At 61.4% G+C, this 57,671-nt stretch carries 45 protein-coding genes and 1 pseudogene (1 of these 46 running past the window's edge); 27 read left to right on the forward strand and 19 right to left on the reverse strand.

Annotated elements, in window-relative coordinates:
* The 4 genes from ACR65W_RS11710 to ACR65W_RS11725 all read right to left on the reverse strand — a co-directional run.
* Positions 1 to 180, reverse strand: a 180-nt coding sequence (locus tag ACR65W_RS11710; protein WP_434499115.1) for a helix-turn-helix domain-containing protein, incomplete at its 3' end; no start/stop codon positions are given.
* Between the two features lie 170 nt (positions 181 to 350).
* A complete protein-coding gene (repB, locus tag ACR65W_RS11715) occupies positions 351 to 1,370 on the reverse strand; it encodes a plasmid partitioning protein RepB (protein WP_192879633.1) in 1,020 nt (339 codons plus the stop codon).
* The gene (gene repA, locus ACR65W_RS11720) at positions 1,367 to 2,584 is read right to left on the reverse strand and encodes a plasmid partitioning protein RepA (RefSeq protein WP_123177782.1); all 1,218 of its coding nucleotides are present in this window, start codon (positions 2,582 to 2,584) and stop codon (positions 1,367 to 1,369) included. The genes repB and repA overlap by 4 nt, the downstream gene beginning before the upstream one ends.
* A gap of 147 nt (positions 2,585 to 2,731) precedes the next feature.
* Positions 2,732 to 3,664 carry a DUF2493 domain-containing protein gene (locus tag ACR65W_RS11725; RefSeq protein ID WP_434499145.1) on the reverse strand — a complete coding sequence of 311 codons (933 nt, stop codon included), beginning with the start codon at positions 3,662 to 3,664 and terminating at the stop codon, positions 2,732 to 2,734.
* A gap of 358 nt (positions 3,665 to 4,022) precedes the next feature.
* Here ACR65W_RS11725 and ACR65W_RS11730 point away from each other — a divergent pair.
* The 3 genes and pseudogenes from ACR65W_RS11730 (at position 4,023) to ACR65W_RS11740 (ending at position 8,921) form a co-directional block, all read left to right on the forward strand.
* A pseudogene (locus ACR65W_RS11730) lies at positions 4,023 to 5,336 on the forward strand (DUF6880 family protein).
* A 219-nt stretch (positions 5,337 to 5,555) separates the two neighbouring features.
* Positions 5,556 to 6,680, forward strand: a complete 1,125-nt coding sequence (locus tag ACR65W_RS11735; RefSeq protein WP_434499116.1) for an AAA family ATPase — start codon at positions 5,556 to 5,558, stop codon at positions 6,678 to 6,680.
* Between the two features lie 3 nt (positions 6,681 to 6,683).
* Complete coding sequence (locus ACR65W_RS11740; protein ID WP_434499117.1) at positions 6,684 to 8,921, forward strand: S8 family peptidase; 2,238 nt, start codon at positions 6,684 to 6,686, stop codon at positions 8,919 to 8,921.
* Between the two features lie 74 nt (positions 8,922 to 8,995).
* Here ACR65W_RS11740 and ACR65W_RS11745 read toward each other — a convergent pair whose 3' ends face one another.
* The 5 genes from ACR65W_RS11745 to ACR65W_RS11765 form a co-directional block, all read right to left on the reverse strand.
* Positions 8,996 to 10,027 carry a DUF7146 domain-containing protein gene (locus ACR65W_RS11745; RefSeq protein WP_434502665.1) on the reverse strand — a complete coding sequence of 344 codons (1,032 nt, stop codon included), beginning with the start codon at positions 10,025 to 10,027 and terminating at the stop codon, positions 8,996 to 8,998.
* A 13-nt stretch (positions 10,028 to 10,040) separates the two neighbouring features.
* Positions 10,041 to 14,495, reverse strand: a complete 4,455-nt coding sequence (locus ACR65W_RS11750; protein ID WP_434499119.1) for a strawberry notch-like NTP hydrolase domain-containing protein — start codon at positions 14,493 to 14,495, stop codon at positions 10,041 to 10,043.
* A 143-nt stretch (positions 14,496 to 14,638) separates the two neighbouring features.
* On the reverse strand, positions 14,639 to 15,046 hold the full coding sequence (locus tag ACR65W_RS11755; RefSeq protein WP_175095519.1) for a hypothetical protein: 408 nt from the start codon (positions 15,044 to 15,046) through the stop codon (positions 14,639 to 14,641).
* Positions 15,047 to 15,217: 171 nt separating this feature from the next.
* Complete coding sequence (locus ACR65W_RS11760) at positions 15,218 to 17,281, reverse strand: ParB/RepB/Spo0J family partition protein (RefSeq protein ID WP_434499120.1); 2,064 nt, start codon at positions 17,279 to 17,281, stop codon at positions 15,218 to 15,220.
* Positions 17,282 to 17,363: 82 nt separating this feature from the next.
* A complete protein-coding gene (locus tag ACR65W_RS11765) occupies positions 17,364 to 17,732 on the reverse strand; it encodes a hypothetical protein (protein ID WP_434499121.1) in 369 nt (122 codons plus the stop codon).
* Between the two features lie 380 nt (positions 17,733 to 18,112).
* On the opposite strand from ACR65W_RS11765, the gene ACR65W_RS11770 reads away from it, so the two are divergent.
* The 7 genes from ACR65W_RS11770 to ACR65W_RS11800 all read left to right on the forward strand — a co-directional run bounded on the left by ACR65W_RS11770 (position 18,113) and on the right by ACR65W_RS11800 (position 30,011).
* Positions 18,113 to 18,676: a helix-turn-helix domain-containing protein gene (locus ACR65W_RS11770; protein WP_158273669.1), complete on the forward strand. Its 564-nt coding sequence runs from the start codon at positions 18,113 to 18,115 to the stop codon at positions 18,674 to 18,676.
* A 733-nt stretch (positions 18,677 to 19,409) separates the two neighbouring features.
* Complete coding sequence (locus ACR65W_RS11775) at positions 19,410 to 19,781, forward strand: XRE family transcriptional regulator (RefSeq protein WP_109027252.1); 372 nt, start codon at positions 19,410 to 19,412, stop codon at positions 19,779 to 19,781.
* Positions 19,778 to 21,097, forward strand: coding sequence for an SIR2 family protein (locus ACR65W_RS11780; RefSeq protein ID WP_109027251.1), 1,320 nt, complete (start codon positions 19,778 to 19,780; stop codon positions 21,095 to 21,097). The genes ACR65W_RS11775 and ACR65W_RS11780 overlap by 4 nt, the downstream gene beginning before the upstream one ends.
* Complete coding sequence (locus ACR65W_RS11785) at positions 21,097 to 21,627, forward strand: hypothetical protein (protein WP_109027250.1); 531 nt, start codon at positions 21,097 to 21,099, stop codon at positions 21,625 to 21,627. The genes ACR65W_RS11780 and ACR65W_RS11785 overlap by 1 nt, the downstream gene beginning before the upstream one ends.
* Complete coding sequence (locus tag ACR65W_RS11790) at positions 21,624 to 23,660, forward strand: AAA family ATPase (RefSeq protein ID WP_434499122.1); 2,037 nt, start codon at positions 21,624 to 21,626, stop codon at positions 23,658 to 23,660. Before ACR65W_RS11785 ends, ACR65W_RS11790 begins: the two co-directional genes overlap by 4 nt.
* Complete coding sequence (locus ACR65W_RS11795; protein WP_109027248.1) at positions 23,657 to 25,975, forward strand: hypothetical protein; 2,319 nt, start codon at positions 23,657 to 23,659, stop codon at positions 25,973 to 25,975. The genes ACR65W_RS11790 and ACR65W_RS11795 overlap by 4 nt, the downstream gene beginning before the upstream one ends.
* A 46-nt stretch (positions 25,976 to 26,021) precedes the next feature.
* Positions 26,022 to 30,011: a hypothetical protein gene (locus tag ACR65W_RS11800; RefSeq protein WP_175095516.1), complete on the forward strand. Its 3,990-nt coding sequence runs from the start codon at positions 26,022 to 26,024 to the stop codon at positions 30,009 to 30,011.
* Between the two features lie 128 nt (positions 30,012 to 30,139).
* On the opposite strand, the gene ACR65W_RS11805 is transcribed toward ACR65W_RS11800, so the two are convergent.
* The 6 genes from ACR65W_RS11805 to ACR65W_RS11830 all read right to left on the reverse strand — a co-directional run bounded on the left by ACR65W_RS11805 (position 30,140) and on the right by ACR65W_RS11830 (position 34,118).
* Complete coding sequence (locus tag ACR65W_RS11805; RefSeq protein WP_175095515.1) at positions 30,140 to 31,048, reverse strand: DUF7146 domain-containing protein; 909 nt, start codon at positions 31,046 to 31,048, stop codon at positions 30,140 to 30,142.
* A gap of 2 nt (positions 31,049 to 31,050) precedes the next feature.
* Positions 31,051 to 31,614 carry a thermonuclease family protein gene (locus ACR65W_RS11810; protein WP_146190125.1) on the reverse strand — a complete coding sequence of 188 codons (564 nt, stop codon included), beginning with the start codon at positions 31,612 to 31,614 and terminating at the stop codon, positions 31,051 to 31,053.
* A gap of 8 nt (positions 31,615 to 31,622) precedes the next feature.
* Positions 31,623 to 32,390: a hypothetical protein gene (locus tag ACR65W_RS11815; protein ID WP_175095514.1), complete on the reverse strand. Its 768-nt coding sequence runs from the start codon at positions 32,388 to 32,390 to the stop codon at positions 31,623 to 31,625.
* A gap of 20 nt (positions 32,391 to 32,410) precedes the next feature.
* Positions 32,411 to 32,941 (reverse strand): hypothetical protein, encoded by a 531-nt coding sequence (locus tag ACR65W_RS11820; RefSeq protein WP_146190124.1) that lies wholly within the window; start codon positions 32,939 to 32,941, stop codon positions 32,411 to 32,413.
* 236 nt (positions 32,942 to 33,177) lie between these two features.
* Positions 33,178 to 33,552, reverse strand: a complete 375-nt coding sequence (locus tag ACR65W_RS11825) for a hypothetical protein (RefSeq protein WP_146190123.1) — start codon at positions 33,550 to 33,552, stop codon at positions 33,178 to 33,180.
* A gap of 236 nt (positions 33,553 to 33,788) precedes the next feature.
* Complete coding sequence (locus ACR65W_RS11830) at positions 33,789 to 34,118, reverse strand: hypothetical protein (RefSeq protein WP_109027242.1); 330 nt, start codon at positions 34,116 to 34,118, stop codon at positions 33,789 to 33,791.
* 147 nt (positions 34,119 to 34,265) lie between these two features.
* Between ACR65W_RS11830 and ACR65W_RS11835 the strand changes: the two genes are divergently transcribed.
* The 14 genes from ACR65W_RS11835 to ACR65W_RS11900 all read left to right on the forward strand — a co-directional run bounded on the left by ACR65W_RS11835 (position 34,266) and on the right by ACR65W_RS11900 (position 50,849).
* Positions 34,266 to 35,096, forward strand: coding sequence for a lytic transglycosylase domain-containing protein (locus tag ACR65W_RS11835; protein ID WP_232366158.1), 831 nt, complete (start codon positions 34,266 to 34,268; stop codon positions 35,094 to 35,096).
* Positions 35,097 to 35,107: 11 nt separating this feature from the next.
* Complete coding sequence (locus tag ACR65W_RS11840) at positions 35,108 to 35,425, forward strand: TrbC/VirB2 family protein (protein WP_175095513.1); 318 nt, start codon at positions 35,108 to 35,110, stop codon at positions 35,423 to 35,425.
* Positions 35,425 to 35,715: a type IV secretion system protein VirB3 gene (locus ACR65W_RS11845; RefSeq protein WP_434499124.1), complete on the forward strand. Its 291-nt coding sequence runs from the start codon at positions 35,425 to 35,427 to the stop codon at positions 35,713 to 35,715. Before ACR65W_RS11840 ends, ACR65W_RS11845 begins: the two co-directional genes overlap by 1 nt.
* Before the next feature lie 9 nt (positions 35,716 to 35,724).
* Positions 35,725 to 38,160 (forward strand): VirB4 family type IV secretion/conjugal transfer ATPase, encoded by a 2,436-nt coding sequence (locus ACR65W_RS11850; protein WP_434499125.1) that lies wholly within the window; start codon positions 35,725 to 35,727, stop codon positions 38,158 to 38,160.
* A complete protein-coding gene (locus tag ACR65W_RS11855; protein ID WP_175095511.1) occupies positions 38,150 to 38,818 on the forward strand; it encodes a hypothetical protein in 669 nt (222 codons plus the stop codon). The genes ACR65W_RS11850 and ACR65W_RS11855 overlap by 11 nt, the downstream gene beginning before the upstream one ends.
* Positions 38,819 to 38,830: 12 nt before the next feature.
* Positions 38,831 to 39,547 carry a type VI secretion protein gene (locus ACR65W_RS11860; protein WP_196399288.1) on the forward strand — a complete coding sequence of 239 codons (717 nt, stop codon included), beginning with the start codon at positions 38,831 to 38,833 and terminating at the stop codon, positions 39,545 to 39,547.
* A 200-nt stretch (positions 39,548 to 39,747) separates the two neighbouring features.
* Positions 39,748 to 40,842: a type IV secretion system protein gene (locus ACR65W_RS11865; RefSeq protein ID WP_434499126.1), complete on the forward strand. Its 1,095-nt coding sequence runs from the start codon at positions 39,748 to 39,750 to the stop codon at positions 40,840 to 40,842.
* A gap of 5 nt (positions 40,843 to 40,847) precedes the next feature.
* Positions 40,848 to 41,645, forward strand: a complete 798-nt coding sequence (locus ACR65W_RS11870; RefSeq protein WP_434499127.1) for a virB8 family protein — start codon at positions 40,848 to 40,850, stop codon at positions 41,643 to 41,645.
* A complete protein-coding gene (virB9, locus tag ACR65W_RS11875) occupies positions 41,642 to 42,490 on the forward strand; it encodes a P-type conjugative transfer protein VirB9 (protein ID WP_434499128.1) in 849 nt (282 codons plus the stop codon). Before ACR65W_RS11870 ends, virB9 begins: the two co-directional genes overlap by 4 nt.
* 17 nt (positions 42,491 to 42,507) lie before the next feature.
* Positions 42,508 to 43,851, forward strand: a complete 1,344-nt coding sequence (virB10, locus tag ACR65W_RS11880; RefSeq protein ID WP_434499129.1) for a type IV secretion system protein VirB10 — start codon at positions 42,508 to 42,510, stop codon at positions 43,849 to 43,851.
* Between the two features lie 40 nt (positions 43,852 to 43,891).
* Positions 43,892 to 44,800 carry a P-type DNA transfer ATPase VirB11 gene (virB11, locus tag ACR65W_RS11885; protein ID WP_434499146.1) on the forward strand — a complete coding sequence of 303 codons (909 nt, stop codon included), beginning with the start codon at positions 43,892 to 43,894 and terminating at the stop codon, positions 44,798 to 44,800.
* Between the two features lie 15 nt (positions 44,801 to 44,815).
* Entirely contained in the window at positions 44,816 to 47,230 is a 2,415-nt protein-coding gene (locus ACR65W_RS11890) for a type IV secretory system conjugative DNA transfer family protein (protein ID WP_434499130.1), read from the forward strand.
* A gap of 126 nt (positions 47,231 to 47,356) precedes the next feature.
* Positions 47,357 to 48,352 (forward strand): AAA family ATPase, encoded by a 996-nt coding sequence (locus ACR65W_RS11895; protein ID WP_196399281.1) that lies wholly within the window; start codon positions 47,357 to 47,359, stop codon positions 48,350 to 48,352.
* A 103-nt stretch (positions 48,353 to 48,455) separates the two neighbouring features.
* Positions 48,456 to 50,849 (forward strand): S8 family peptidase, encoded by a 2,394-nt coding sequence (locus ACR65W_RS11900; protein ID WP_196399280.1) that lies wholly within the window; start codon positions 48,456 to 48,458, stop codon positions 50,847 to 50,849.
* Between the two features lie 108 nt (positions 50,850 to 50,957).
* On the opposite strand, the gene ACR65W_RS11905 is transcribed toward ACR65W_RS11900, so the two are convergent.
* Both ACR65W_RS11905 and mobC read right to left on the reverse strand, forming a co-directional pair.
* The gene (locus tag ACR65W_RS11905) at positions 50,958 to 53,927 is read right to left on the reverse strand and encodes an LPD7 domain-containing protein (protein ID WP_434499131.1); all 2,970 of its coding nucleotides are present in this window, start codon (positions 53,925 to 53,927) and stop codon (positions 50,958 to 50,960) included.
* The gene (gene mobC / locus ACR65W_RS11910; RefSeq protein WP_175095789.1) at positions 53,924 to 54,331 is read right to left on the reverse strand and encodes a plasmid mobilization relaxosome protein MobC; all 408 of its coding nucleotides are present in this window, start codon (positions 54,329 to 54,331) and stop codon (positions 53,924 to 53,926) included. The genes ACR65W_RS11905 and mobC overlap by 4 nt, the downstream gene beginning before the upstream one ends.
* A gap of 417 nt (positions 54,332 to 54,748) precedes the next feature.
* Between mobC and ACR65W_RS11915 the strand changes: the two genes are divergently transcribed.
* From ACR65W_RS11915 to ACR65W_RS11925, 3 genes are read left to right on the forward strand one after another with little or no spacing between them, the layout of a single operon-like run.
* Positions 54,749 to 55,147: a hypothetical protein gene (locus ACR65W_RS11915; protein WP_434499132.1), complete on the forward strand. Its 399-nt coding sequence runs from the start codon at positions 54,749 to 54,751 to the stop codon at positions 55,145 to 55,147.
* 11 nt (positions 55,148 to 55,158) lie between these two features.
* Complete coding sequence (locus ACR65W_RS11920) at positions 55,159 to 55,845, forward strand: P-loop NTPase (protein WP_434499133.1); 687 nt, start codon at positions 55,159 to 55,161, stop codon at positions 55,843 to 55,845.
* Entirely contained in the window at positions 55,838 to 56,266 is a 429-nt protein-coding gene (locus ACR65W_RS11925; RefSeq protein ID WP_196399276.1) for a hypothetical protein, read from the forward strand. Before ACR65W_RS11920 ends, ACR65W_RS11925 begins: the two co-directional genes overlap by 8 nt.
* 85 nt (positions 56,267 to 56,351) lie before the next feature.
* On the opposite strand, the gene ACR65W_RS11930 is transcribed toward ACR65W_RS11925, so the two are convergent.
* Together ACR65W_RS11930 and ACR65W_RS11935 are read right to left on the reverse strand one after the other, a co-directional pair.
* Positions 56,352 to 57,008 carry a phospholipase D-like domain-containing protein gene (locus tag ACR65W_RS11930; RefSeq protein ID WP_434499134.1) on the reverse strand — a complete coding sequence of 219 codons (657 nt, stop codon included), beginning with the start codon at positions 57,006 to 57,008 and terminating at the stop codon, positions 56,352 to 56,354.
* 359 nt (positions 57,009 to 57,367) lie between these two features.
* On the reverse strand, positions 57,368 to 57,671 hold the 3' end of the coding sequence (locus ACR65W_RS11935; RefSeq protein ID WP_434499136.1) for a GIY-YIG nuclease family protein. The gene runs 431 nt beyond the window's last position; 304 of the gene's 735 nt are visible here — the last part of the coding sequence; its start codon lies beyond the right edge, outside the window — the gene reads right to left on this strand; it ends in the stop codon at positions 57,368 to 57,370.

Consider the following 57,671-nt stretch of genomic DNA (forward strand, 5'->3'; position numbering starts at 1 on the left):
TCGGTCGGTGACGCCGATCGGCTCCTTGGCTTCCGTGAGCGCGCGAAACAGCCGCCATTTATGGACGACGGTCTCGGACGCGTCGGGTTTCGCCGCGAAATCTCGCGTCGCCGCCTGCGCCGCCACCATGGCGAGCGACAGCGGCCGTCGCCCAAAGGGCGTCGTTGTATGTGACTGCATGATCCTTTGCCTCGTTCAGGCAAAAGAAATCTGCTCGCCGAAACGGCGCTGACTCTTGACAGCGATTCGCGGAAGTGTGATTCTCTGAGTGCTACTTCTGAGAAGGGCTTCCGGACGGAGACGTTTCGGGGGCCTTTTTCTTTTGCTGGCGATACTCCTTTCGCCGGACCTCAATTATCTTTCGACTTGCCGTCTCCGGTTTCGAAAGAGCGAAACTCCTCGAACAACTCCGGCAAGCGAGCGGTCAGGAATTGCGCGAAGGCGCTTCCTGCTGGTTTCGCGAGCCTCACTTTCACATCGCGCTCGGAAGCGCGGATTTCGGCAATGGATAGTCCAGCCGAATCTCTGATTTCGACAATTTGCCCGGCAGGGGCATTGGCCGCCTCCTTCCGTTTGGCGGCTCCCAAGGCGCGGGCGAAACGCTCGTCGCTGTCGGCGCTGATGAAGGCTGGGAGAATGGCGACAGCCTGCGCGCGCTTCGTCGCCGCCTTCTCGCGCATAAGCTCGGCGAGTTCCTGCCAGCGGCCACGCCCGATCTTTGGCGCCTTTCCGATGGCATGAATCAAATCATCTGGAACCGCTTTCGCGACGGCAATCAGCTTGGACGCTTCCGCGCGGTCGATAGCGAGCGCTTGTTGAATGACGGCGCGGCTGCGCCCGGCGGCCTCCAGCCGGAAGGCGAAGACTGCTCGTTCTATAAAACTCAAATCCTCACGCGCGGAATTTTCGACGCCTTGAGCGACGATCAATTCGTCGTCGTTCAGCGCCCGGACAATCGCCTTGACCTGCCGCCCCAGTAGCCGCGCGGCGCGAATGCGGCGATGGCCAAAAGCAGTTTGATAACGACCCGGCACGGTGCCGTGAGCCCGCAGCAAAACGGGGATTTCCTGGCCGCTCTCGGCAATCGACTGTTTCAACGCTTCGAACGCCGTGTCGTCTTCCTGCGCAAAGCGGTCGGCGAAGGGGGAAGGATCTATGAGCGCCGGGTCGATCTCGACCACCTGTTCGCTGCCCGCGACGCGGGCGCGCAAAACTTCATTCTCGCGCTCGATTTCCGAAAAGCTTTCTTTCATCGAGCGCACGGCCCCGGCCGCCACTCGCCGCGGCTCGGGCGGATTGTTGTCAGCAGACAACATGGGGGAGGGGGGCTGGGCGAACAGGTGGCGAATCGTATCGGTGCGTTTGCTCATCGCCGCCACACCTTCTGCAAGAGGCCGAGGATTTCCGAATTGGCACCATTGACCGATTCGAGCGCCCGCTCATAGGCGGCGCGGCCGACGGAGCCCTTCTCGAGCTCGTAGAGCGATTGCTTGGTTAGCCCCGCATTGGCGATTGCAGTTGATTTCCACACTGTCGCCCCCAAAACGTCATCGCTGAATAGATTACGCAGCAGAGCGACAATCTGGGTTTCGGGCACGTCGTTGGGGTCGTGGCGAGTCACCACATAGCGGATGAAGTCATAATCGAGATTGCCGCCGGCTTCCTCTATGACCGCCATTACGTCTGCGGTCATCAGCAGGAACTGGCTCATGGAGGCCACGTCCACCATCTGTGGGTGGATGGTCACCAGCATGGCGGTCGCCGCGTTCAGAGCTCCCATGGTGAGGTAGCCTAGCTGCGGAGGACAATCGATGACGACAATGTCAAAATCATCTTCGACCTCTGCAATGGCACTGCCAACGCGGCGGAAGAAGAGATCACTACCACGCAACGACCGCTCGACCATGGCGCGCGGCGTGTGGTGTTCGAACTCCATCAGTTCCAGATTGCCCGGCACGAGCGAGACGCCGGTGAAATATGTCGGCCGCACCACGTCGCGCATTGGTCGTCGGGCATCGTCATATCGAATCGCGCCGTAAAGGGTCTCTCCCTCGCCGATGTCGAATTCCGGCTGATAGCCAAACATGGCGGATAGGGACGCTTGCGGGTCGAGATCGATCGCCAGCACCCGATAGCCTTCCAAGGCAAGGAATTGGGTGAGGTATAGCGCCGTCGTCGTTTTGGCAGAGCCGCCCTTGAAATTGGCGACAGCGACGATCTGCAGTTTGTCGCCGGGCCGGCGCGTGGGCAGGAATTCGAGCGCTTCTTTCGGTCGCGCGGCTGCGAGATATTCACGCAGTTCACCGATCTGCGCCGGCGTGTAAGACCGGCGGCCGCCCGCGGATAAGGCCGGGGAAGGGCCAAGACCATCGAGCGACAATTGCCGAAGATAGCCGTCGGACACGCCGAGGAATCGCGCCACCTCGCCCGACGAAAACGACCGGAGCGTCTTTTTCGAGGCCGGCGGAAATAGCGTCGCGCTCAACGACTGCATCTGCCCCGAAAGAACTTTGGCGTGACGGGTCATCCGCGCAAGCGCATTCTCAGGGACCAAAGAAGGTGCGGCGTTTGAGAGGATCGCCATCAAAACGGTTCCCAGTCGTTAAACGGTATGCTTCCGTCTCCGACTAGAAGGCGATTCTCGGATCTTTGCAAGAAATAAAGAGTTAACGAAAACTTAAGGTGCTTGGCGCGCTCACGAGAACCCCAACGCGCAAAGGCGCACTGTTCATTAGCCGCCTTTACCAAACCGCCACACGGGAATTCCCATCTTGCGCGCTTTGTCGGCGAGGTTCTCGACGATGCCGGAACCGGGGAAGATCATCACACCGATTGGCAACGTTTCCAGCATCACATCATTGCGCTTGAAGGGCGCGGCGTTCTTGTGACGGCTCCAGTCCGGTTTGAACGCGACCTGAGGAACCTTGCGATTGTCCGCCCAGCAGGACGCGATCCGTTCGGCGCCTTTGGATCCACCGCCAAGGAGAAGGACCATATCGGAATGCTTCGCATGGACCTTGTCGAGAGCTTCCCAAATCCGCCGATGATCATTACACTCGGCTCCGCCCGCGAAAGCGATCCGGGGTCCGCGCGGCAAGAGCACTTGTGTCTCGGCCAGCTTCTTGGCGTTCAGGAAATCGCGACTATCGATCATCGCAGCCGTCAGTGCGCGGTGATTGACCTTTGAACCTGATCGGGGACGCCAGACGGAGCCTGTCTCGGCCGCATAGAGTTCGGCGAGATGGTCCCGGAAGAATTCGAAGGCGTTGCGGCGTTCGTTGAGCGTCAGCCCTTGCGCGATCAACCGCTCCAGTTCGACCGAACGGATTTCCGAGCCGTCCTGTTCGGACTGTGCGCGACGCTGTGCGGTTTCGTTGTCGTCGAGCTCGCGATCGACGCGCTCCGCCTTGCGATGGAAGAGGTTGACGAAAGCCCAGAGCAGATCGGGTAGGTCGGCTTCGAGCCGCGTATTGAGAAAGAGATTTGAAAGCGATTCGACGGCGGATTCGAGGGCCATTGACGCAGAGTCGGAAGAGGGGAGGGGACGCGGATCCGGCTCGTCGTCTAAGGGGCGATAGCCCTGAAGCGCGAGTTCGTCGAGGAGATATGACAATGGCGATTCGTTTGGAGCGTCGTGGGGGAGGGACGTGATGTCGATATCCATGGCGTTGCACTTTCGCTTCAAGGCCGCGCCGATCGCGGCCTGACAGCGATCACGAGCCACGGGCGGGTCGCGACGCACCCGAAGGGCCGCAGCAAAGCAAAGGACGCTTCCCGATGACTTGTTTGCTCCGCGAGGAATGCCCGGCTTTTGCGCCGGTCAGGGGAAAGAAGTCCGCGGGAAGCGTTGCGGCAAGCGAGCCGCTTGTGGCGTCATCGCTGCTCTTTCAGGCCGGCGCGCGGCCCTGTACGTGAAATGCATCTGCCACAGACGATCGGCTCGGCAACACCCACGACGATCGGCCTTCGCGCCAATATCCGAAATTCCGATGGCGCTATAAGAAGTCGTTATGCCCCCGAAGATGCCCCTAACCGCGAAGAACCTCGAAGCGCTCGGCCCCGAACGGCTCGCCGAACTCCTGATCGAGATCGGCGACGCAAACGCCGCCGTCAAACGCCGTTTACGGCTCGAACTTGCCGGCGGGCATAGTTCTGCAGATGTCGCGCGCGAAATCCGCAAGCGCTTAAACTTGATCGCCCGCTCCCGAAGCTTCGTCGACTGGCAGAATCGGCGCGGGCTCGTCGAGGATCTCCAGACGCAGCGACGCGCCATCGTCGATCACGTTGGCAAGACCGATCCCAAAGAAGCGCTCGATCTGATGTGGGGCTTAATGGCGCTGGCCTCATCCGTCTCTGCGCGCTGCGACGACAGCAGCGGAACGGTGATCGGAATCTTTCATGATGGCGTAAGCGATCTCGGGCGGCTGGCCGAAGCCGCCAAAAGCGATGCCAAAGACCTGGCCGATCACGCGTTTCAGGCCTTGCTCGACAATGACTATGGCCAGTTCGATCATCTCATCCCCACACTCAGCGCGGCTCTCGGCGATGCGGTCCTCGAACATTTGAAGAGTCGTCTTGTCGCGCTGTCGAAAGAACCCGCCATAAAACCAGCCGAGCACGAGCGGCGAAAGATTGGCTGGTCGACGGACGGGCCGATCTACCAAGACGAGATCGCCAATCGTCATCGAAACCACGTCGTTGAAATGGCGCTGAGAGACATTGTCGACGCGCAGAACGACGTCGACGCCTTCATCGCTCAATATGATCCAGCAACACGAAAGGTTCCACGCATAGCGGCTGGAATTGCTGAGCGGCTGCTTGCCGCTAGCCGAGCGGCCGAGGCGTTGCAAACGATCGAAGCGGCGGAACACAAGCGTTCCGACTGGCCAGAATTGGAGTGAGAGGATGCGCGCGTCGCCGCACTTCAAGGGCTCGAACGCAGCGGCGACGCACAGGCGGCGCGCTGGTCGTGCTTTGAGCGATTTCTCTCGGCGCGACATTTGCGCGATTATCTGAAACGGCTTCCCGACTTCGACGACATCGAGGCCGAAAACGGCGCGCTCAATTACGCGGAGAATTTTGCAAATTTCCCGGCGGCTCTAGTGTTCCTGGCGTCATGGCCTGCGTTGGATCGCGCGGCGAAACTCGTACTGGCGCGCGCGGAGGAATTAAACGGCGATCATTACGAAGTGCTGTCGCCCGTCGCCGACGCGTTGGCCAGCAAGCATCCTTTGGCGGCGACGCTCGCCTTGCGCGCGACGATCGAGTTTTCTCTCGATCACGCCCGATCCAGCCGATACAAACACGCCGCGCGCCATTTGCAGGAATGCGCTTAGCCACGGCCAAATTAGAGACCTTCACGTCGAAACCTCGGGCTAGCGAGGGAACTCACTGTGCCGAACGCCAATTGCGATGGCTTCGCCGCCTTGCCCCGTCCCTCGCGACTACGATTGCAATCTCGCCGCTCCACGCTGGTGGACTAATTATAATTTTGATGTTGCAAACTAGTCCATATCGGTATAGCCAAAGAACCTATTAATTGGAGGCGTCTTGACGTGTCAGCGGACGACATTAAAATTACTAATGATGAAATCGTCCAGATGGCCAGGCTGGCGCTCGCTGGGCGGCAGCAGGACGTTCAGGCATTCCTCCGCCGCTTAGCCCGACGCCATCGCGTGGAGCTTCCAGGCTTAGCCGCGCAGCTCACCCAGCTTCTACAGGAAGCGCCTACCCGGCAGTCGCCCCTGCGCCGTGAAGCTTCGGCCCCGGTTCCGGTAGACCTCGAGAGTCGCCTTCAGCTCCTTCGTGTCGAAGAGCGCCCCACGCTGGACGTGGAGCCGATCTGGGATACGTCGGTGAAGCGCGCCCTTCACCAGATTCTGTCGGAACGTCAGCGTGACGAGGCGCTGCTGAAGCAGGGCCTCGTTCCAACACGTTCGATCATCTTCACCGGCCTGCCGGGCGTTGGAAAAACCCTGGCCGCGCGCTGGATCGCCCGCGAGCTTAACTGCCCGCTCCTAACCCTGGATTTGTCGGCGGTAATGAGTAGCTTCCTAGGTCGCACGGGTACCAATGTTCGTCACGTCCTCGACTACGCCAAGAGTGTCCACGGCGTCCTGCTGCTGGATGAACTGGATTCGATCGCCAAGCGGCGCGATGACAACACGGACGTTGGCGAACTGAAGCGCCTCGTTACCGTCTTGCTGCAAGAAATTGACGACTGGCCGGCGACCGGCCTTCTCTTGGCTGCGACCAATCACCCCGACCTGCTGGACCCCGCCGTCTGGCGCCGCTTCGAGATGCGTATTGAGTTTCCGATGCCGAGCGAGCCCGCTGTGCGCCAGGCCATCGAGACCTTCATGGGGCCGAGTAAGGCCTCCGGGGCTTGGCGGGATGTTCTGGCCGTCACGCTTCGTGGCCTCTCGTTCAGCGACATTGAGCGCGAGGTGATGCTAGCGCGCCGTGCCGCAGTGACCCGCGATATCCCGATTGAAGATGCGCTTGGTGAGATGGTGCAGAGCCGAATCGAGCCGATGCCCCGCCGCGAGCGTGGTCAGATTGCCATGTGGCTGACCGAGGCGGGTGTCTCGCAGCGTCAGGTGAATGAGCTGACTGGCGTTAGCCGCGACACCATCCGGAAAAAGACGAAGCCGGGCGGCGTGGACAACCAGGAGGAATAGCAGATGGCCGGGCGCGTTAATTTTCTGATCGGCTACGGCGAACGCCTAGCGTCCGATATGGCCGCGCCAATCGCCGGCGCGCCGAAGCGCCACCCCTACACCTTCGCGGAGGCTCGACAGCGCCTCGCACCCAAGGTGAAAGAGACGGCGCGCGAGCTTGCCGAACTTCCAGAATTGGTTTGCCCTGGCGACCAGGCGGTCGCGCTCATGACGCTACACCCCAGCTATCTCGCCAAGTCCTACTACCCCGGCGAGCTGCTCAAGACTTACCAGCTTGAGACGATTGGCAGCCGGGCGCGTGAGGTCTCACCCGACAAGTGGACGAAGAAGAATCCGCCGGAATCCGCCGTGACGTCCGAGCTGTTCGTCGCTGGCACGCGGCGAAATTTCCGGCGGTTCGCCGAGAATATCGACCGCTTCAGTGAGGCGGCGCAAGGAGCGGGCGATCTCATCAAGATCGAGGACATTCGCGTCCAGGACGTCCGGGAAAAACTAAAGCCCCTAAGGTCGGCCGAAAAGGAACCTCTCCTAGAGGTGGTCCTGCATGCTCAGCCCATCCGCGACGACGCCTTCATCCTGGAAGGCTTCGAGACTTACCTAGAAGGGTTCGGCGTCACCCTTGATCTCGACAAGCGCCGGTTCTTCGCCGAGGGGCTCTGCTTCCTCCCGCTGCGCATCCCGCGCGAGATCGCCGCCGACGTCGCTAGATACTCGTTCCTACGCGTGGCCCGCGAGATGCCGCGGCTCCGCCAATTCCGTCCGCTGGTCCGGGCGAGCACCGGCTTCACGCCTTTTGCCTGCAAGCTGCCGAACGAGGGCGCGATTGATCAAGATGTCCGCGTTGCGGTCTTCGACGGCGGTGTAAAGGCCGATGGCAAGTTGAACCCCTGGGTGAATCGTAAGAAGACGAAGAACATCGGCGCGCCGGTCGAGGAATTTTTGAACCACGGCACGGCGGTCACCTCGGCGCTCCTGTTCGGGCCGCTGCAAGACGGGGTCACGGCTGAAAGGCCCTATGCAAAGGTCGATCACTACCGCGTCCTTGACGAGAACACTATGAAGGACGATCAGGCCGAACTCTATACGGTCTTGGAACGCATTCAGGACGTGCTTGAGTCCCGGCCAAAATACGACTTCGTAAACCTCAGCCTGGGACCTGACCTCCCTGTCGAGGACAATGACGTCCATGCTTGGACAGCAGTCCTCGACCAAATGTTCGTCGATGGACAGACCCTCCCCACCATCGCGGTCGGGAACAGCGGCGAGATGGACTGGACCTCTGGCAATGCCCGCATCCAGACGCCCGCCGACTGCGTAAACGGCCTCTCAATCGGCGGTTGCGACCGTAGCGGTCCAGGTTGGAAACGCGCTCCGTATAGCTCCATCGGCCCTGGTCGCAGCCCGGGGATTATGAAGCCAGATGGCGTGGCCTTCGGCGGATCGAGCCGTGAACCTTATTGGGTTCTCAACGCCCAGGACCCCAGCAAGACGATTCCGATCACTGGAACGAGTTTCGCCGCGCCTACCGCGCTCCGCACCGCGATTGGCATCAAGTCGCACTTCGGGAAGCTTTTGACGCCCTTGGCGGTTAAGGCGCTGTTGCTGCATGGAGCGGACGACGGCGGCTTCGATAAGGCCGAGGTCGGCTGGGGCCGGCTGCCCGAACAGGTCAGTGACATTGTCATGACAGACCAGCACGCGGCTCACATCGTGTATCAGGGTGAACTCCGCCCCGCGAGCTGGGTGAGGATGCAAATTCCGATCCCAGGCGCGAGCATGCGCGGCAACGTTGAGATCGCTGCCACCTTCTGCTTCGCAACCTCAACGGACCCGCAGGACCCGCTCAACTACACCCGCAGTGGCATTGAGGTGCGCTTCCGCCCTCACGACGGGAAGCGCAAGGACCCGGGCCAAATCCACGCCGACGCCAGTTATTTCTTCCAGGCCAGAGACGTTTCGTTCGAAGAAGTCGATCTCCGCGCCGACGCTCATAAGTGGGAAAACACTCTGCACAAGTCGCGGACGATGCGGGCCCCCGGCCTGCGTAACCCGGTCTTCGACGTCCACTACAACGCGCGAGCCGGCGGCCGCAACACCTTGAGCGCGGATAAGATTCCCTACGCCCTCGTGATCACCATCACGGCGCGCAAAACGCCCAACCTCTACGACCAAATCCTGCAACGTTACCCGACTGTGCTGGAGCCCTTGCGCCCGGTGGTCGATATCCCGGTCCGCACCTGAAACCCGAAATCTAGGCTCCTCAGTTCTGCAGTGAACGGCCGCTTTGGGTCAGACCACGCCTTTAGCAACGCGCATCAGGAGCGTCTGCTTTCTTCGAAGTCAGACATTGGCAGTAATTTCACTAACCGGAGCCGAAGGCGTTCCAGTGCAATGTGCCGCAGTTCGTCGTTAAAATCCTTACCTTGCGAGGCAATCATTCCAGCTTCGACGCCTACAGCCGCGGCGCGTTCCGCAAGTTTGCGCATAGCGTTTCGACCAGCGCTATCATTATCTGCTGCGATGAGCAGCCGACGCAGCCCGGCCGGAAATTTCCACGCCGCGAGATGCGCGGCGGAGAGCCCCGCGATCATTGGAATATCGGGGAAGGCGCTTTTGAGCGAAAGCACGGTTTCGATCCCTTCGCCGATGATCACGAAATCGTCGATCACACCGAAGCGCACGCCATTGCCGAGAATGGCGCCGAGCGAACGCCGCTGCGAAGCGACATTCGCCTTGTCATTCCTATCTGGATCGACAAACGTCCGATGAATTCCCCTGATCTCGCCCTTATTGTCGGTGACGGCAGCGATAAGCGCCGGCAATTTGCGCGACGGCGAATTTCGACTCTCGCGATAGATCAGCGCCGGGTGATAGCGTAGCGGCGCGTCGCTCAGATCAGCGGTGATTTTTCGCGCGCGCAGATAGGCCTCGGCCTTTGTGCCGACGATCGGCCGGCAGGCCGCCCAGATTTTGCGTGCGAACGTACTCGTGTCGTATTCGCTTGCCCTTCGACCATGATGCTCGGTCGGCGTTTCGCGCGGCGCCCGCAAAAAGCGCCGCGCCTCATCGAGCGTGTCGCGAAAGGACGCAAAACCCTCCCGCGCACGAATGAGATCGAGCAGGTCGCCATGTTCTGACGTTGCCGAGTCAGTCCATTTTCCCCTCGCTCCCTTGCCGGAAAGCGGACCCTTCAACCGCACATAGAGACTGCGGCCCGCATTGTTGTTCACGTCGCCGACGATCCAGTAATTGCCGCAGCGGCGACCGTTGGAGAGATAATGCCTGCAAACGGCCTCGACATTTTCGGCGAGGCTGCGGGACAGAGTCCGAGCGGGGCTTTCCATCATCGCCTCCCTTCTCTTAATTGCTGACGCGGGTCGCGGGCGCGACGCGGAGCAGGGGATAGAGCGCAAGAAGCCTCTCGACGATTTTTGCAGCCTCGTCGCCCAGCGGCACGAAGACCCGCAGCTTCCAGGCGATGATTTCTGCAATCAGGCCCTGCGCCTTCAACCGGTCGACCATCGTGTCGCCAAAGCCCGTGAGTTCGAGCCGATGCCGGCTCATCACAAGCGCGCACTTGAGGACCAGCCCCTCAGCCAAAACGAGCCCAGCTCCGTCCTGCATGACTGCAGCTATGGCGGCAACCGGCGCGAGGGCAGGGGCGCCGGCGCCTGTCGCCTCTCCGAGGACGGCGGCGCTCGCCGGCGAGACGAGCCGGCCGATGAGGCGTTCGCTCTGGTCTGTTTGCAACCGATAGACTCGCGCGGCCTCATCCGGGAGCCGATTCCAGACCGGCAGCAATAGGCCGGTCACGATATGAAACGTGCTTTCGGTCAGGTCGGGGAGGGAGGCGACCTCGCTCTCCCACGCCCGCTGAAATTCTTCTGAAGATGCGTCGCGCCAATGCGAGCGCTCCATGGTTTCGAGCGTGATCACATCGGCATGTGCGGGCCGCAGCAGCCGAACGCGCGGCTGAACCGAGCCGTCGTCCTGCATCAACGCTGTCGCCGGCAATTTGACCGCCGCGCGCCCCGACTGGTCGTTGACCATCAGTCGCGATTTTTGCGAAGTCGTCGCATGGTCGAACGCCGCGTCAAGCGTTGTGATCCGCGTCTTGTCCTTGCGCAGGATGGTCAGCAGCTGTGTCTCCGCCCCGCTCCTGCCATGCACGGCGATGGTCTGGCGATTGGTGACGACGAGGCTCTCAGCCATCAGCGTCTCGACGCCGACATCGAAGACGCCGGCCTGAATCGCCGCCTCGACCTGCGCCGCCATTAACCCCTCGAACACGTCGAAGAGGAGATTTTGCAGAGCGATCGGCAGCGCGAGGATGCGATTGAGGAAAGTCGAGATCAGCGGCAGCTCCTCCTTGAGGCTCCCGTCCCGGTCGGTGAGATCGAGGCCTGTCGCCTCCATAAAGCGCGTCAATGAGCAACCTTCGACCTTGCCGCCAAAGACAAGCTGATACAGCCGGCGCAGCGCCGCGCGCCCATAGGGCGATTCGAGATTATCCTCCGGCCGGAACAGGCCCTGGCCGCCGGTCTGGCGCTGGCCCCGCGTGATGGCGCCGAGCGTGTCGAGCCGCCGGGCGATCGTCGAGAGAAAGCGCTTTTCTCCCTTCACGTCGGTCGCGACCGGGCGGAACAAGGGCGGCTGCGCCTGATTGCTGCGGTTGGTGCGCCCGAGGCCTTGGATCGCGTTATCCGCCTTCCAGCCGGGCTCGAGCAGATAGTGGACGCGCAGCCGTTGGTTCTTCGCGCTGCGCTCGGCGTGATAGGAGCGCCCAGTGCCGCCGGCGTCGGAGAAGACGAGGATGCGCTTCTCGTCGTCCATGAAAGCCTGCGTCTCGCCCAAATTGGCGGAAGCCGGCCGGTTCTCGACGCAAAGCCGGTCGGAGCCATCGGCGTTGGTCTTGCGCACGATCCGCCGCGTGCGGCCGGTGACCTCGGCCACTATCTCGGTCCCGAAGCGCTGCACGATCTGATCGAGCGCGCCCTGCACGGCCGGCAGCGCTGCGAGATGCTCGATCAGACGATCCCGACGCTCCATCGCCTCGCGCGATCGAACCGGATTGCCATTCTCATCGACAACGGGCCGCGAGTGAAGATCGCCATTCTCGTCGGAATAGACCTCGAAGAGCTGCGTCGGGAAGGAGTGTGCGAGATAGTCGAGAACATATTCGCGTGGGGTGATGTCGCAGGAGAGATCGCCCCATTCCGACGAGGGGATTTCCGCAAGGCGGCGCTCCATCAGGGCTTCGCTGGTCGAGACGATCTGGATGACGGCGGCGCGACCCGCCTCCAAATCACGCTCGATTGCAGCGATGAGGCTCGGAACCTTCATCGCCGTGATCAGATGGTTGAAGAAGCGCTGCTTGTTCGATTCGAAAGCCGAGCGCGCGGCGCTCTTGGCGTTGCGGTTATAGGCCCGGCCGCCTTCGCCGGTGATATTCGCCGCCTCCAGCGCCGCGGCGAGATTATTGTGAATGATTTCAAAAGCGCCGGCATAGGAATTATAGATGCGGATTTGTTCGGCCGAGAGCTGATGCTCCAGCATCTCGACCTCAACGCCGGCATAGGAGAGCGCGCGAGACGCATAGAGGCCGAGGGCCTTGAGATCGCGCGCCAGCACTTCCATCGCCGCAATGCCGCCCGCCTCCATCGCCGCGACAAAATCGAGCCGCGTCACGAAGGGCATGTCGGACGAACCCCACAACCCCAAGCGCGTCGCATAAGCGAGATTGGCGACGGTCGTCGCGCCGGTCGCCGAGACATAGAGGACGCGCGCGTTCGGCAGGGCGTTCTGCAATCTTAATCCGGCTCGGCCCTGCTGCGAGGCGGTCTTCTCGCCGCGCTCGCCCTTGTCGCCAGCCGCGTTGGCGAGCGCATGCGCCTCGTCGAAAACGATGACGCCCTCGAAATCGGCTCCGAGCCAGTCGATAATCTGCGACAGGCGCGAAGCCTTCACAGCGCCGTCGCGGCCCTGCCGCTTATCCGAGCGCAAGGTCGCATAGGTCGTGAAGAGAATGCCCTCCGACAGTTTGATCGGCGCGCCCTGCTTGAAGCGGGACTGAGGGACGATTTGCAGCTTCTCCTGCCCGAGCGCCGACCAGTCGCGGTGCGCGTCTTCGAGAAGCTTGTCGGATTTGGAGATCCAGAGCGCCTTGCGGCGGCCTTTCAGCCAATTGTCGAGAATGACGCCAGCAACCTGACGCCCCTTACCGGCGCCTGTGCCATCCCCAAGGTAATAGCCGCAGCGAAAGCGCACCGCATTTTCCGCGTCATCCGGCGCGGCGGAAACCGCTTCGAAGCTTTCATTGACGAGGAAGGAGCCAGCGAGAAGCCCGCGATGGGCTTCACCGGCGTAGATGACGCTCTCGAGCTGCGCGTCGGACAGGAGCCCGGACTCGACACTCTTGGGAAGGTGCGGTCGATAGCCTGGCTTTGGCGGCGCGACCGACGCCATGGCGGCGGATTGGACGAGCGTCGTCGGATGCCGCTTCGCTCCCTCGATTGCGATTGACTGCACCGCATAGGGCTCATAGAGCCCGGCGCTGAGCGCGCCGCCCTGGGGCGCTTTCCAGTCGCGAAGCGCGTAGGCGACTTCGACGATCTCTGAAGACACGCGCGGAGCAGGGGTCGGAATGGCACCCGCGTTGCGCTGTGCAGAATCGATAAATGCGGGATGTGGCGCAGCGGGGCGTGTTGCGACGATCAGCGCAAACGGCTTCGCGGTCGAACCGACGCCGCCCTGGATTGGAGCATCGCCATTGCCCGGCGCGAGCGCAAGAGACGCGCGCGGCGGGATATCGCGCTGCACCAGCGCGAGCAACTCTGAAACGTCGGCGACCGGACCAAGTCCAGCGACAAATTCATTCGGGTTCTCAGCCGGCGTTTTATCGAAGACCGTCAGCCGGCTTTCGACGCTCGTCCCGTGCCGCGCGAAAAATCCGCGCGCGAGCGACGCCGTGAATACGAGCCGTCCCTGTTCCTGCAGGCGCTCGAAACTTCCGCGCCAGCTGTTCGCGGTCGGGGAGAAACTTTCGCCCGTGATGGCGACAAGCCGTCCGCCGGGGCGAAGGCGAGAGAGAGACGCGCGAATATGTTCGAAGGTCGCGGCGGCATGTCGTCCCTCGATCAAGGGCGAGGCGGAGAAGGGCGGGTTCATCAGCACGACGGTTGGAACAAGATCGGCGGCGAGGCGATCGTGAAGCTGCGCGCCGTCGACGCGGCTGAGCCGCGCTTGGGGAAATAGACCTTTCAGAAGATCGGCGCGCGTCTCGCCCCATTCATTGAGGACGAGTTTCGCGCCGGCGAGCTCGGCATGGATCGCCAGCATCCCCGTACCCGCGGAGGGTTCAAGCACGACGTCGTCGGCTCTAATCCCTGCCGCAAGGCTCGCGACATAGGCGAATTCCAGCGGCGTCGAGAATTGCTGCAGCGCCTGGCTTTCTTCCGAGCGGCGCGTTTCGCTCGGAAGTAGCGCGCCGACTTTCTTGAGCATGGCGAGAAGGCGCGCCGGATCATTCGCCGCGCGCGCAGCCATTGCCGGCCCATAGCGACGCAGGAACAAAACTTGCGCCGCCTCGACCGCCTCATAGGCGTCCTTCCAGCTCCAGGCCCCTTGCGAGTCGCTTGCGCCAAAAGCGGCTTCCATCGCCACGCGCACGGCTGGGGCGTCGATGACGCGTCCCTTCGCAAGATGCGCGACGAGCGTTTGCGCCGCCATGATCAGCGCATGCGGCTTGTCCGTCGCAACGAAGGAAAGTTCGGATTGTTCGCGGGGCGTTTCAGCAACGGCGAGGATCGGGCTCATCGATTGTCTCCGGGATTGTGACGGCCCGGGACGCTCTCTCTTTGCTCCTCCCGGGCTCGCCCTCACGGCCAAGCCCTTTTCCTCTTCTCTCCCCCCGCCGTCGCGCCGACGATCAGCGCCGTGACGCCGCCGCCGCCAATCCGTCAGAACGACGACGCCGATTTTTGTGATGACTTACTGCGCCGCGCAACGGCGTTCTCGCGACAGCGGGCGCGCCAGGCGATTGCGTAAGGCCGATCCGTCGGCGTCAACAGATCCAGAATGTCCTCGGGGCAGTCGCTCGCGCAGGGCCCCATAGCTTCGGTCATATCTTTGTAGCCGAAGATGAATCCTTCCGGATCACGCGGATTGTAGTAGGTGAGGCAGACGAGCGCGAAGACCGCGCGCGCCCCGCCGCTGTGCTGCTCGATGGCGGCGTAATAGGTGTCGCCAAGAAGGATGGAGCGCAGGACCTTCGATCGGCCTTCCGCATTCTCGAAGGTAAACTGCGCGTCGAGATAGTCACGCGGTCCTGCATGACCGCCGAGTGATTGCATATAGAGCCAGCCCATCGCGGCGCCTTTCAAAATGGAGGGAACATGCGCGCGTCAGGGCGCGCGACGGTGGAGACAGAAGTTCAGGGAGCGACGAATGCGCGTCTCTGATCGGACGCGCCGAAGGGCCGCGTCGACGCGGCAGATGCGGCGAAAGGCGGGACAACGCGCGCCATCCCGCCTCGAGCATCATTCCGCGGCCGTGGCGCGCGGCTCCTCTTCCTCAGCGTCGAGCAAAGCCGCGTCGTCGTCATCGCCCAGGAAATCCGGCAAGGCGTCGCTTTCTTGCTTTTGGACGATTGCCGCGTCAGCATCATCCGTTGTCGAGCCGCGAAGCGGCTCGGGCAACCAGCCTGTTCCCTGGAGCAGACGCTGGGCCTCGACCGCCATGTCGGATTTTTTCAGATGGTCGATCATCTGCGCGGTCGCTTCGCCCTTGGCCTCGCGCACCGCCGCCAGAATCCGCGCCTTGGTCACCTTGCCGAAATAACTCTCAACAGTCGGCGTCCAATGCGCGCTCATATCGAGCCCGACATGTTCGGCCAGTCGATCGGCATGATCCAGCGCCTTTGAACGGCGTTCGTGCGGAAGCTGCAGCGCGTTGACGCTCTGACCGACGCAAAAGGCGAAAAGCCCGGCGGTCGACTCGCGATCCGCTTTGACCAGCCAGTCCCAGAGATCGTCCGATTTCTTCGGCAATCGCAATTGCCAATGGCCCTGCGCCTCGTCACTCGCCCGCGCCGTAGCGCTATCAGCGAGGCCGGAAGCATAGCCGCCGAGCGGTGCGGATTTGGCGTCGACCTCGATGCAGCCGTCGAAGCGGCCGGAAGAGTAAAAACTCTTCAACGCCAGCGCGTGGGTCGCTGCAAGAAACGCCGCCTCCGGATCATTGGCGAGCGCGACGCGCAGCGCGAGCGTTCGGTGGGCGGTGAGATCGCTCATCAATCGGTCGGACAGTTTCGACGAGACTTCCGTCTCGTCCTGGTCGGCCGCGTCTCCATCGGGACTGCCGACCGCACCGTCGCCAGCGCGTTTTGGAGCGGCCACCGATCCCGTGGACTCGCCGGCGGCCGGCGCGCCTGCGGGCTCCTCATCCTCGGGCCGGACAAAGCCGCGCTCGACCTTCAGAGCGCCATCATAGTCGATGCAGACAAATATGCCGGCGCGCGAGATTTCGGTCGGATCGTAGATTGCCGGTCGCTCGTCAACCGCCGCAATCTCCTTTTCGAGTTCCGCGAGCCTGCGGTCCACCTCTTCGGGAAGATCTTGCGCGCCCTCATGTTCGTCCGACAGCGCGTCATATTCGGCGAGCGCAGCGTCGTAACGCGCCTGCTGTTCTTCCGAGACGGGTGCATATGTCGCCGGCAGCCGCCGCAGCCCATTGGTGTGGCCATAGGGAAAATCGATCGCGATCTCCGACCATTTCCAGCCTTCGGCGCGAAGCGCGTCGGCGGCATCGGCGAGCTTCTCACGAGCGAGACGGTCGAGCAGGGCGACATCCTGCAGCCAGCCTCCATGATCCTGCTGGAAGAGATCGCGAAGGACGACGCCGCCCGCCGCCTCATAGGCTTCAACGCCGACGAAGACCGCGCGCTTGTCCCCCGCCTTCACCGCGCCTTCGGTCAGCATCCGCCGGATCGTGTAGGGCTCCTTGTTGTAGGAACGGTTGAGAGTCTCCCAAACTTCCTCCTGCCGCGCATGGTCGTCAGTGACGCAAAAGGCCATGAGCTGCTCGAGGCTCAATTCTTCGGCGACGTAAAGGTCGAGCAGCTTCTGGCTCGCCGCTGCGAGTTTCAGTCTCTGTCGCACCACCGGCGCGCCAACGAAAAAGCGCGCGGCGATCTCATCAATCGTGACGCCCTGATCCTGCAAATTCTTGAACGCCCGAAACTGATCGAGCGGATGCAGCGCCTCCCGCATTGTGTTCTCGGCGAGCGAATCCTCCTCCTCGATCCCGTCGGTTTTCACGATGCACGGAACGGGCGCGTTTTTCGCGAGGCGCTTCTGCTTGACGAGCGATTTAAGCGCCGCGAGACGTCGCCCGCCCGCGCTGACCGCGAATTTCCCTGTTTCGGCGCCCCCGTCGTCCACGACCGGCCGAACGCTCAAGGACTGCAGCAATCCACGCCTTGCGATATCCTCGGCCAGATCCTCGACGCTCACCCCCGCCTTGATCCGCCGCACATTCGCATCCGACGCCACGAGCTTGTCGAGCGCGATATCTCGCGCCGCCGTCAAAACAATTTTCGCCATATCCCTGAACTCCGCGACGGATGGGCGAGAGCCTCTCTTTCACCCTCTGCTCCGTCGAAAAGCCCAAAGGGCTCTCTCGCTCTCAGGCCGCCGCCTCCCTGCCGCCGCAACCGGGCACGTTCCGTACCTCGGCGCCCGCGCGCGCGTAAGCCTCGGCGACCGCGGCGAGTGGCGCATAGGACAGCGCGCGCCAGGGCGGCGGATCGGCCGGCTTGCCGATCGCGATCATCGGACCGCGAATCGCGAGGTCCGCGACCTTTCCGAAATCGACCATGCGGCTGTCGATCACGGGCAAGGCCGCCGCGATCGCCGCAGCTTTGACCGGCTCGCAATCATAGCCGCTCAGCCAGCCGGTCTCGTAATGCAATGAAAACCCGCCTCTTCCGATGAAGAGATGCCCGCCGTCAGTGGCGAGGGCCTTGGCGATCGTCTCACCGTAGTTGTCGGTCATGAGCGAAATCTCCGCGACGAGCGCGCGGGAGCCTTTCTCTCGCTTTCTGTCCCGTCGTGAAGCGCGCTCACCGCTCTCGCTCTTCGCAAAAGCAGCGTGAAAGGCCCGGCGCGCGACCGGGGGCGGCATCCTGTCCTGCCTTCCGCGCTTGTCGAGCCACAGCCTTGCTTCGGATGCCGCGCCGCAAAGCGCAAGCAGGCAAAGTCTAATAAACTGGCAAAAATTCCCGAATTGCCCTTGGCAGCCGCGCGAGAATCTATGACAGTGCTGGGGCGGTGTCGTGATTTTTCCGGGGCAAAATGATCGGCGGCGAGCCAAAGTGGTCGCGTAAGGCGGGTAAAGCGGGGGGAACGGCTCAGGCGGATCGACGACGCCGGCTCATGGTCGTCACGATCGCTGATCGGCTCGAGTCGCCCTATCTCGCAAACCTCTCGAACCGCCTAATCGCCGAACAGGCGAAGAGCGGCTTGTCGAAGCCGGAATTCGCCGAATTCGTCGGCATGTCAGGGTCGCAATTTCGCTATGTGCGTCGCCGGCTCGGGAACCCGTCCATCACAATGTTGGCGGAAATTTCGAAAAAGCTTCGCGTCCCGCTCTACGAGTTGCTCGAAGCCAAGCCGGTTCGCGATCGTAAGAATCCCTCCGGGGCGAAAATGGTCGAGACGATGGGCGCCGTCGTAAACGAGCGCTTCCGCAATAGCGGCCTGACCAAACAGGAATTTGCAAAATTTCTGAACGTATCCCTGCCGCAGCTCTATCTCATCACCGATGGCGTATCGAACCCGTCCCTGCTCGTGCTCGTGGAACTCGCGGAACGATTGGACATCAGCTTGTGGGAATTGCTCGGCGTCGAGTCGCCACGCAAAGCGGCGAGAGGCGCCAAACGCGCGGCGACCCCGAAAACTTCGCGAGCTGCGCGGCTTCCATCTCAACGAGAAGCGTGAGGAAAGAGCGCAGAGGGACCATTTCCTCGTTTTTCGTTACCTGAGGAAGGCAACAATATGACGCTTAGCCGAAGTTCGGAACGTCCGGTATTGGGCATTTCGCCGGCTTGGCTTGTCCAGCGAGGATCGGGCTGAATGCAGAATGGCAGGTTTGGCTTGAACCACTTGGAGTCGTGAGCCGTGCGACCTCAGCATGTGCCGATTCATGCAAGATACAGCTACAGTTTCAAACCAGCGTTCGACCGCGTGATTGCTCGTTGCGAAATCCAATTAAGGAGCATCGGCGATCTCCCTTGCGTTTCCCAGGAGTCCCCGAGGGTGGCAACTGATGCCGTCCTCATCAGCCTTGACCCGACATAGCTCCGAAGCTATATACATTAAATATCAGACTTTACGACGCCCGTGAGGCGGAGTTTCTGGCTGTGGAGCATCGGAGTCAGACCGAACTACTCGCCATTGCGAAGCTGTTCGCCGAATTCGGTCTGCAGCTCGGTCGCCCATCGTCGACACGCTCAAAGGCTCGAAACAGGCCAAGAGAAAGGAGATGCATTCTCTGCTGCAGACGATGAATGTCGTGCAGCCTTCGCGTGCGATCCTGAGAGGAGCACGATCGAGGTCGCGACAAGTCGGCCAGTAGCCAGAGGCGCTTCTACAAGCAGCTTATCGCCAAGGCGGGCAGCTGGTTTTCCGACCATCTGGAAAACCTTAAATCCGTAAAGAAGGGGACGATCCTGTGGGAAGGAGCATCGATCAGGTCATAGCTTCCCTGCCCCGCGACCAGCAGGAGCAGATCGAAGCGCGCTATGACGAACTCCGGCAGGAGGTCGAAGGACTCCGCGGGCTGCGCCAGATCGCGGGCAAGGCCCAGGAAGATGTCGCGACCGCCCTGAACATCAAACAACCCTCCGTCTCCAAGATCGAAAACCAGGCGGATATGTATCTCTCGACGCTACGCAGCTATGTCGAAGCGATCGGTGGCAAACTCGAACTGACGGTGAAGCTGCCGGCCCGGCCGCCCGTACGGATCGAACATCTCGGCGTCCTAACTCAGCCGGCAGCGAAGCCAGCAGCAAGGCGAGCTGGTTCTCGGCGGAGGCTTGCTTGACGCCCGAGACAATCACTCGACTTCTGGCCTCAATGAACGCCGGCCGCCTTTTGGTGGTCTGCGGCGCCGGGCTGTCGATGGCGCCGCCCAGCAGCCTGCCGTCTGCCCGAACTGTCGCCGAGCGCTGCTTCGACAAATATCGTCTTGAATCAGACCCGAACTGCGAGCTTGCTCTACGGGAGAATCTTGAGGCTCTCGCCGAGCACTTCGCGGGCCTCAATGCCCTGCAATCGGTCTTCATCGAACATCTGGTGCCCTGGCCCGCCTTCGTGCGGCCTTCGAACACCGGGCATGCCGCAATAGCCGATTTTCTCATCATTCGCGCCGCCGTTGCCGGCATATCGAGCAACTACGACACGCTTATTGAGCGGCGGGCATGGGACTACGGCGCGGACTTCCGCGGTTCACTCGACGGCGACGAGGCTACCGCCGATGCAGTCCGTCAGGCGCCCCTGCTGAAATTCCACGGCTGCTCCCATCGCGACCGGCCGTCCACAGTCTGGGCACCTTCGCAGATCGACGATCCGATAATATCGGCTCGCATCGCTCGAAGCAAAGTATGGATGGCCGCCAACCTTCGGCAAAAGGACCTGCTCGTCGTCGGCTTCTGGTCGGACTGGGAATACCTCAACGCTGTGATCGGCGAAGCGCTGATTGACGTGCAGCCGCTGTCTGTAACGGTGGTCGATCTTTCGCCGCCGAATGCGCTCGAGCAGAAGGCTCCGCAGCTCTGGGAGATAGCGCACGCTCAGAACGTGACGTTCGAGCATGTCCAAGAGTCTGGGGCCGTGGCGCTCGACGAGCTTCGTCGCGCGTTCTCATCGAACTACCTTCGTCAGGTCCTGGACGCCGGGCGGGCTGCCTTCGAGCACGCCACCGGAGTTCAATGCGACCCGGCTTGGCTAGACGTCGGAAACTTCGACAGCGAGGCCCTTTATGGTCTGAGGCGGGATGCCGAGGGTGTCTCGGCGGCGGAGCCGGCCAAGCTGCTACGCCCGGCGAATCCGGAGGCCTTGGGCTTCTTCCACTTGCTGCTCCGTCAGGCGGGAGCAGTTCAACGCGCCGACGGTTACGAGCTCAACAGCCGGACCATTCGCGTCATAAACGGGGCGCAATCCGTCCTCGGGACGCTACGCGGAAAGTTCGTCGAGCCGCCTGCTGCGATGCAGTCCGACATTGTTGTCGCGGTCGGCGCAACCGACCTGGGAGTCCCCGACAACGTCGTCCGGAGCGGGCGCGCAGGCGATGTCATTCGTCCAGACCCGACGGGCAAGTGGTTCGATCTCCCTGCGGCAAGAGCGGTGTTGGGCATCTGATGGACATCTTGACGCAAGCAGAAATCCTCCTTCGGGACGCCCATTACGAAACCTGGACGTGGACTGGCTCGGCCGGCCCGGTGACCTGTTTGGAAAGCGCGGCGCTGATGGGATTCGTCCACGTCTTCGACACCGCAGATGCGCTCCTCACCACCTGGAAGGAGAACCAGCAGATCGCGCTCGCTCGGCACGCCGCTTCGTTGCGCGGTGCCGGAGCGAAGGCGTGGAACGTCTACTCGGTTTTTCTGACTCCGGATCAGGATGCGCGTCGAGGGCGCGAGATCGAGCGCATCGAAGAGGATTTTTCTTTGACCCGAAAGATCGCCCGGGCCTCGATTACCACAGCCGATGACGTTGAGAAGGCGCTTCTACCTCTGCTGTCCATGCGCTCCAAGCCGCTGCTCGGCGCGTCCAACTTCGAAACGAGATTGCGTACCAGGCTGAAGGACATTCCTGCCGATGCCGTTACCGCGTTCCTCAACGAAACCACGCCGGCGGAGGTCGCTCGCATTTTGGGAGCGACATCATGAGGCTCGATTTCATCGAAGTATGCGGCTTTCGTGGCTTCAGGGATCTCGTCCGGATCAACTTCGGACGGGGCTTCACCGTCATCACCGGCCGGAACGGCGTGGGCAAGAGCACCCTGTGCGATGCGGTCGAGTTCGCGATCACGGGCTCCATCGACAAATACGCCGTCGAGAAGGCGGCGAAGGAAAGCCTCAGCGATTACCTCTGGTGGCGCGGTGAAGGTGTTCCCAATGCCCATTACGTCACGGCCTCTTTCGTTGACGACGACGGGAAGCCATTCACCATCACGCGGACGCGGGAATCCGGCTCCGATCGCTCATCAGAGGAGATCCACGCCGCGCTCTGCCGCGGACCCGCGCCAGACGACGCGCTCAGGCAACTCACTCGGACCTCGATAATCCGCGACGAATGGATCGCTGCGCTCAGCCTGGACCTCACCGAAACGGAGCGATTCGATCTCGTGCGCTCGGCGCTCGGCGCATTGGAAGGCTCCGAAGCGGGTAGCAGAGCCAAGGAGGTCGTGGCGTCCGCCGAAGCCGCTCACTCTAAAGACGAGGCCGCCTATGAGGCCGCCCGTTTGCGCCTCGCGGACAGGCTAACGCAGCAGTCTGAGACACAAGCCTCCTTTAGCCGATCCGGGGATGTTTCTGCCGCGCTCCAGGTGATCGCCGCCGCGGCGCCGGATGCGCAGCCCGAGCTGACGGCGCGGCTGGTAGCAGGTCGAAACGCGCTCGTGAACGGACGGGCCCGATTGGGTCGAATGGGCGACGCGCTTCAACTCGGTCGCGAGGTCGCGTTTGCGCAGGCGGCCTTCAACGCCCCGGAGGCCGTTGCGAACCGGGAGGCCGCATCAGCGGCGAACGAAGCGGCGCAGCGCGAGCATCAGTCTGCGCAGCAAGCCGTCTCGGAAGCCGAACAGCGCCTCGTGCGCGAAGAAGAGATGGACGCGATCGCGGCGTCGCTGAGCCTTCTCGTCGAGCACGGTGAGCGCCTCGGGCTGCACGACGATCATTGCCCGCTATGCGCGGCCCACCGAACGTCGGACGAGTTTGCCGCCGGTCTGGCCGCTGCACGGCGACGGATTACATCACTGGCGTCGGGCGTTCAGGCCGCTCGCGATGCTCTCGCCACCGCGAAAGACAATGCGCGGCAACCCAGCCTCGCGTTCCAGGCAGCAGCTGCCTCCGTTCAAATTCATGCGGACGAGCTGCGCCGCCTGCGCGTCCAGGAAGCGGCGCATGTGGATTTCTACACTCAGTGGGGGCTCGATCACCGCTTGATCCATGATCCTGACGGGCTGGAGCAGGCGATTTCTCTCGAACGAGACCGGTTGATCGACCTTGAGCGTGCGCTCCTCGTGCTGGAGGCCTCACAAGCGGTGGCGCGGATGTCGTCGATCGAAAACAACATCTCGGCGCTGCGAGTTGAAATCGAGAAGCTGGCGCAGGCGGTCAGCCAGTCACAAAATGCCGTCACCGCAGCCCGCGAAATCGAACGCTCTGTCAAGCGCGTGAGCGCTGAGATCATCGACGAGCGGCTCGCTCAGATCAGTCCTCTGCTCAACGAACTCTATCAACGCCTGCGACCGCACGCCGACTGGCGAACGATCGACTACAGCATCCGCGGCGACGTCCGGCGTTTCCTCAGCCTCAAGGTGGGAGACGGCCTGAACCCGCAATTCGTCTTCAGCAGCGGCCAGCGCCGCGCAGCAGGTCTGGCCTTCCTTCTCTCGGTCCATCTTGCGCGGGCGTGGACACTTCTGCTCGACGACCCCGTTCAGCACATCGATGATTTCAGGGCTCTTCACCTAGTCGAAGTGCTCGCCGCTCTCCGCTTGGACGGGCGCCAGATAATCTGCGCGGTCGAAGACCCCGCGCTGGCCGATCTGCTATGCCGGCGCTTGGTGAGCACCTCGACGGAGGGAGGCCGGCGTCTCGACATCGAACTTGGACTGCTCGGCACCACAAGCGTAGTCATCGACCAGGATATTCATCCGATGCCGGTCGGCGTTCTACGTGGTGTCGCCACCGCATGATGACCGAGACCGCGCAAATCGAACTTCCGGCGCCGCGCAAACGTCGAGCGCACGGCCCCTGGAGCGATCTGGCGCTCCACACGATCGGCTGGCGCGCGTTTCAGGATCTCTGCTCGCAGGTATGCGAGGTCATACTCGGCCGACCCGTGGAGATCTTCCGTGAAGCCCAGGACGGCGGCCAGGACGCGGTCTTCCTCATCCCCTCTGTAACAGACGCACCGCCCATCGGCACGGTCCAGTGCAAGCATACGTCCGATGCCATGAGGGCATTGAAGCTCAGCGATCTCACCACCGAGCTTGAGAATGTCGAGGAGCTGGTCAAAGCCGGTCAGGCTGACACCTACGCCTTCATGACGAACATGAGCGTAGATGCGCCTGTCGCGGCGGCGATGCGTGACAGGCTTCGGGCGCTCGGCGTGCGTAAGCCGCACATTCTCGGTCGCCAGTATATCGTCCGGGTCATCAGAACCAGCGCGCGCCTACGGGCTCTCGTTCCGCAGGTCTACGGCCTGGGGGACCTCACCTCAATCGTGGATGAGCGGCTAAGCGAGCAGAGTCGGGCGCTGCTTGACAGCTGGATTCCAAAGCTTCGCACGTATGTGCCGACAAAAGCCCATCGCGACGCCGTCAACGCCATTTCCAACCATGGCGTAGTGCTGCTGTTGGGCAATCCCTCAAGCGGCAAATCAGCGATCGGCGCGATCGTCTCGACAATCGCTTCTGAAAATCCGGATAACACCGTTCTCGCTTTGACCAGTCCCCGCGACTTCGAGGCCGGGTGGAATCCCAACGATCCGGGTCGCTTCTTCTGGATCGACGACGCCTTCGGCTCGAATGTGCTACGCGACGACTATGTACAGGACTGGGCGTCGGCATTCTCCAAGCTCCGGGCAGCGATCAAGCACGGCAACCGCTTTCTCCTAACCTCCCGCAAGCATATCTATGAAGCGGCGCGGCGTCGCCTCGGACAGCGCAACCTTGCCCAATTCGCTGATGGCAGCGCCGTAGTCGATGTCGGCGAACTGACGTTCGAAGAGAAGGCGCAGATTCTCTATAACCATGTGAATTTCGGCGAGCAGAGCCAGAGCTGGCGATCAAGTGTCAAGCCACACCTGGCCGCCGTCGCCGCCGTTCGTGACTTTCTTCCTGGGATTGCCGAACGCCTTGGTGACTCGAACTTCACCAAGGGGCTCTCGCCCCGCGAAAGTTCGCTCGTGCGTTTCATGGAAGAGCCAACAGAGCATCTGATCGATACGGTCAACGCCTTGGATGATCAGCTGCAAGCCGCGCTCATCCTGGTTTACGTCCATCAAGCCGGCTTCAATCCCAGGGACCATGATGTGTTGGCTGCCCAGGCGGTCGCGGAGCTGACCGGGTACACCCTGACTAAGATCCAGGATTGTTTCGCTGAGCTGAAGGGCTCGTTCCTGAAACTCTCCGGATCAAAATGGACCTTCGCCCATCCGACGATTTCCGACGCCCTGACAGAGATCCTCCGCCAGAAGCCGCATATGATGGCGGCGCTCATTCGGGGCGCGACGATCGACACCATTCTCAGCAGCTTTACGTGCGAGGGTTCGCCTCTCATTCGAGACGCGCTTGTCATCCCAACGATGCTCGACGATGCTCTGGTCGCCCGGCTCGGCCACACCCCCGATGAATGGCACCGCAATTGGATGCTATTCCACTTCCTGTCTTATCGAGCGAGCGGGCCCGTGTTCGCCAGAGCGGTCCAGCAATTTCCAAATTTACTTCGACGGTCCTGCTGGCAAACCGACCTCGCCGGCAACGATCCCCAGATCGCGGCCTACGCCCGAGCCCACCACCTCGGCATCTTACCGGACGATCTGCGCTCGGAGGCGGCCGACACCCTGGAATCCGCCGTGCTCACGAACCTAGATGCTTCCTTCTTCGACGAACCAGAGATGCTAGCGCTTGTACCGCCGCTGAGACTGGTCGGCATGGGGCTGGCACTGCGAACAACTGTGCTGCCTTCGCTCGAAGAGCGGATCGACGAGATCGTCGCCGACGCTGATTTGGACGAGGAGCCTGATAGCCACTTCAAGAAGCTTCTTGGCGTACTCGATCGCATTGAGGCGATCGGTGTCGACGCGGACGCCACAGCCCTGATCGACAACGCGCGCAATCAGGTGAAGCGGTCAGTCAAGGGACTGGAAGAGCGCAAGCGCGAGCAGGAGGAAGGCTCGGAAGATGAAGCGGATTGGACGCACATCGTGACGCAAAAGAAGGAAGAAGCTCCGGCTTCCACTCCGGTCGCCACGAAGCGCTCGGTGTTCGACGATGTCGACAAATAGTCGTGGAGATATCAAGCGATTGCACTCCAACCAGTCGGACTCGCCCTTGACCAACAGCGCGGACGCAAAGCGTCCCCTACGAGGTGCCGCCGCCGCTCAAGCAGGTTTCGACTATCAGCTCGACGTCTCAATCCTCGCTGCCTTGCAACTCCTCCTTATTTCCAAGGCGGCTACGCGCCTCGTGCTCGAACCAGCGAACGATGAGGATTTGGAAGCGGATCTGGAGCCCCACGTGCCAGGACGCCTACAACCCAGTGCGACCGTCGCAGGCGGGTACAAGCTTGTCGTCCAAGTCAAAATGGACAACGGTGAGCCTTGGTCGGTCGAGGATTTCGAAGCCCTGCTCAAGCACGGCTCCGACAAAAAGGGTGGGCGCCGAAAAGCACTACATCATCTCGACGAGCCGAACACCCGCTATCTGCTCGTCACCAATGCCGATGTAAAGGGCGCAGCGCGTGGACTGCGGGTCGAAGGCTTCGAAGAGCTCTCCGACAAGGCAAGCTTTCCTCCGAGCCTGTACGCCACATTGAAAGCGTCGCCCGAAGGCCGCGTCGCGATCTGGGGCAAGCTCACCGAGAAACAGCTCGCATCCGATATCCGAGCGCTAATGTCGGACCTGCTGCATGTTCCCAAAGTCGAGCAGCAAAATCTCATCCAAAAGCTGCGTCTCGAAGCCGGGCGGCGGACCCGAGGCAGCACGCCCGGTCTATGGACGAGCGATGACCTTCTCGCAACGGTGCGGGCGCACGGCGGGTTACTGGCCAGCTCCGCCAGCCTCGAGCATTTCGTGCCCCCTGCGAACTTCGACGAGATGCTCAAGATCCTGAACGACAAGAACGCAGTTGTCATTCGGGGGCCCTCGGGCACGGGCAAGACGCAGGCGGCGCTCAAGCTGTGCGATATAGCGCGACGGCGCGATGGTGCGTTGGAGGTTGTCACTGTTGGGGCGGACGATGCGCCGACTAGCGTACGCAAGGTCGTCAACAATGGACCGACACTCTTCTATGTCGATGATCCATGGGGCCAGTTTAGCTTACGCGGGGGCAGCGAGGCATGGACCGAGCAGCTGCCACGCCTCCTCTCCAAAGCTACGCCGGATCATCAGTTCGTCATCACGTCCCGCAGCGACATGATGCAGAGCGCCAAGGTCGGCGATAGTCTCAACGCGTGGTCCATCGAGCTGGATGCAGGCCATTACCGGGACGGTCAACTCCGCGACATTCATGACAGGCGCATGGACCAGCTACCGGCCGCTTTGCAGACCAAGGCGTACGCGTTTCGCAATAAGGTGCTCGACAGGCTTGGCACGCCGCTCGAGATCGAGCTGTACTTCGCGCATATGCAAACCGGCCCCGATGTCGGCGAAGAAGAAAATGCCTTCTTTCGCCGGCTGCTTGAGCTGGCGCAGCGCGATGCGGTGGAAGGTGTTGTCCTCAGAGCCCTATCGTCGATCGACACTTGCGGCACCTCAGCCATCGTTTGGGCGCTGCTGGCGGCACGCGGTCAGTTCGACCGCAGCCGACTCCACCCTCTTCAGCGCGCGCTACGCGGGCTTGATCGCGCGCTCGGCGACGGCCTAGACCGTCTGATCGACCGCATGGTCGCGGCCCGCCATTTGCGTCAGCCGGCCCGCACCATCGCCTTTGCTCATCCCAGCGTCCGACAAGGTTTTGAAGCCTTCGCTAGAGACAACTGGGGCCAGAGCGAGTTTGCGATCGAGACTCTGATCGCCGCGCTCGTTCAGCTGCCGTCAGCGCATCGCAGTTGGGGCATGGAAACCGCAGCCCGGATTTTTGAAGTGACGCGCTCGTTCGCTCGCCGAGAGGACGTTGATCAAGCCTTCGACATTGACTCCGGCAGCCAGAAAGCGATCGATGCCTGGCTGGACGAAAGCCTCATGGATTCGGCTTCCAAGTTCGCGCCTTTGCTGGAGCTGGCGTCGGAGGTGGGCAGCGATGCGTCCATACCGAGCCGCGTCGCGCGGTGGCTGTTGAAAGGAACGCAGCGGGGGGCTTCCTTCTTCGTCCGTAACTGGCAACCGCCGGTCTTCGACAATGCCTGGTACGACAGCGTGTCCGCGAGCCCGCTCGCAGCCAAAGTCGCCGAACGATTTATTCGTGAGGAGCTTGGCTTCGACCGAGGGAATTACGGATCGGGATTCGCCAAGCGGCTCGATCGCTTCGCACCCAACCTGACCGCTGCCTATCTCGACGCCGCGCGCCAGATGGTCGGCAACGGCTTCGAGCTTAATGCCGATGCCGTGGCAGCCGGCGCCGTGCGCGACCTAAATGGATTTGAGAGCGTCGTGCAGGCTGCGCTGGATGACCTCGCGAGCATCCACCGTCAGCACGTTCAGAGCGGCCGGGAGGAGTGGCGCGCGATTGAGGATGGCGAACGGGATCATGCCGTCGAAGAGGCCGCGCAGTCGAGCCATGAAGGCGACGGTTACACTTCCGGTGTCTTCATCGACGCCTATATCCGCCAGCTTCGCGCAGAGGGTCGCTGGTTGGTCCTCGCCAACCATCCGCGGGTCGCGGAGTTAGTCCGCGCCTGGTCGCAGGCGCTCGTGACGTCCCCCGGGCCGGTGGATGAAGACGAGCTTCTGGCTATTCTCGCGGCGGGCAAGGAGATGGATGACGAGCCAAATGTCTGGGCGGCGGTGCGAGAGCACTGGCGTGCAGCGCTGGAGCCTGCGCTTACCGCGCGCATCGGCCCTGTCCCCTCTGCGGTGCATCTGCGTGACGAGCTTGCGCTCACAGCGTTGAAAGTCGCACCAAATGCGCTGGTCGCCGCATTCCAGGAGAATGGCGAGCAGCCCGACCGGCAAGTCACGCTGCTCACTGCCATGCAGGGAGCTCGCCGGCGGCTTGGGAAAAACAGTCACGCCAAGCTGAGGCGCATCACTGGTGCACTTCCAAAGGAATTCGAGGAAATTTTCAAAGCCCTTCCCACCACGAAGCGGAAAGCTCGCCGGGTCAACGGTCCGGCGCTCGCGCTCCTGACGGGCTGTGCATCGCAACTCGATGCGGAGGTACTTGATCTCGTGGTGCCGGTCATCATCGAAAGCAGAGGCGACGCCTCGCCAGCGATTGCTCAATGGCTGACGATTGCCAGCCGCAAGGAGCATGCCGTCAGTGCGACCGAGGCGGCGATTGCAATTGGCGATACCACCCTCGTTCAAGCGGCGCTGCGGCATCAGCGCGCCGATGCGCGCCGTACGGCGCTACTTCATCTGGTGCCGACATTCCCGGATCCTTTGCCGCCGGCAATCCTCGAAATGGCATCCGATCCCGGTAGCCGCGTTCGCCGCGCTCTGGTCGCTCTGCTCGCAGAACGGCCGCATCCGGATCACCTCAAAACGCTGTTGGCTCTGATCCATGACACTTGGTCGAGCGCTGAACCGTACCACGACGAGCCCGAAAGCTTTGATATCGCCCAAGAAGCCGTCGTTGCCCTTGCCGCCAACGGTACCTTATCCGATGCGATCGGCGATACGCTTGTCGATCTTGCCGATACGACGGTAGACCGAACGCTCAGCCAATACGCCCTGATCGTCGCAGCAAATTGCTGCAGCGCCGGAATCCAGCAGAAGATCTCGAACCTCGTCAACATCCCGGAAGCGCGCTGGATCCGGCTCGACGCCCTTGATGCCTTGGCCGATGCAGGTTCCGTGGACCCGAGCATTGTCGCGCGTCTGACACCCGCGTTTCTACTGAGGTCGCCGGCAATCCTTGCGGCGCCAGCCGCTCATCTCGTCGGCGCCCATGCTCCCGCGGAAGATGCGCTTAAACTGTTTGAGCGAGTCGCCAGCTCGAACAAGCGACGCGCTCTGCTGCTCGTCGGGGCTAACGCCATGGCCAGGCGCGACAGCACGACTGCCGAGCGAATTCTCGATCTACTGGAACCCGGTCATCCGGGGCGTCAATTGTTCACTGCGGCCGGACCCCTTCCAGCGTCCATTCTGGGCGATCTTGGCAGCGTTCAAGTGCGAGAGGCTGTCCGAAAGCGGCTAGGGGATCGACTCGCCCACTCTTGATTCCAATTATTGTAAGGTCTGATTTTGAACGGTCCACTCGAAGCGTTTGACGACCGGTGTGGGGTTCGGAGCCGAACGCCCGCTAGCGGGCGACGAGCTAATTTCTGCTCTTGGCGCCAAGCAGCCGCTCATTCCTCAATGATGCGTTGCAAGGCTTTGCCCCGATCCGCTGCGACGGTCTTGTAAAGCTTGTCGAAGTCCTGACCCTCCGCAACGCAATGGAGGATTCGAACCGTAATTTCAGGATGCGCGGCGCGCAGTTCACGTGCGGCCTTGAGGCCGGGCGCATCGTTGTCGGCATAAATCGTGAGCCTCGTCACGTCGTTGGGCCAATTGACGACGCCGAAACGGTCGGCGCCAAGCGTCGCCCATACAGGCTCGCCGAATAGCAACTGCGCGGCCCATGCCTTCTCGAAACCCTCGGCGATCCCAAGCGAGGGAGTGGCCTGTGCGAGGCGGAGCATAGACGCGCCAAGCGGGCCGATTGTGCGCCGGGGAAATTCGACATCGGCTTTACGACGGCCGCCCGGATGCAAAAATGTGAGTTGAACGCCGACGATCTCGCGTGTCGGCTCCTGGGCGGCAGCGATCAGGCAGGGCAGGGCGCTTCGCGCCCGGCACCGATCGTAGCGATACGACGGCAGGAAGCGAATTGACGCCGGCGGCCTGGTCGGCAACCCGCGCTCGCGCAGGAAGCGTTCTCCGATCGTGCCCGGAACACTGAGCGCCGATCGCCAGAGACGACGCGCATACCCGCTGGTCGTTTTCGGCGTGCTCCGCTCACTGAGCGCGGGCCGATCGACGATTCCTCTGCGCGTATTGGGACAGAGCCCGTTAATGGCGGCAAATACATCGCGCGGATCGCAACCGGCGAAGCAATGCAGGATCACGCCCTTGTCGCCGTCATTGACGCTGAGCGAGGGACGCTTGTCGCCGCGCTGCTTGCCATGGGTCTTTACCGGGCAATGGCAGAGATAGCCGCGCCCCTCGCGTCGTCCTCCAAGGATTTGAGCGACGGCGTGAGCACTCCCAAGCATGGCTATTGCGGTCGGGCCGCGCGCGCCGCGTTCATCAGAATCGTGGACGGGTGCGGCAGATCGGACGCTGACCATAAGCCGCGCTTCGCTCTGGAGGCCTCACGCTCGGCGACGGCGTATTCAAATTTCGTCGGCTTACCAGCGGCGTCGGTCGCCGCGAAGGCAAAGCCCTGTGTGATTAGCACGGTGCCGAGGTCGAGTGTGTTGTTCCCAATATGGGCGGCGCAAACCGCGAAAATCATGGGCGGCTCGGCGGCCTGTGCAATCGCGGTACATCGGGGCTTCGCGTCGCGAACAAGCGCAGCGAGATAGGCGACCGACGCCTCCCCGCAATCGGTTAGTTTCTGCGCAGCATTTGTGAAAAACGTCCCGCGAATACAGCTCTGAACGCCATAGAGGCGGAAAGCCTGGCCGTTCGTGGACCAGCTGTCTCCCGTCTGAAAGGTGACGCCGGACTGCGGAAAGTCAAACACGGGGAGCGCAGGCGGTGTCTGCGTCTGTGCGCGGCCGACCGCGGGGAGCGCCATCGATGCGATGACGAGGGCGAGTCGTACTACGGTGCGCATGACTTTAATCAAGCCAGATTTGGGGGAAGTTGCACGGGCGCATTGCCCGGCATCGGCGGAATGACGCCGTTCGGCGTCGTGCCGTTGCCGGGGCACTCAGTGCCGCCATTGTTTCCGCCATTACCCGGTTTGCAGGTGGCGGCCGCCTGGTTGATCTTGCTCTGGATCGCGCCGCCCCAAGAGCAAATCGACTGGTTATTTCCGTCGAGGTTTGCGGAACCGTTCGCGAGGGTCGCATTTGTTGCCCGCACACCGCCATTGCCTGCAGTCGGACACGCGCCGCCGTGTGACTGCATCGACGCAATGTCGCTTTTGCAGATAAGCGGACCGAACTGAAAGCAAGCCATCAACATTCCTGATGTGACGCGAGTTCCGCCGATATTGCCGTTGTTGGCGAGCGTCTGATAACCGCCTTGCGTGTTCGAATTGCCGACCTGTTGCGCCCATATGCAAACCTGTTGCTGCATGGGGAGGTTCAGATATTGATCCGAGGAGATCCCGGTGCCGTTGAGATTACTCCGAGTAAGCTGCAGAACGCCGAAATTGTTGCCGTTCGACTCGCACGTGTTGCCTCCGGACTCCGCCATCGCCGCGCCGCCAAAGTTACAGGCGTTGTCCTTCAACACGTCGTTCGCGCTGTCGCACTTTTTGAGAGCGGAGGCGATATCGGAGGCTGAGTAATGGGAGTTCGAGCATCCCGATGCCAGAATGGCGTTGACCGGCGAGTTCCCCGCCGCGGCGAGCAAGGCGAACGTAATATAAGGCAAGCAGCGCATGTCGGTCCTCGCGAAACGGCCTATTCTAGATTGATGCGAATGGGCAGGGTGGTTTGCCGGCCGTCGGAAACATCGGTGAAGGTGAGCGCCCGCGTCGCGGGATCGAATGATGCGATCGTCATGTACCGTGATTGCGCATTCGTCTTGGTGCCCGTCGCGTCAGGTTGGAATGACACCACAAAATTGGGGACTTCTTGTATCAGTCGCGGCGTGCTCCCGCTTATTTCAGCGATCCGAGCCGGGCACGACAACGAATGTTCCAGACCTGTATTTACGCATTGATGATTGAGGACTGAAACCACATAAAAGCGCCTGTCGACCTTAAACTGAGTTTCGTATACGAGCCCCGTAAGCCCGATGTTCGCGTCCGGCGCAGCTGCTTGGAGATGCTTGCGGCCCGAAAGCAGCGCGGGCAGTTGATCGGACCAGATTCGTGTTTGCAAATTGCTCGTCGTTAGGCTGAAAGATTCCGCGACAAGGCGATGTGATTCGGGTTGCTGAGCGCCAGCGGTGAAGGGGATCAAAAACGCGATCACGCTTGCGGCAATCATGACGACCTCCTTCGCATAGCGAGCCAATGCGATGGATACGGCGTGACGGCGCGGCGGCGTCAAAGGCGCGAAGCGCCGACAGAAAATCCGAGCGTCCGCTTGTGGAGCCGGATTTTGTGATTGACGATCATAGCCGCCCGCTCGCGCCATCATCCGCATGGTCGATCGCGAGAGAATGGCGATGTGCTTCATGGCGTTGCTCCTTTTCATCAGCAGCTGACGGCGCGTTACCGCGTCTAATTCTCCGGGTGAAGCGGCACGGATTGAGCGCAGCGGTCGATCTCTTGATGCGACACAGTGTAGCGCAGGCGAATCGAGCGTGACGGAACATCATAAGCCGCGTAGGTGACAGTCGCGGTCGAGTCCTCCGCCGGCGCGCCTGGCGTCTTCTCGACAAAGCATGCGGCACCGTCGATGACGCTGTAGCTGTTGCTTTGAAACGTCACAAGACGCGATGGGCAAACCTTGATCCGGATACCTTGCGTCGGCGACGGATATTCATCCGTGCACAAGTAGGGCGTACTGAGCACGCTAAGGGCGACAAGTTTCGTCTGGAAATTGATCGAAAAATGCCACTCGCTGGCGCCGCGATTGCCAACAGCGATGCTCATATTGAGCAGCCCACCAGAATTGATGGGCGCCGACTTCTTGTTGCTCTCGTCGAGCCGGTCCTGCCAAAGCGAGGCGTATGATTCTGCTTCGCCCAGAGGAAAGAGAAGGTCCGAGTAAGCTACAGGACGCCACGCGCCGGGGTCGGACGTATAGGTCTGCGCGTGCGTGACCGATAAGCAACACGCGCCAAGGAACATTGCCGTTGTTGCAAAGTAGCGAACCGACGTCGAAGTCATTAGGGGTGCACCGATCGGGAGCGCTTGACAAGAGAAAACAAAGCTTTTGAAAGGCGATAGACAGCGCAAAGAAGCGCAAACGTCGGCAGGGCTATAAACAACGCAACGGCATTGCTGCGCAAGGGCGTCTGAACTTCCGGAAAGAAGACGGCGTTCGACAGATATTCGATCGGAAAGAGAACCCAGCCAATGACTTTTAAGGGCTGTGCATCGAGCCATGCCACAGCCGCAATTGCGGCGGCGATGGCGAGCGTGACGGCAATTCCGAACAAGCTGACGCCAGACATTTCCGCGTCGTAGTAGTGATTATTTTCGCCTTCATTTCTCATGAAACGCCCCGCCTGACTGGTTGTCGCGCGCGGTCGCGCAAGCGCCCGCCGCAACGACGCGCTCGAAAGCTTAATAGCGCACTTTTTTGGAGATTGCCATTTTATTAGATGCGCGTTACAGGAGGGGCGACTCCCGGGAGTTTCGCCATGCGGAAACTTTTGCTGCCTGCCCTGTGTTGCGTGTTCCCAGCGCTAAACGCCCACGCACAAGAGCACGGCGCGCGCATAAGCGCGCCGACCGCGGTGATCGCGAGGGCTGAAGGTGTTCATCAGGATGCGCCGACCAAAGTCGTGCCAGAGAGGTTCGGGCGGCTCGTCGCCGTTGACGCGGCGGCACAATCGGACATCCCCGTCGCTCAGCCTCCCGCCAAGATGCGTCAGCCGTCGATCGACGCGGCGCTGACCGGCGAGGGTGCTCTCCCTGAGCGCTGTGAAAGTGCGATGGACGACGCGAGCCTGCGCGATCTCGTCGCGCGCGAGGCGACAAGCGTCGGCGTCGATGGAAAACTAGCCCTCACGATTCTTTCGCTCGAATCCAATGACGGAGCGGACTTAAATTCACGCAAGGGCGCGCGCGGCCCCCTGCAGCTGATGCCGGACACAGCGGCCCAATATGGCGTTCACGACATATGCAATCCGGCCGAGAATGTGCATGGAGCGATGCTCTTCCTGAGAGATCTCAGCGCACAATTTGGCGGGAATTTGATGCTCATCGCCGCCGCTTATAACGCCGGGCCCGAGCGGGTCTACCAATCGCGCGGCGTGCCCGCGATTGCGGAGACGGTGCGCTACGTCGCGAACGCAACCAACAAGTATTACGGCCTTGAAGGAGTTTCGACGCGGCAATTCGGGGTCGTGACCAAACAATCCAGATTCCACGAGCCGACCGTTCAAGAAACTTCGGAGAAACCCAAGACTGACGTCAAAGGACAGCAATGGATTGGCGGCTCGGTGCTCTACGTCAGCAGCGATGATTAGGGAGAGCAGAAATGAAATTTGGGAATGGGCGCGATTGTCGATTGTTGAGTTTGATTATCTGCATTTTGATTTTTGCGGCAAGCGACGCGGCGCTGGCCTCATCCGCAACCTTTCAGCCGCTCAACACCGCGCTGTCGAGCGTTCTCGATTTTATGACGGGGACCTTCGCTACCACAGCCGCAACGGTCGCCGTCGCGGCGGTCGGGTATCTCGCGCTCACATCTCGCATTCCGTGGGGATGGGCGTTCTCCGTCGTCATCGGCGTCGCGCTGATCTTCGGGGCAGCGCAGGTCGTCACGTCACTCACCGGCGGGATGGGGGGACGCTGATGGCTTCTAGAAGGCCCAAACTAGACCCTCTCGTTGGCGGCCTGACGCGGCCGCCTATGATGCTCGGCGTTCCCTATGTGCTGTTTGTTCTTGAATGCTGCGTTGTCGTGCTGATCTTCATCAACACGAAGAATCTGCTGATGTTCCTGCTGTTTCCGCCGATCCATGCCGTGGCCTATGTGCTCACGGTTCGGGACAATCGCTTTGTCGATGTGATCCTGACGCGCTTCGGCAAGTGCCCGATCACCCGCAATCACCGATTTTGGGGCGGCGACTCCTATCAGCCATAAGGTGGCGACGTGGCGAAACTCGCAAAGCACATTCTGCGGTCTCTAACGTTCGGCGCGATCGAGGCGAAAGAGGCCGCGATTGCGAAGCATATTCCCTATCTGCGCCACATAGAGGAACAGATCGTCAAAACCAAAGACGGTCATTTCCTCATGGTCGTGAAAATCGGCGGCTTTTGCTTCCAGACGGCCGATCAAGCCGACATCGACATGCGGCTCTCTGCGCGCAACACACTCCTGCGCGCGATGAACGATAGCCGCTTCGCCGTCTATTGCCACACGATACGCCGGGAGGTCGTCCCCGAAATCGGCGGCGCTTTCGACAACTGGTTCTGCCGGGAGCTGGATCGCCGCTACATGGCGGGACAAGCGAAAAAACGTATGTTTGTCAATGATCTCTATGTGACGATCATCCGGCGCGGCTTCGTCGGCAAGGTCGGTATGGCGGAGAGGGCCGCGACTCTCTTCCGCAAGGGCTTCGGCGTCGACACAAAGGAAATCGAGCGCGAGGCGATCCGCGAGCTGAAGGACACGACGGCGAACTATTGCCGGGAGATGGCGAGCTATGCGCCGCGCACCCTCGGTTGTGTGATGCGAAAAGGCGTCGTCTGCTCTGAAATCGCCGAGTTCCTGGCGATGCTTATCAATGGCGGCGCGCCGCTGAGCCTAGCTCTGCCACGCATGCCGCTCGACGCCTATCTCCCGACAAAACGCGTCACCTTCGGCAAAAAGGCGATGGAGCTGCGCGGCGCGTCATCCGCCGATACGCGTTTCGGGGCCCTGCTCTCGGTACGTGAATATCCCGCCTATACGGGGGCCGGGATGCTCGACGGGCTGCTCCGCATTCCCCACGAGCTGATCGTGTCGCAGTCCTTCGCGCTCGAAGACCGGGCGCCGGTGATAACGCATATTGCGAAGGTCGAGCGCCAGATCAAAGCCTCCGACGAGGCCGGAACGGAAGTCGAGGCGGCGATCACCATCGCGCGCAATGAACTGGTCACCGGCGCGACGGTGCTCGGCTACCATCATCTGACGGTCTGCGCGCTCGGCCGCACGATCCGCGAGATGGAATCCTGCGTGCAGGCCGCGACGCAGGAGCTGCAGAATTTCGGGACGATCATCGTTCGCGAAGACATGAACGCTGAGCCTTGCTTCTGGGCGCAGTTACCGGGCAATTTCGGTTATATCGCGCGCCGCTCGCTGATTTCTTCACGTAATTTCGTCGGCTTTGCGTCGCTTCACAATTTCGCGGTCGGTCAGAAGGACTGGAATCGTTGGGGACCGGCAATCTCGGTCCTGGAGACGACGAGCCAGACGCCCTATTGGTTCAACTTCCATCGACGGCAGGTTGGCAATTTTACCGTCGTCGGCCCGACCGGCTCCGGCAAGACCGTCGGGCTCGGCTTTCTGCTCGCGCAAGCGATGCGTGTCACGCCGCGCCCGCGCGTCGCCTTCTTCGACAAGGATCGCGGCGCCGATCCGCTGATCCGGGCGATGGGCGGCTCCTATGAGGTGCTGGCGCCGGGCGTGCCAACCGGCTTCAACCCGCTGCAACTAGCGGGGTCTGCCGAAGACCGCGCCTTTCTCCACGACTTGCTGAGCTTCATGGTCCGGCCACGCGATGGCTCGGACCTGTCAGCACTGCAAATCAAAATCATCGAACGCGCGGTCGATCAGATTTTTTCGATTCCCGCGCGCGAGCGCCGGTTTTCCGACGTTGCGCAATTGCTGCGCGGCGCCGAACGAATGGGGCAGGACGATCTCGCGTCGCGCTTCGACGTCTGGACCAAGGCGCGCGGCTGGCTGTTCAATAATGACGTCGATCGCTGGTCGGCCACAAACGGCGTCTTCGGCTTCGACATGACGAAAGTGCTCGAAGACGACGATATTCGCACCGCAGCTCTCGCCTACATTTTCCACCGCATTGAAGCGATGATGGATGGCGCACCCATGATGCTGTTCATCGATGAGGGATGGAAAACCCTGACCGACGACAGGTTTGCGTCCTTTCTCAACGACAAGCTGAAAACCATCCGTAAGCTCAACGGCATTGTCGGATTCGGAACGCAGTCGGCAAAAGACATTATCCAGTCGCCCATGGGGCACACGCTGCTCGAACAAACGCCGACGAATATCTTCTTCCCGAACGCGAAGGCGGATTATGCGAGCTATGTCGAAGGCTTCAAGCTGTCGGAACGCGAATTCGAATGGGTTCTCAACACCCACCCCGACTCCCGTCAGTTTTTGATCAAGCATGACCAGGACTCGGTCATCGCGCGTCTCGATCTTTCGGACATGCCCGATTTTGTGAAAGTGCTCTCGGGCAATGTCGAAACGGTCGCCGAATGCGAGGAATTGCGCGCGCGGGTCGGGAATGATCCGCGCATCTGGGTGCCCATCTTCTGCGATTGGACCGAAGCCCGAAAGGAGGTCGCCGATGCGGCTTAGCCTTGGCGTCGCCGTGGCCGGCTTCTTGTGGGTCGCCACGGCGGGCGCGGTCGTGCCTGTGATCGATCCGCCACGCGAGGGGACGGAAAAGAGCATCGCGGACTGCATGAAGAAGGCGCGGGTCTATAAGGACCAGACGCTCGAGCCGTCTAAGGGGATCACAAAGAGTCACAATACGCCCGGTTCAGCGGCCGGCTCCGTGCCGCCTGCGGGCGGCGCTGATGTGTCGGGTTCGCGGGCAGACGCGTCCGGTGGTTCGCTCTCCAATATGGATCTGAGCAATCTAACGCCGGCGCAGCCGACAAGTGGGCCGGCCGCCTATACACCGCAGTCCCTGAATTTGAAGACGTCGGCGCAAACGGTTTCATCGCTGCAAAATATGGCGCCAGCGCTCGCCTCGAATACGTCGGAACAACGCTACGCGTCGCTGGCGATCGGCGCGCTGCCGCTCGCGCAAGGCGCATGGGACCAAAACAGCCAAGCGAGATCGAATAATGGCGCGCTTTGGAACCAGCTGATTATGGCCGGGCTTCTGACCACGCAACTCGTGAATCAGCGCAACGTCAATGTCACAGGCGGCAGCAGTTACGCCGCCAATATTTTTAGCTTCGACCCCGCACGGGCGACATTCGTCGACCCGCGTGTGTCGCCTCAATAGGGGAGTGCGATCATGAAGACTCTACTTTTCATTTGCCTCGCATTAATAGCCGGCGCCGGCGCCGCCCATGCGCAAATGGCGGTGCATGACAATCCAACATTTCTGCAAGCGCAGCAAACAGCGTCGCATACGGCGCAGATCATGAACTCGAATGAGAAAATATTGAACACGGTGAATCAGACGCTCGCCGCCGTCACCGGAAATCGCTCAACCGGGTCGCTGTCCTCGATGGGCCTTGGCGGCGGCTTTCAAATGTCGAGCGTGCCGGAGCTGGGTTCGCTTCTTGGCGGCGGCGGCCTGTCGATGAACGGCCTCGGCTCCTATGGCGCGCTGGCGTCGGATATCGTCAACGGGCTCAATCTTGTCAAAACGCTCACCGGCGGCTCGTCCGCCGGGGCGCCGACCGACCAAGCCTATTCGGGCGCGGTCAACACATCCGCGGCGGTTACGGCGGCGGTGGCGGGCGGACAGGCGGCCTCCACCGCGCGCTCCTCGGCCTTCCAGGGCGCGCAAGGCCAAATCGGATCGTCCGCCGACATCAAGGCCTCGGTCGATCAAAACTCGCAGATACAGACGCAGACGGGGCTGACGATCAATGAGCTAATCGGCTCCGTGAATCTCACCAACGCGTCGCTCAATGCGCAGCAACAGCAGGATCTGGCGGCGCAGTCGAAACTCTCGAACATGATGTCGTTCGATGCGTCAAAGGCGACGCTGGTCGGGCAGTGAGAAAGGGCAGGCGAATGCGGCGATGGTGGATAAGATCGGCGCTTGTCGCCGCCCTGGCGGTCGGGACGGTTGCGCTTTCGTCCTGCGCGCACAGGGATTTGATTGCGCCCTGCACACGCGATAGCTGGATGACGTTCGGCGCCGCCTATGCCGACGATTGCGGGCCGATGCGCCCTGTCAATCGCTGAGGCCGCGCCACCATGGATATGGTGACGCAGCTCTTTCAGAGGGTCGACACGATCGCGGTCAGCGCCATTGAAGTGATCTACGATTCGATCGCGACCGAGCTGCTTCCCGCCTTCACCGTCGCTTTGACGGCTTACATCGCATATTGGGGCTATGAAATGGTCTACGGCCGCGCGCCGCTGACAGCGGGCGCGTTTCTGTGGCAAATTTTTCGGATCGGCCTGATTTACGCCGTTGGCTTCTACTGGAGCGACTTTTCGACGCTCGTCGTCGAGGTGTTTACGAAGACGGCGAACGGAATCGCGACGGCCATTTGCACGGGAACGGGAGGCACGTCGTGCGGCGCGCCGGAAACGACCGTCGCGGCGCAGCTCTCGAATTTGTTTTCAACCGCGATGCAAGCGGCAAAGGTGATCGCCGCTTCCGGCGGATGGGGAGCCGCAATCGGACTTTCGCTAATGGCGATTGTCCTGGTTCTGCTCACAGTGATTTTCGTGGCGCTCGCGATCACCTACGTTTTGGTCGGCAAGATTGCGCTCTTCATTCTGCTCGGGCTCGCGCCGCTCTTTATCGCAATGGCGCTATTCGAGTTCTCGTCGGCCCTCTTTTCCGGCTGGCTGCGGACCTGCGCCCAATACGCAATCGTTCCCGCGATTGTCTATGGCGTTCTCGGCTTTCTGCTCACGCTGATGACGGCGACGGTCAACAATCTCAGCGGGATCACAGACGTGAGTTCAGGTCTGACGGTCATCGCGCCGTTTCTGATTTTGTGCCTTGTGGGATCGTTCATCTTGCCGCTCTCCCTGTCGATCGCCGCGTCGATCGCCGGCGGCCATGCGTTGCACAACGCCTTGCCCGGGACCGCTATGCGCGGCGTGAGAGATTATGCGTATTGGCGTATCGCGCGAGGCTGGCGAAATGGCGGCGGCGCGCGGTCGGAGCCGCCCGCGCTCCCGCCCCCACATGCAACCATAACCCAAGGGGCGGCGACGATTTCGCCGGGGGCGGGCAGTCGCGACTTTTCCGCCGATCCACGCGCCGAGCAAGTGGCGGGCGCGCTGATCGAAGCCCGCGTCGCGCAAGCGCGCGCCCGAAATCGTGAAGGCTGAGGCAGATGCAAATCGAGGCGGGAAAGGGGGTCGACCAGCCCCTCGTGAACGAGTCCTACTTTCACGACGGCGCGCGCTGGGAGCGGGATATTTACCGGCGTCTCGAGATTTCAAGAAATGTCTGGCGCGTCGTCGCGGTCGCGGCGCTCGTTTGTCTTGCGATCGGGCTGCTGACCCTGCTGTCGCTGGTCCCGCTCAAATCGACCGAAGTCGTGACGTTGCTCGTCGACAAGGCGACAGGTTTCGTCGAGGTCGCCAAACCTTTGGAAGAAGGCGGGCCGATTTCGCAGCGCGAAGCGGTCACGCAAGCCAATATCGTTCGCTACATTCGCGCCCGCGAAACCTATGATCCGCCCGCCCTACGGGACAATTTCGAGCTGGCGTCGCTGCTCTCAGCCGGACAAGCCAGCAAGGATCTGCAGGAAGCCTTCTCGCCGAACAATCTTCATAACCCGGTCAAGCTCTACGGGATCAACGGCCGCATCCGCGTCATCGTTCATAGCGTGAATTTCCTGTCGCAAGGGTGGATGGAGAACCCCAAATCGCCGGCGACGGCGGCCGTGCGCTTTACCACCGTTCGCACAAGCGACCGCGAGCGGCTCGAAGAGCACTGGGCCGCGAATGTGCGCTTTCGCTACACGGCGGAGCCGATGAAAAACGAATGGCGGTGGGACAATCCGCTCGGCTTTCAGGTTATCGAATATCGGAAGGACCAGGAGACTGTCGCGCCAATCGTCGGCGCGGCCCCGGTTGCTACGGAACCGCCTCAAGTCGCGCCGGTGACGGGGGCGCCATCGCAATGAGAAAGATTTCTATCCTCGTCGCTATAGCTGCGGCTAGCGCCGCGCCAGCTTTCGCCGAACAAGCGCCGCGCGCGGTCATTCAGGACTCGCGCATTCGAACGGTGCCGTTTCAACGCGACAATGTCGTCGTGGTCCATGGCGCGCTCGGCGTCTCGACGATGGTCGCGTTTGGCGACGATGAGCGGATCGAAACCGTCGCGATTGGCGATTCCGTTGGATGGCAGGCTGTGCCGGACCAGTCGAAGCGCTTTCTCTTCATCAAGCCGCTCGAACCCCACGCCGTCACCAATATGAACGTCGTGACGCGAAAGCACATCTACAATTTTCTCCTGCGGGCCGTCGATAATCGGGCGTCGGTGGTGTTCAAGGTCCGCTTTACCTATCCCGATGTCGAAGAGGATCAGCGTCTCTTGGCGCTCGCGAAAGCGAAGGCCGCGATGCCCAATTATCGCGCGCTCATGTCGCGGCCCGGCACGAATTTCGATTACACCTACAAAGGCCAGATCACGGCAAAGCCCGATTTCGTCTTTGACGACGGGATCAAGACCTATTTCCGGTTCGGCGGAGAGGTCCCGGCGATCTTCCTCGTGAAACCCGATCGCAGCGAAACGCTCGCCAATTATCGGCGCGAAGGCGAGATCATTGTGGTCGATAAGGTCGCCGGGCAATTCACCATGCGAAAGGGTGACGAGACGGCCTGCGTGTTCAATCTGCGCGCCGAGTCCATGCCGGCGCCGGTCACGCAGGAAGCCGACGTGCAGCCGCAATATCAAACCGAACACGCGCCGCAACCGTTCTGGACGCAGATTTTGGCGCCGGCGCAGGCCGCGTCACCGGCGCAATAGACGAAGGGGAAACCGTCATGGCTGCGGATTTCGATGAGGAGGGACGCCTCGCGGGCGAGACTATCACGCGCCAGTCGTCCAATCCGGGGATGGCGCTCGGCGCGCTCTTCTTCGCCCTCGCCGTGCTTGTCCTCGGCCTGTTCTGGTATGCGACCGCGCGCAAGCAGAATCGGCCGCAAAACGTCGCCGAAGAAACATTCGCGACGGCGAGGTTGCAGCCGGGGCTCGGCTTCAACGCGACGCCGGCGCCCGCGCCGCCTCAAAACAAATTCGTGATCCCGCCGCCGGTCGTTGGGAATGATCCACCGCCCGCGCCAAAGGCGGAACCTTTCGACGATAGCGAAGCGAAGCGCCTCGCCGAACTGGAACGGCTGCGTAAGGAGGCGGAAGCGAAAATACAGGCGCGTCTGCGCTCGCCGATGCTGATCGTCAGCGACAAGGAAGGCCTCACGAATGGCGATCCGTCAAAAGTGACGGCCGAAGACAAGGAGGAAGATCCGCATCGGCGATTTCTCGCGAATTCCGAGCATCAGGTGACGAAGGCTTACGCGGAAGAGGTCAGGCGGCCTGATGCCCTTGTCCCGCAAGGCTACATGATCCGGGCGACGCTGGAGACCGCGATCCAGTCTGATCTCGCGGGCATGGTGCGGGCAATTACAACGGAAGATGTCTATTCCTTTGATGGCCGCCGCGTTCTGATCCCGAAAGGAACGATGCTCACCGGCGAATATAAATCGGGTCTCGCCTATGGGCAGACCCGGGTTTTCGTCGTGTGGACGCGCCTGCTTCGCGCCGATGGCGTGTCGCTGATGCTGCAATCGCCGGGAACGGATGCGCTTGGTCGTTCGGGGCTAACCGGCGAGGTCGACACCCATTTCCTGCAACGCTTCGGCAGCGCCACATTGCTGACGCTGGCGGGCGGGGCCGCGCAATTCGCGTCGGCGTTCGGCCAAAACTACAATCAGTATCAGGGCCAGCAATTCGTTCTCGATCCGGCGTCGGGAACGCTGATTCCGCTCAATGCGGTGTCGCAGGGGCAAATCCTGCTGAACGCGCGCCAGATCGGCGCGCAGACGGTCGCGCAGAGCGTCACGCGCATGGCGCAGGAAGCCTTGCGCAACGACATCAAGGTTCCGCCGACGATCCATATCGACCAGGGAACGCCCGTGATCGTGTTTGTCAAACGCGATCTCGATTTCTCCGATCTCTACCCCGATCCTGTGAAAGAGGCGTTGTATGAACTTCGTCACCCCAAGAAAGCCGCAGGCGCCCGAGGTTGCGACGCGCCCGCTCTGGGAGACGCTGCCGGTCTACTTCCGCGAGGCTGCGCGTCCGATTCAGCGCTGGTTAGAAGATATTGACGTCATCGAAATCTGCGCCAACAGGCCGGGCGAAGTCTGGGTGGAAGCGCTCGGCAGGCCGCATATGGAGCGCTTCGACGTTCCCGAGCTGACCGAGGAAGCGATCACGCGGCTGGCAACGCATGTCGCCGCCTCGACGCAGCAATCGGTCAATTCCTCGACGCCGCTGCTCTCGGCCGCGATGCCGCATGGCGAGCGCTTTCAGGGGGTGCTCGCGCCGGCGACGCCGCATGGCGGCTCCTTCTCGATCCGCAAGCAAGTCATCGCCAATATGACGCTCGCCGACTATCAAGCGCTCGGCGCGTTTGACGGCGTCAAAGTCCGTGGCCCCAGGACGTTTGAGGCCGACGAATACCCGGAAATCGAACGGGAGCTCGCGACTCTCCTCAAGGATCACTCGCTGGATGGCGTTCGCCGCGCGATCGAATTCGCCGTCGTCAATCATGTGACGATGATTATTTCCGGGGGAACGTCCTCGGGTAAAACGACGTTCCTCAATGCGCTGCTCAAACATGTGCCGGAGACGGAGCGCGTCGTATCGATCGAAGACACGCGCGAACTGAAACCGCCGCAGCCGAACTGGCTGCCGCTCGTCGCCTCGAAAGGCGGGCAGGGCCTTGCCGATGTGACAGTCCAGGAGCTGCTCGAAGCGAGCCTTCGTCTTCGGCCCGATCGGCTGTTTCTCGGCGAGATTCGTGGCGCGGAAGCCGCGACCTTCTTGCAGGCGGTGAATACGGGTCATCCCGGCTCTCTGACGACGCTGCATGCCGACAGCGCCTATGGCGCGTTTCAGCGGCTGGCGCTGATGACGCTGCAATCCAATCTGAAACTGACCAAGGCGGAAATCATCGAATACGTGCGTTCGGTGGTGCCGATGGTGATTCAGCTCCGCCGGCGCCCGACGCGCGGCGTCGCGGAAATCTATTTTCGCGGCTACGGCGCGCAATAGTTGAAAGGGCGGGTCATGCGCGCTCTCGCCTATGGGATCATCGGGATGATCGCGCTCGCCTGCGCCTTCTTCGCCTGGGAAGCGTCCTTCGCAGCGCTTATCGGCCTGCAAACCAAGTCATGGGAGCTGTGGCGACGTTTTTTGCATGGCTTTGAGCTGATCTTGCCCGCGCAAGTGGCTTATCAGCAATGGACGTCTCCCGTAGTTCATCAGCTCGCGATCAAGGCCATTCTCGGCGGGCTGATTGTGCTCGCACTCGTAACGCTCGGATTGGCGCAAGCCATGGAGTCGCTCGGCGGCGCGCATCGGCCTTCCGGCGGCGCCCGGCTGGCGACTGAGCGCGATTTGCGCAAAGCGGGACTGCTGAACGGCCGGCCCGGCTATTCCGTCTTCCTCGGCCGCTTCAACGGCAAGGACATACGCTATAGCGGCGCCAGTCACATTTACCTCAACGGCCCGACGCGCTCGGGAAAGGGCGTCGGTTTCGTCCTCCCCAACGCGATCGAATGGCGCGGCTCCTTGATCGGCCTCGATATCAAACGAGAAATGTGGGACCAGATCGGCGCGGCCCGCGCCGCGCTGGGGCAGGACGTCTTCATGTTCTCGCCGGGCTCTGCGCAGTCGCATTGCTGGAATCCGCTCGATCTCGTGTCGCCATGGCCGGAACGGGCGACCGATGTCGCGAATATCGCGCACAGCCTGATTCCGCTGCCGCAGTCGGGCGATCCCTATTGGGCGGAAACCGCGCGCGGGCTGTTTGCGGGTCTACTGGCCTATGTCCTTGACGCGCGCGAGCCGCCGATCGAAGGGCGCACGATCAAGGCGGCGCTGAAAATGTTCAGCCGGGGCCGGCCGCTCGTCGCGGAGATGGCGAATATTCTGGCGAATGAGCCCGAACTCAACGCGTTCGTTCAGGACAAGTTTCGCCAGCATATCAGCCGCGAAGAAAAGCAGCGCCAGTCATTCGAGTCGCACATCGTGACGGCGCTGGAGCCATGGAACAATAGCCTGGTCGACGCGGCGACAAGCCGGTCCGATTTCAACATTGCGGAGCTGCGCCGCCGGCCGTTCACGATCCTGATCGGAACGCCCGTCGGAAACTTTGCGGCCGTCGAGGCCGTCGTGCGTCTGCTCGTCCAACAGGTTCATGACGTTCTGCTGCGCAATCTGCCCGGGCTCGATGAACCGCATAAGCTGCTGCTGATGCTCGATGAATTTTTTCAGTTCGGCCGCATGCCCGAAATTGTCGATCGCGCGCCGCTCGTCGCCGGCTACGGCTTTCAGATCGCCGTGATCGCCCAAGGCCTGACGCAGCTCGACGTTCGCTATGGCAAGCCGACGCGCGACATGCTTATCGGCAATATGGACGTGAAGCTGCTCATCGGCGTTGGCGATGAGACGACGGCGCGCTATTGCGCCGACGAACTCGGCAAGCACTATGTCCGCCGCGAAGGCTGGGGAACGTCTGTCGGCGCTGGTTTCAGCGGATCGCAGGGCAGGGCGACGCGCACGACGCAAGGACGGTGGGAGCTGGAGCCGCTGATGACGAGCGAGGCGATGCGCCGCCTCGATCCGACGAAGGCGGTGCTGCTCGTGCGCGGCGAATATGGCGCCGTCGTCGACAAGGCGCATTTCTTCAAGGAAGCCAGATTCAAGCGACTGGTCGAGGGGGCGCGCGGCTTCGTGCATCGGATCGCCATTCCTGACGTGACGGACGCGGGCGGCGGCGAAATCGAAACGGTCGTCCCCGGCGCGCCGGGCGGCTTCAAGCATCTTGTGGCGAAAGATCGTGTCATGCGTGAAGCGCGGGCGCTCTATCTCGACGCGTCGGCCTTCGAGGCGGCGTTTGTGCGCGCGATGACCGAAGCCGGGAATGGCGCCACGGCGGACCTGCTGAACGTGCTGCGGATCGAGCCGACACGATTTGGCGAGCTGCGCGCTACCCGAAAGCGGATATTCGCAGAGGCGCGTTCAACAGAGGCGGCGACAGCCGCTTTGAGGCGCGAAGTCTATTCGGCGCGGCGGCTGTTGAATGATGAACGCGCCGAATTGGCGCCGTCGATCGGGGCGGCAGCCACGCCAAAAGCGGCAGCCCCGGTCGCCGCCGCGACCATCGCCAGTTCTGGCCCGTTACTTGATCTGGCCATGGGTAATGGCGCGGCGTCCAGTGACAGCGGCTTGCCAGAGAGACCGGCGCGGCGCATTGACGACGACATGCTGGCCCGGTTGAATGACTTAAAGGGTAAATCGGATATCACGGCTGAAATTGTGAAGTCGGCCGCGACGTGCGCCGACAAAGATGGCGCGGAAAACTTGGACGAACTGGTTGACAGCTTATACACCGACGCCGCGTTGTTCATTGATACGCCGACGCCCAGCGATCTGACAGGGCTCACCGCAGTTATAGAAGCGGAGACGGCCGAGCCATGAAGGTTGAATCCCGCCGGGCGCTTCTGTCAGAAGCGCCCGTTTGACCCTCCTTCAAAACGTTAATAATGCTTCAAAGCTCTTCCGCCACATATGATTCTGTCTTAAGGTTGCGATCAGGAATTGCTCATGGCCAGCGCCGATCAAGTCAAAGCGCTCATCGCGTCCCTAACCGAGGGAGATGAAGCGCATTTTTACGCGATCGCCATGCAGATTGCGGCCCATGAAGCGCGCATGGGCCACGGCAAAGTCGCCGACGAAATCCGACTGATGATTGATCGCGCCAAGTCACGCCCCCAGCTGCCGTCGAAGGCGCCGATCCCCTTAGCCCGCCCGCGCGGCGAGGTCGCCGAGCTTCTCAGCGTTTCTTATCCGAGCGTCAGACTGAGCCATATGATCCTGAGTGATCAAACGCGACAAAAGCTGGAACGCGTTATTCGAGAGCAGCGGGCGATTCAAGTCATACGAAGCAAGGGCCTTTCGCCTCGACGCAAACTCCTGCTAATAGGGAATCCTGGCACGGGGAAAACGCTGACCGCCTCGGCGCTTGCCGGAGAGCTCGGCTTGCCGTTGTTCGTCGTGCGGCTGGATGGCCTCATTACGAAATTCATGGGTGAAACAGCCGCCAAACTTCGGCTGATTTTTGAGGCGCTCAATCAGACGCGCGGGGTCTATCTGTTTGATGAATTTGACAGCATTGGCTCGTCGCGCGGCATGACGAACGATGTTGGCGAAATACGGCGCGTGCTCAATAGCTTCCTACAAATGGTCGAGCAGGATAACTCGGACAGTTTGGTAATTGCCGCCACCAATCATGTCGGCATGTTAGATCGAGCGCTGTTCCGCCGTTTCGATGACGTGATCGAATACAGCTTGCCGGATGGCGAGAAAATTATCGAAACACTCCGTTCCAAACTAAGCGGGTTTCCCGCGAAAAGAATTCAGTGGGCAAAGGCCGCAGCGCTTGCCGACGGCCTCAACTTTGCGGACATTACCCGTGCCTGCGAAGACGCGATAAAGGATGCGCTGGTTGGCGAGCGTAATTCTGTCACTCAGGCCGACCTCGCGCACGCGATTGAAGAGCGAAAGTTCGCCGTAAACCACAAGCAGAATTCCGGCGAATAACAAATTTTCATAGGGCAGCATGGCTCAGCACCCACATTTAATCGTTCCTCAAAATTCAGAACCTACAAGATTTACCAGTCCGAATTCTGCGCCGCACGAGCGCATGAATCTCCCGGCTCGAAATCGACCGCAGCACGCTGCCGACCTGCTCACAAAAATCCAAGCCGCCCAGCCGGTCGCTGATCAACGTGTCGGTGAGCAAAGAGCGTTTGGACTCGATGCGGGATTTGGCATTTATCTAGAATTCGAAAGCGAGCCTAACTTTCCGCTTAAATTCGAAAGCCTCGACCTGGCACCGAGCGGCATTGAACTTTGCGCGGTCAAAACAACTCCCCAAGATCGGACGCAGGCGACCGTTTTCGTTCCCGAAGGTAAGCTCGATTTGTTTCTTCGTCGGATTACCGATTACCGGGACAACGATACAACGCCGCGTACCGCGACAGGCGTGTCGCGCCCAAAAAACCAAGACCTCGTTGAAAGCATCAGCGATATCAGGATTGCAGCGCTTGAAGCTCTTTGGACCGAAGAAACACTCCCGTTCCCCGAGCCGGATACCGAGCTTACATGGGAGCTCTGGTTGCGCCGTTCGGGAGGGGTGGACCACCTTGCTCGTCTGAGGGAGTTTGCATCTCGATTTGAATTGTCTGTCAAGGACCAGGCCATCAGTTTCGTTGATCGGACGATCGTGCTTGTCCGCGGGACAGCCGCCAATCTCGCACGCTCGATTGATATTCTTGGCATGATTGCCGAGATCAGGCTGCCTAAGGTAACTGCGGCATTCTTTGCCGATATGACCGTGACCGAGCAGCAGGAATGGGTCGACGACTTGCTGTCGCGCACAACAGTTGGTGGCTCCACGCCCCCCTATGTGTGTCTCCTCGATACCGGTGTTAACGCCGGGCACCTGCTGCTCACCGCAGTTGCTGACTTGCGCGACCTCCATACATACAGGCCCGCTTGGGGTCTCGATGATCGTGTTGGCCATGGCACGCCCATGGCGGGGCTCGCGGCCTATGGCGATCTTACCGATGCGCTCGCGTCAAGCAATGGAATCGAAGTCGGGCATCGGTTGGAATCCGTGAAGATTTTTCACAGGGATGATCCGCACGACCCTGAATTATATGGCGCTGTTACGCAGGAAAGCGCCTACCGCGTTGAGGTCACGGCTGATCGCAACCGCGTCTATTGCATGGCCGTTACAGCCCAAGACGGACGAGATCGAGGCCGTCCTTCTTCCTGGTCGGCAGCGATCGACGCGCTCAGTGCCGGCACGGATGGTGGACCACGCCGATTGTTCGTTATCTCCGCAGGAAACACCGATGCGGCTCAGCGTCACCTTTACGCCGACTCAAACCTCACGGAGGGCATTCACGATCCGGCGCAGACATGGAATGCACTAACGGTGGGCGGCTATACCGAAAAATATGCCATCGACGCTGCGCGATGGCCGAGTTGGACGCCGCTCGCTCAACCCGGCGATCTTGCTCCATGCAGCTGCACGTCGACGACATGGGGCAAGTGGCCAATTAAGCCGGACATCGTGATGGAAGCGGGCAACATGGGGACGAACCCCTCTGTCCGGGAACCTGATTATCTCGACGATCTACAGCTTCTTAGCACTTCACACGGCGGCATTGGGCGCGCTGCGCTCGCAACATTCGGAGATACAAGTGCTTCAACCGCGTTGGCGGCAAGACTTGCCGCAATGGTATGGGCAAAATATCCCGACCTGAGACCCGAAACTGTGCGCGCGCTATTGGTCCATTCGGCGCAATGGACGCCTGCGATGAAGGCACGGTTCACCGACTCGCGCGGCGATATCGACTTTCGTTCGCTCGTTCGTTGTTTCGGGTACGGAACACCAAACGTCCGCCGCCTCTTATCGAGCCTCGATAACTCGCTGACATTAATTGCCGAAGACGAAATTCAGCCCTTTTACAGAGACGACGGAAGAATAAAAACGCGCGAGATGATTTTGCACGCTTTGCCATGGCCGCGAGAGGCACTTCAGGCGCTGCAAAATACGGAAGTCGTCATGCGTGTCAGTTTGTCGTATTTTATTGAGCCGAGTCCCGGCGCACGCGGTTGGACGCAGCGATATGGCTATCAATCGCACGGACTTCGCTTCGCCGTGCGCAAGCCGCTAGAAACTGATGCAATGTTCCAGCAGCGCATCAATGCCTTTGTCCGAGACGAGGATTATCAGGGCAGCTCCATCCCGGACCCAGGTTGGGATTTTGGACGCCGCCATTCGTTAGCTTCTTTGGGTTCGATTCATTCTGATACATGGCGTGGAAGAGCAGTCGATTTAGCGAGCCGAGGACATATCGCAGTTTATCCGACGATGGGCTGGTGGAACAAAAGGTCCCATCTTGGCGCTTGGCAAAAGACAGCGCGATACTCGCTGCTCGTGTCAATCGAAACGCCTGAAGTTCAGACGGACTTGTACACGCCTGTAGCGAACCAGATCGGCATCCCAATTGTGATAGAAACCTAGTACACACCATCATGCTGAGTTTACGCTTAGACTTTTGACTTTCACAAATGACCCGCTGAACTTGAAAGCTGCGCTGCACCTCAAGGGTAGCGTTGAAGATCGAGCGTACTATCGACCTTCACCCTCGGATTCCGACCTCCGGGGCTGCGCCAGCTCGCGATTGATGCGCGCCGCGTTCTCCTGGTCGACGCGCCGCTGCTCTTCCTCCTGTTTCAGAACGCGCGACTGCTGCTCGCGAAGGTTCTGCATCTGCTCGCTCTGTCGAGGATCGGCCGGCATTTCGCGGCGCGTGTTGTCCTCCATGGATCGATCGGCTTCGCGCGCGCTTGCGGCCTCGGCCTGCGCGCGATAGGGCGTCTGCTCGTTCGATTGCGCGTCATGGGCTTCTTTCGCTTCCCTGGCGCGGTAAGCCTGTTCCGTTTCGCGCGCCGCTTCGCGATCTACCCGCCCCCGAATCTCCTGTAGGCGAATATCGCGCTCGGCCGCCGTCGAGGTCGGACCTTCGGCGCGGGCAGGCTCGTCTCGTTTGTCTTGCCGCTCCATCGGCGCGGCCTCGTGCCTTTCATCGGGCTGCGCCTGGCCTTCGGCAATCCGCGCGCGGTTTATTTCGATCTCGGCGCGCAGTTCGTGAATACGACCCTGCATCTCGGGATTTGTGATTTTATAGCCATGCTCAGCCGCGAGCCGCGCCACCGTCTCCTTATAAGCGTCGCTGCCGGTGACGTTGAGCGCTTCCCATTTTTCGGATGCGACTTTCAGCGCGGCGTTGACGGAATCCGCGTTGTTCCAGTCGCGAATATCAAGCTGCTTCCCATTGTCGACAAAGGCAAGGGTTTGCAGTGCGCCGGTCGCATCGTGTCGGTGGTAATGGATCTCGTCGCCCTTACGCTCGAACGTGATAATCGGCCCGAGGTCACGCGCGGGCTCCGGCTTCACGTAGCGGTCGCCCTGCACATCCGCCTTTTGCTGTTCGAGATTGGTTTGCGCGGCGATGGCTTCGTCGGCCTTGTCGAGCAGCCGGCGCGACTGTTCGGCGAATTGCGCGCGCGCCTCATCGTCGGGAAGCGCCTTGTCGATTTTCGTAATCGTATCGGCCATGCTGTCGCGCGCGGCGATCATCGTTTCGGCTGTTCGCATGGGTCCTGTCTCCTCTGCGTCGGTCGAGGGCGCGCGACCTCGTAGAGCGCTCTCGGCGCGTTTCTGAAAATGCGCGACGGCGGCGCTCGGCGCACCGTCCAATGGTCGGCTTTGAGCGCTGATAGCGCGCGGCACGACAAAAACCTTGCCGGGCTGCGTTCGCGAGGATTTCAGCTCGCTTGCGCGAGCGGCCGGCACGTCCACATAAATCATCCGTGTGGCGACGCCTGGCTTCGCATAAGCCGCAGCCGTCGCCATATCAGCGGCGAACAGCGCGCCGCGTCGATCGCCGCCGCTATCGAGACGATAAAGCCGCACGGCGCCGGGCGCTGGTGGCGGTGGCGCGCCGCGAGTCGACAGGGCGGCGACGTTCCGCCATTGGCGGGCGGCGTCCTGGGCGCGACGCCGACCTTCCTCGCGCGTCGGTCTGTGAATTTCCCGGGTTTTCACGCGCTCGACGCGCCGGCGAACGCTCGGCGGCGCAATGCCGCGCGCCATCATTTTCACGTCTTTGAGTTTGTAGGCTGGCGCATGCGCCTGATCGAACCGCCGGACATTCTCCATGGCGATGCCGCGGGCGCGGGCTTCAGCTGCGAGCGTATCGCGCCAGCGCGAAAAATCCTGAATTTTTGGGTCGAGCCGCTTGCCTTCGTCCCGGACAAGTCGAACCGCCGCATGCACATGAATATGCTCTCGGTTCGTATGCATCACGAAAACATACTCATGTCCGGCAAACGCGCGCGCCAGGGTCGCCCGCGCGGCGTCCATAAACGCCGCTTTGTCCGTGCCGAGCTTGGCGCTCAAAATGACATGCGCAAAGTCGCGCGGCGCGCTCGATCGCATATGCGGCCGCCAGGATTTGGCGATTTCCAGGCTGACATTGGCCTCACGCGACGCGGCGCGCGGTGGGCGGTTCGGCCGCTCGCGCGCCAGGCGCTCGACTTCATCTTTGAGCACCCGGCCGTCCGGCCCAAATACCTCGATCTCACCGCCGCGGGTAAGTCGGGCCAGCGCCGTCGTGGCGCCCTCGACCCCATGCGCCCATTTCGGGTCGGTAAATTCGGCGTCCCGGCCGAATGCGCCCTCCAACCGATCGCGCAAACCGTCAATCGACCGCTGATTGTCGTAGATCCGGTGAAGCCGGCCGCCCGCGTTGCGCTCGCGACTCGCGGCCGTCATGACGATGTCGACGCGGCTATGCGTGCCTTGCTGCGAAAGCCGCCATGCATAGTGATGGCCACGAAGAGCCTCCGTAAGCGCTTCTTGCGCCTTCTTTGCCTCCAGCGCGCCGTCAAACTGCATTGTGAACCCCAGCACGTCGTTGGACGGCGCGCGGCCGTCCTCCGCGCGCCATGTGGCCGCGAAGTCGGCGACGGAGCGCTGTCCGGTAATCATCAAACCGTCGTGGCGCTCGAGCGTCAGTTCGCCCTTGTCGCTTTGATAACTCAGCAGTGACTGCGCCCGAGCCGCGCCCGAACCGAAACTCGCGATCTTGACGACCGCCGCCTGCGAGCCGGCCGCAAGATTAGCCTTCGCGATCAAGGCGGACCGCACGGATGCGATCGCTGCGCCCCTCGCCGGCGCGCGGCCGCCCAGTGCCGGCGATGAGGGTCGCGCCGTTTCCGCAACCGCGGCGGGCGCACGCGTCGAGACGTCGGTCTGCGAAACGCTGCCCTTCGCTGCGACCGCGCGCTTCACGCGCAATTCATCGTCGGCCCGGGAGTTCTCGCCTGGTGCCGGCGCGCGCGGCCCTGTGTCCGGCCGCTCGTCGTGTCGGGGCCGGGGCGCCGCGCGCGAGCTGTTGGCTGTTTGCGCGCGGTAACGCTCAGCCGATTGTACCGCAGCCGCAAGATCGTCCAGCGCCGCCCGATTCTTCGCCGCAAGACGACGCTGCAAGCCTTCCGTCAGAATCGAAAGATCAAGCGCCGCGAGAGTCGTCATGAGGCGCAGTCCTTCTCGATCGCCGTCTCGGCGCGTCTCCGCGCTCGATACGTCAATGACGCATAGAGCGCGTCGAGCGCCCGCATGATCCCATGCGCTTCGATAAGCCACGCGCGCACATTCTCTCCCGGGAAAGCGTTGCCCGCGTTCATATGATGAACGGCTTGATTGAGATTAACGCCGATCGCGCGCAGCTGTCGCGTCAATTCGACGACTTCGACGCGTCCTTCGCCGTCAAACGTCGGCCCCATGTCGCTGGCCGCGCGAACCATGCGACGCAGCGCTTCTGTTGTCGTCAGATTCCTCGCTTCGCAGAATGACAGAAACGCCGCCGCCTCCGTCTCATCGACGCGGAAACCGATAAATCGCGTCTTGCGCCGATCGTAATGTCGCTTGTCCGCCATTCGTCGATCGTCCTTAGCGTCCGGTTTGCCTTTGGCAAACTGCCGGACGCGAACATGGCCGGCGCGGCGAGCGCACATAAAGATTTTGTTTCACAAAATCCCTATCCTGCCATTCATCACCACTCTTCGCTTTGTATACGGCAAAACCCTCATTTTCTCAACGTTTTTCGAGGCTTTGTGCGGTTTTCAAAGCAGTCTCAAAACACTCTCAGCGCACTATCAAGACAGTCTCACGAGGCTCTTAGATCAACATCGAAAGCGTCTCACACAGAGACCCAACGGACTCGCATAAAATTCTCACCGTCGCATCAGGCGCATATCAGATCGATCTCCAAGAAGCTCTCACATCGTTGTCATAAAGGTCTTGCGTAAGGAAGGGAGTGGGTCTAAACAGTTGCCATTTTATTAGAGGCTCGCATGAAGCTCACCGCTGAGGACCTGCAGCGTCTGAAGGAGGGGATTAACGCGCTGAAGCCGAACCGTCGGCTCACGCTGCGCGAACAAATTGGCGCGATCTATGGGCCTTTGATGAAGGCGAAAGGCCGCGGACTGACGAATGCTCAACTTCTCGATTACCTCAGAGAGCAGGGCATTATGATTTCGGCGCCTTCGCTGTTTCGGGTGCTGAAACAGCTCGCCGAACAGAAAGCCCAGCGCGGGGTGAAGCGGGGAAGCCATCACTCCAGCGAGAACGGGAAAAGGCCCGCGCCGACCACCTCGGAAATCGCAAGGTCCGCATCCGTTGGAACCGTCGAGTCTGAACCTGTGCCGCGCGCGTCATCCTTCCGCGTGCGCCGCGACCGCGATGAAATCTAGGAGATCGGCGAATGGATAAGGCGATTTACATGGTCGGCGGCAGCAAGGGCGGCGTCGGCAAGTCCATGGTGACAATGGCGCTCATCCATTTTCTGACGGCGCGGGGCGAGGCGGTTGTCGTGGTCGACGCTGACACCTCGAATCCTGACGTCATGCAGAACTATGAGAAGGAGATCCCGTGCGAGGGCGTCAATCTGGACGATGCTGACGGCTGGATTCGGCTCGTCAATCTCTGTGACGAAAACGCGGACAAGACCGTTATCGTCAATACGGCGGCGCGCAACAACCAGGGGGTAGGGGCCTACGGCGTCACGCTGAGCGGCGCCCTCGACGAGCTGAAGCGGCGATTGGTGACCTTGTGGGTTGTCAATCGTCAGCGGGATTCGTTGGAGCTGTTGCAGGATTTTCTCGAAGCGATCCCGAATTCAACCGTTCACGTCGTCAAGAACGGCTACTTCGGCGCGGATGAGAAGTTCGAGCTCTATAACGGCTCGAAGACACGGAAAGCGATCGAAGGGCGGGGCGGCAAGAGCCTGCTGTTTCCCGATATGGCGGACCGCGTCAGCGATGACCTCTACAGCAAGCGCCTCAGCATTCGAAAGGCGCTTGCGGATATGCCGATCGGCAATCGCGCCGAATTGAAACGCTGGCTCGCGCAGGTCGATGGCGTCTTTTCGGCGGTCGTTCCCAATGGCTGATGGCATGGAAGCCCACGACGCGACCGGCTTTGAAAAGCTGATTGGCCGGACGGCGACGGAAACAGAACGCCGACAGCTTCGTCGTGTGAAGGAGGTTCTCGGGCTTCGCGACAATGACGCGCTGTGGCTCGTCATCTTCGCGCTTCAATATTACGACAGCCTCTATCGCCAGTTTCCCAAGGCGATTGCCACCGAGGCGTCGGCCATATTGGCGCGCACGCGCGAAACGGCGGACGCGCAAATGCGCGCCGGGGTCGAACAGGCCAAGGCGAACCTCGCCCGCGCCGTTGCGCTCGCGGCGCAAGACGTGGCGCGCGACGTTGCGCGACGGCAGACGACGCAATGGCTCATCTATGGCATGACGGTCGGCGCGGCCCTCGTCGTCACCGGGATCGCGATTGGGCGTGCGCTGGCGCCGTAAGCGGCGCCCCGGCTGTCATCGACAACGGGTTGCAGGGATGCGAACTCGACAGGGATGATGACCGAGGCCAGTCCGTACACCGTCGCTATTTTCCCGCCGCCGGCCTCCAGCCTGCCGCTGTCGCTTCCGCCACGGAGCAGAACATACGTTCTTCGGCGCCCGTGATGGTGACCCGGGCGTAGTCGCGACTGCCGGGTACGTGGAAGATTTTCTCGCCCTTGCGGTTGACGTTGCCCTTGATGGCGCAGTCCTTGGACGGCGTCGGCGCGTCCTTTGACGCCGGCTCGGTGTAAGCGGCAGAGTTGGGAAGCGGCCGGGAAACATTCCATAGCTGCTGGAAGCGCGCCTCGAAGGACTTCGCCGCAGACGGGTCGTGTAGAACGACGAGATCATTATCCTGCTGCTTGAGCCCGGAGGCCGACAGGTTGGCCGATCCCGACCGAAGAAGGCGCCCATCGACGGCATAGGACTTCAGGTGCATGTATGCGCCCGCCGGTTTCATCCGGACATCGTCGGCAATGGAGCGAAGCCGGTCGAGCGCGTGCTGCTGTCCCGGGTCTAGGACGATGCGGAGGGCGACCCCGCGCCGGCGCGCCTCGATCAACGCGTCGATGACGGCCCAGTCCGTGAGCGAGTAGACCGCCATGTCGATCTTCGCGCGCGCCAAGCGGATCAGGTCGACGTCGATGCGCTCAAGGTTTTCATCAGGCGCGTAGTGGATTTCCACATCGCCGGCGCGCACGGGCAAGGAGCCGATGCCGCAGAGGAGGGAAGCGCCAACAACGATCCGAAACCAGCGCCGGTGGATCACTGCCACTGGCTCCAGATGATAAAAATGAGGACGACGATGGCCGAGCCGATCGATGTGAATACAACCCGCCAGTTATAGCGCTCGCGGAATGGAAGCTGCCGCCAGCGCGATTCCTCGTCGTCTTCTCGGTTTTGTTGTCCTCGCCAACCCATTGACGTATCCTTTGAGGAGCAGATCCCGACCCGCCTCCACACGACGAAGTCACAATGGCAGGCGTGTTCAGGGAGCGGCAAGTCGGGACGAAGGCTCAAATTTGTCACGGACGTCCAGAATATTTTCGCTGCACGCGGTCAACCATCTTCATCGCCTTCTTGCTCAACCGACGCAGCGCCACCCAGCGCGTCATAGCGACGCGACGCCAACCACTGAAGACGCAAGGCCTGTGTCAGCAATACGCGTCGTAATCCACCCTGGACCTTTCGCTCGGAGATCACCTGCGCAAGCCGCGAAATAATGAGCGCTCTTCGAGCAATCCGAAAATCGGGATGTGATCGGAGCTCATAGACGCGGTCGGAAACAATTCTCGCGCGCAGGGATCGGGGCGCTTCGACGACGAGCGACCCAGGCGGTGGATCCTTCTCGTTCAGGATCGCT

The organism is Methylocystis sp. (assembly GCF_051062815.1).
Classification (GTDB): domain Bacteria; phylum Pseudomonadota; class Alphaproteobacteria; order Rhizobiales; family Beijerinckiaceae; genus Methylocystis.

What these genes read in the sequence shown, in the direction of transcription:
- ACR65W_RS11790 (WP_434499122.1), top strand. Translation starts at nt 21,624, where the DNA reads ATGAGGCTCGATTTCATCGAAGTATGCGGCTTTCGTGGCTTCAGGGAT.
- ACR65W_RS11900 (WP_196399280.1), top strand. Translation starts at nt 48,456, where the DNA reads ATGAATCTCCCGGCTCGAAATCGACCGCAGCACGCTGCCGACCTGCTC.
- virB9 (WP_434499128.1), top strand. Translation starts at nt 41,642, where the DNA reads ATGAGAAAGATTTCTATCCTCGTCGCTATAGCTGCGGCTAGCGCCGCG.
- ACR65W_RS11725 (WP_434499145.1), bottom strand. Translation starts at nt 3,664, where the DNA reads ATGGATATCGACATCACGTCCCTCCCCCACGACGCTCCAAACGAATCG.
- ACR65W_RS11795 (WP_109027248.1), top strand. Translation starts at nt 23,657, where the DNA reads ATGATGACCGAGACCGCGCAAATCGAACTTCCGGCGCCGCGCAAACGT.
- ACR65W_RS11840 (WP_175095513.1), top strand. Translation starts at nt 35,108, where the DNA reads ATGAAATTTGGGAATGGGCGCGATTGTCGATTGTTGAGTTTGATTATC.
- ACR65W_RS11865 (WP_434499126.1), top strand. Translation starts at nt 39,748, where the DNA reads ATGGATATGGTGACGCAGCTCTTTCAGAGGGTCGACACGATCGCGGTC.
- ACR65W_RS11845 (WP_434499124.1), top strand. Translation starts at nt 35,425, where the DNA reads ATGGCTTCTAGAAGGCCCAAACTAGACCCTCTCGTTGGCGGCCTGACG.
- ACR65W_RS11920 (WP_434499133.1), top strand. Translation starts at nt 55,159, where the DNA reads ATGGATAAGGCGATTTACATGGTCGGCGGCAGCAAGGGCGGCGTCGGC.
- ACR65W_RS11750 (WP_434499119.1), bottom strand. Translation starts at nt 14,495, where the DNA reads ATGAGCCCGATCCTCGCCGTTGCTGAAACGCCCCGCGAACAATCCGAA.
- ACR65W_RS11805 (WP_175095515.1), bottom strand. Translation starts at nt 31,048, where the DNA reads ATGCTTGGGAGTGCTCACGCCGTCGCTCAAATCCTTGGAGGACGACGC.
- ACR65W_RS11905 (WP_434499131.1), bottom strand. Translation starts at nt 53,927, where the DNA reads ATGACGACTCTCGCGGCGCTTGATCTTTCGATTCTGACGGAAGGCTTG.
- ACR65W_RS11855 (WP_175095511.1), top strand. Translation starts at nt 38,150, where the DNA reads ATGCGGCTTAGCCTTGGCGTCGCCGTGGCCGGCTTCTTGTGGGTCGCC.
- ACR65W_RS11890 (WP_434499130.1), top strand. Translation starts at nt 44,816, where the DNA reads ATGCGCGCTCTCGCCTATGGGATCATCGGGATGATCGCGCTCGCCTGC.
- ACR65W_RS11835 (WP_232366158.1), top strand. Translation starts at nt 34,266, where the DNA reads ATGCGGAAACTTTTGCTGCCTGCCCTGTGTTGCGTGTTCCCAGCGCTA.
- ACR65W_RS11925 (WP_196399276.1), top strand. Translation starts at nt 55,838, where the DNA reads ATGGCTGATGGCATGGAAGCCCACGACGCGACCGGCTTTGAAAAGCTG.
- mobC (WP_175095789.1), bottom strand. Translation starts at nt 54,331, where the DNA reads ATGGCGGACAAGCGACATTACGATCGGCGCAAGACGCGATTTATCGGT.
- ACR65W_RS11760 (WP_434499120.1), bottom strand. Translation starts at nt 17,281, where the DNA reads ATGGCGAAAATTGTTTTGACGGCGGCGCGAGATATCGCGCTCGACAAG.
- ACR65W_RS11785 (WP_109027250.1), top strand. Translation starts at nt 21,097, where the DNA reads ATGGACATCTTGACGCAAGCAGAAATCCTCCTTCGGGACGCCCATTAC.
- ACR65W_RS11745 (WP_434502665.1), bottom strand. Translation starts at nt 10,027, where the DNA reads ATGATGGAAAGCCCCGCTCGGACTCTGTCCCGCAGCCTCGCCGAAAAT.
- ACR65W_RS11815 (WP_175095514.1), bottom strand. Translation starts at nt 32,390, where the DNA reads ATGCGCTGCTTGCCTTATATTACGTTCGCCTTGCTCGCCGCGGCGGGG.
- ACR65W_RS11915 (WP_434499132.1), top strand. Translation starts at nt 54,749, where the DNA reads ATGAAGCTCACCGCTGAGGACCTGCAGCGTCTGAAGGAGGGGATTAAC.
- ACR65W_RS11860 (WP_196399288.1), top strand. Translation starts at nt 38,831, where the DNA reads ATGAAGACTCTACTTTTCATTTGCCTCGCATTAATAGCCGGCGCCGGC.
- ACR65W_RS11870 (WP_434499127.1), top strand. Translation starts at nt 40,848, where the DNA reads ATGCAAATCGAGGCGGGAAAGGGGGTCGACCAGCCCCTCGTGAACGAG.
- virB10 (WP_434499129.1), top strand. Translation starts at nt 42,508, where the DNA reads ATGGCTGCGGATTTCGATGAGGAGGGACGCCTCGCGGGCGAGACTATC.
- ACR65W_RS11820 (WP_146190124.1), bottom strand. Translation starts at nt 32,941, where the DNA reads ATGATTGCCGCAAGCGTGATCGCGTTTTTGATCCCCTTCACCGCTGGC.
- ACR65W_RS11895 (WP_196399281.1), top strand. Translation starts at nt 47,357, where the DNA reads ATGGCCAGCGCCGATCAAGTCAAAGCGCTCATCGCGTCCCTAACCGAG.
- repB (WP_192879633.1), bottom strand. Translation starts at nt 1,370, where the DNA reads ATGAGCAAACGCACCGATACGATTCGCCACCTGTTCGCCCAGCCCCCC.
- ACR65W_RS11770 (WP_158273669.1), top strand. Translation starts at nt 18,113, where the DNA reads ATGGTCGTCACGATCGCTGATCGGCTCGAGTCGCCCTATCTCGCAAAC.
- ACR65W_RS11825 (WP_146190123.1), bottom strand. Translation starts at nt 33,552, where the DNA reads ATGAGCATCGCTGTTGGCAATCGCGGCGCCAGCGAGTGGCATTTTTCG.
- ACR65W_RS11810 (WP_146190125.1), bottom strand. Translation starts at nt 31,614, where the DNA reads ATGCGCACCGTAGTACGACTCGCCCTCGTCATCGCATCGATGGCGCTC.
- ACR65W_RS11755 (WP_175095519.1), bottom strand. Translation starts at nt 15,046, where the DNA reads ATGGGCTGGCTCTATATGCAATCACTCGGCGGTCATGCAGGACCGCGT.
- ACR65W_RS11740 (WP_434499117.1), top strand. Translation starts at nt 6,684, where the DNA reads ATGGCCGGGCGCGTTAATTTTCTGATCGGCTACGGCGAACGCCTAGCG.
- ACR65W_RS11830 (WP_109027242.1), bottom strand. Translation starts at nt 34,118, where the DNA reads ATGAGAAATGAAGGCGAAAATAATCACTACTACGACGCGGAAATGTCT.
- repA (WP_123177782.1), bottom strand. Translation starts at nt 2,584, where the DNA reads ATGGCGATCCTCTCAAACGCCGCACCTTCTTTGGTCCCTGAGAATGCG.
- ACR65W_RS11765 (WP_434499121.1), bottom strand. Translation starts at nt 17,732, where the DNA reads ATGACCGACAACTACGGTGAGACGATCGCCAAGGCCCTCGCCACTGAC.